The sequence below is a fragment of the Brevibacillus sp. 1238 genome (genome assembly GCF_029892995.1).
Classification (GTDB): domain Bacteria; phylum Bacillota; class Bacilli; order Brevibacillales; family Brevibacillaceae; genus Brevibacillus; species Brevibacillus parabrevis.
The window spans coordinates 230,686-284,789 of record NZ_JARXWC010000007.1; the positions used below are offsets into that span (position 1 = coordinate 230,686).

Here is a 54,104-nt window from a genome sequence, read left to right on the forward strand (position 1 = left end):
GGATTTTGTCGGCTTGCGGACAAGCTCCAGCCAATAACGCCGCTCAACCAGCGCAGGAACAAAAGGCTGCTCCGGCGGCGACCGAAAGTAACAGTGAATTTATCACGTACCAGGCTCCGAATGGAGAGGTGAAAATTCCGAAGGACGTGAAACGATTAGTTGTGCTTGCCGATATTTACGCCGGAGATTTCCTGGCTTTGGGGATCAAGCCGATTGCCGTTACCGATCACGTCTTGCAAAACCCGTACATGAAAGGCAAACTGGACGGCGTGGAAAGCGTTGGCGACGGTACTTCCGTTGAGAAAGTGCTGAGCATGAGTCCAGATTTGATCATCGTGTTTGAAGGCGATGCCAATACGGCAGAGTTGTCCAAAATTGCTCCGACCGTTGCTGTTCCTTACGGCAAGAAAACGTTCCGCGAGCAGCTTCAAGAGTTCGGCAAAATGACAGGCAAAGAAGACAAAGCCAATGAATGGATTGCGGCTTGGGACAAGAAAATTGCTGATCTGAAACCGAAAGTACAGGCGGCGGTAGGAGACAAAACCGTTGCCATCCTTCAGCCTTACGCCAAAGGGATTTACGCCTTCGGACACAACTTCAGCAGGGGCGGCGAAATCATTTACGGCGAATTTCAGTTGAAGGCTCCGGCTGCTACGCAAAAAGTTGCCATCGACACTGGCACGGGCTGGGCAGATGTTTCGCTGGAAACACTTCCCGACTTTGCGGGTGATATCATTTTCACCAGCGGATGGTCTGGAGATGATACCAATCCGGATGGCGTGTATGAGAACAGCGTATGGAAAAACCTTCCTGCTGTAAAAAACAATAAAGTATTCCAGCTCGACCGCGTCGGCTCGTATTTTAACGACCCGATTTCGCTGGACGCGCAGCTCGATTTCTTTGTAGAAAAACTGACGCAAAACTAGGCCAATTCAATAGAAAACCCCCGAACCGGACAGCGGCAGAACGCTGATCCCGGCTCGGGGGTTTGTCTGTTTTTAACGGTTGTAGTAACTGCTGAGAGCTTGCAGCAGACCGAGCGGATTTTTGCGCAAATCTTTGGCGCTAAAGAAGATGCTGCCTTGCACTTCCGGAACGGATGCGTTGAAGTTCAACTGGTTGATAATTTCCTGAGAGCTTTGCCAGCCTGCCTCGGCTGTTCCCAGCTTGTAAGGAGAGTGGCCGATGAAAAGCTTGACGTTGGTTCCGCGCACCTCGTCTGCCCACCAAGTAACGAGCTTGTCGTACTGGGCTGGTGCAAAGGAAAGGCTCCAGTAAACTTGCGGCGTTACATAATCCATCCAGCCTTGCTTGATCCATGTGCGCACGTCGGCATACATGTTGTCGTAGGCGGTGACCCCTGCTTTCGTGTCCGAGCCTGTCTGATCGACGGCGATGTTTCGCCATACGCCGAATGGGCTGATCCCGAACTGGACGCGAGGCTTGGCACTTTTGATCGACTGGTTCAGCTGTTGGACGAACTGATTGATGTTGTCGCGGCGCCAGTCGGCTTTGGTCGCGATTTTTTTGCTGTTATAGGCTTTGAAGGCCGCGTCGTCATTGAAAGTGCCGTTGGACGGATAGAAGTAGTCGTCCAGGTGGACACCATCGACGTCGTAACGCTGCACGACCTCCATGATTTCGGCAATGATTTGCTGACGGGCTTGCGGAATGCCCGGATTGATGTACAGCTTGTTGCTGGAATTGACAATCCATTCAGGATGCTTTTTCGCTACATGCGTAGCGGCCAGCTGGTCGGTTTTGGCATCTACATTGGCGCGGAACGGATTGAACCAGGCGTGGAACTGCATGCCGCGTCTGTGCGTTTCCTCGACCATAAAAGCAAGCGGGTCATAGCCCGGATTTTTCCCCTGGGTGCCAGTCAAGTATTTGGACCAAGGCACCAGTGAAGACGGGTACAAGGCGTCTGCGGAAGGGCGCACCTGCACGAATACGGCATTCATGCCCATCGCTTGCAGCTCGTCCAAAAGTTGTATGTATTCCTGCTGCTGCTTGCTCTGGTTGCCGTAGGAGCCAGTCGACGGCCAGTCCAGATTGTAGACAGTAGATACCCACACACCGCGCAAAGAACCGTTCTGGACAGGCGGGGTTGTCGGTACAGGTACAGAACCAGAACCGTTATTGCCGCCGGAAATATCTGCGGGCGGCGGTGTAACGACAGCCGTGCTGCCCGTCAACAGCGTAATCGTTCTTGTTTCCTGCGCCCAGTTCACTTGCAAGCCAAGCTGTTCGGAGACAAAACGGAGAGGAACCATAACCCGGCCCTGTCTGTTTTGAACCGAAGCATCCAGCGGGATCGTGCTGTCGTTTACGAGCGCGTAAGTCTGATTAATGGTCATGGACAGCACCGTGCTGTCTTTTAAAATCGTGGCTGTCTGGGAGTTTTGATCCCAGTATACTTCTGCGCCAAGACTTTCGCTGATGACCCGCAAAGGAACCATCGTGACGTTTACTTTCGGGATGATGTACGGAGCGACGTCGCTTCTGATTTGCTGCCCGTCCAATAAGATGCTGATGCCAGGAGCTGCCTGCGCTGTTTGCACAGATGTCCCCATCGCTGGAATACACAACACGAACATAAGCAAAAGCATGAACCACTTGCGTAACTTCATTTTGTGAATCCTCCGACACGTAATATTTGCGGCAAAACTCTCACTAAACGTTTGACGTCTTATTATATCGCTTTGTTACGGCGGAATGGGAGGAGAATTGAGTCGATTCGGTTCATTTCGACAAAAATAAGGTCGTTGGAACCACCCAAGCTGATGAGGAATAGGCAAAGACATAGCCATTTTTTAGGGAGAGGAATAACTGCATGAGTTTGTTTCTTTCACAAAAGGTGCCGATTGTGTTTGTTCCGGGGCTGTTTGGGTCGATGAACGATCAGATTATTCCGGGAACCGGAGACTGGAGCTTTGGACTTGCGAGAACTGCATATGAACCGTTTGTTCGTATGCTGGAAAATATGGGATACCGTTTAAACGAGCAGTTGTTTGTTGCCTTTTATGATTGGCGTCAACCTGTCGGCCTCTCCGCCGAGCAATTTCTTGTGCCTGTTATTCAATGGGCGAAGCAAAAGACAGGCTCGCCGTATGTCAATCTGGTTTGCCACAGCATGGGCGGGCTGGTAGCCAGGTCGTATGTACAAGGGGATGCGTATCAAAACGATGTGGACCAGCTGCTTGTTTTTGCCACGCCAAACGCAGGTTCTCCGATCAGTTATTGCTATTGGGCTGGCGGAAAGCTCCCGCGTTCGGTCCATGCCAAAAGAAATGTAGTCGAGATTTACATGAATGTATATTTGGCTTATTTGGAGCACGGAAGACCGTTCAAGCGGGTGCAGGCGATCCAGAAACATTTTCCGAGCCTGCTTGATTTGGTGCCTGCGGCTGACTATGGGGATTACTTGCTGGAGAAGAAAAACGGGGTCGAATCGTTCGTCCCGTACAGCAGCATGGTGGTCAGAAATGAGTATGTCGATCTGCTCAACCGTACGATGGGGATTATTTACGACCGCAACATTCGCGTCACGGTTGTAGCAGGGGTCGGGCACGAAACGATCCATTACTTGCGCACCGTCCCATCGTTGTCTCCGACAAAATGGGTCGATGGCAGAGTAGTAGGCTCGATCAACAGCAAAGCCGGGGATGGCAGCGTCATGGCAAAAAGCGTTTTTGCCTTGGAAGGTGACAAATATTACGTGGAAGCATCGCATCTGGATGTTTTGTATAAAAGCGAACCGCTCCTGTGGCAGCTTCTGGGATAGCAGCATGTACGGGGACGGGGGCAAGCAAGAAAAAGAGGACTGAGCCAGGAGAAGCTGGCCCAAGTCCTCTTTTTGAATTATACGGCGCTCTTTCTGCGATACAGCAGGATGGAAAGACCGATCAGCAGGGAGGAGATTCCGGCGAGCAAATAGCCCGTTGGTGCTTCCTCGCCAGTCTGTGGCAGCACATTTCCGCTTGGGAACGTTTCGTCCGCGTTGTTTTGTACGTTGGCGTTTTTCGAGCCTGCGGATTCGATTGGCTGGGCAGGAGTGCCGGGGCTTGCTGTCTGTCCGGCGTTGTTTGTCTGCTCAGGGTTGCCGGATTGTTCGGGTGTGGCAGGTTGCCCAGGAGTACCGGATTGCCCAGAAGTGCCCGGCTGTCCCGGAGTGCCTGGCTGTCCCGGAGTGCCTGGCTGTCCCGGAGTGCCCGGTTGTCCTGGAGTGCCCGGTTGCTCAGGAGTACCTGGCTGCTCAGGAGTATCTGGTTTGTCCGGCTTATCCGGTTTGTCTGGTTTATCCGGCTTTTCGGGTTTTTCAGGTTTGGTCGGCTCTTCCGGATCTGGATCGGTACCGCCGCCTGTTTTTACCTTGTTCTCCACAACGACTTCCACGTGTTTGCCTTTGGTTTGCCCTTTTTGGACAACAAAGGCGATCGGCGTGCTGTCTTTCTCATAGCCAGCTGGCGCTTTTGTCTCGATGAACTCGTATTTGCCAGGGTTGAGGTTCTCGACGATCAGTTCGCCGTTCTCGTCAGTTGTGAGATTGTCCTGCACGGTCCGGCCATTCTCGTCCTCCAAGGTGAAGACCGCTCCTGCCAGCTTGCGATTCGCATTTCCAGCCTTGACCTTGATCAGTTTGACTGAACCTGGAATCAGCTTGTTGGTCAGAGTGAGGGAGAGCGGATCGCCAGCGGTCAAGTCGAAACGCAGAGGGTCTGCCAGCTGATAGTCGGCAAGCGCCTTGGTTTCAACGAATTTGTACGTTCCAGGCTGAAGGTTCTCAACGTGGATTTTGCCATTCGCATCCGTAATCAATCCGCTTTGTACCACTTTGCCGTCTGCATCAACCAGATCGAAGGTGACACCAGCGAGTGGTTCCTTCGTAAAGTGATCGATTTTCAGCAATTCCACGGAGCCTGCCTGCGGGATTCCTGTAATGACTTGGTTTTCCGCGATGACTTCCACGTGTTTGCCTTGGACCTGGTTTCTTTTGATCTCGAAGGCGATTGGCTTGCTTGTTCTCATGTAGCCAGCCGGAGCTTTCGTTTCGACAAACTGATACTTTCCGGGATTGAGGTTCTCCACAATCAGTTCGCCGTTGTCATCGGTCGTCAATTCTTTCAGTTCCAGCCCGTCTTTATCTTTGACGGTTTGCCCATTTTCGTCCTCCAGGGTGAAAACGGCTCCCTTCAGCTTGTGGTTGGGATAGCCTGCTCTTACTTTGGTCAGTTTGATCGAGCCTGGAATCAGTTTGTTGGTCAAAGTAAGCGTCAATGTGCCTTCGTCGACCAGATCGAATTTCAGCGGAGCCGCCAGCTGATAGTCCGGGAGTGTTGTCTTCTCCACGAACTGGTAGCTTCCGGCTTTGAGATTCGGAACGGTAATTTTGCCTTCCGCATTCGTTGCCAATCCGCTTTGCACCAGTTTGTCGTCTGCGTCAAGCAGGTCGAAGGTGACGCCTGCGAGAGGTTCCTGCGTGAAGTGGTCGATTTTTAGCAGTTCAACCGAACCGACGTTTTTCTCGTTTTTCATGGTGAGCTTCACGATTTCCGTCTGGTTGGCAACGATGGTGAATGTTTGCGGAGTGGTATCCAGTTTGTACCCTTTCGGCGCTGTTTTTTCTACCAGACGATAGTCGCCTGTTGGCAGATCACCTTTGAACAGCTTGCCGTCCGGTCCTGTCGTCAGTTCAGCGACGTCTTCGAATGTGCCGTTTTTATCGAACTGGAGCAGGAAAACGGCCCCGTCCAGTTGCTTCGCTGCATTTTCCGAGTCCACCTTGGTCAGCTCGAAACCTTGCCGCAGCAGTTTGTTTTCCACGGTGATTTCCAGCGTGTAAGGGACTGCGGGATCGGGCGTGCCGGAAGCTTTCAAGATAAGCTCTTTGCCGCTGCGGTACTCATCCGGGATGACGTAGACAGCTGGCGCGGAAATTTCTTTCAGCTTGTAAGTTTTGTATTTGTAATTTTTGAAAAGGGCAAGACCATCGGCATCTGTCACGATTTTTTCCAGCAGAGTCGCTCCCGATTTGTCGTACAGCCCGAACTCTGCCCCGGCCAGAGGCTCTTTCGTGTCAGCGTCTTTTTTAATGACTTGGATGTGGCCTTTGCCCGGTGTGTTTGCCCCGCCGCCTGCACCGGACAATTTCACCTTGATGCCTTCATTCCCTTTATCGTCGACCCCGACAACGGTTTTGCCTGCAAAAGAAGCTTCATTGTCGATCTTTTCGCCGTCGTCAGCGTTGATAAACGACTGGTATTCGAGGATGTAGGCTGTGTGCAGTTCATTTTTGAACGTGATGGAAAACGAATTGCCTTCTGTGTGCAGCGTGTATTCAGCCGCATCCAGTTCAGTCGACTTGAACAGCGCTCCGTTGGCAGAGACATCCGTTGTGTACAGCTTGAAGGAATCTTGCAGCAAAATTTGATTGGCAGACAAAGTATCCTTCAACTGGGCACCTGCCGCGATTTGCGACTGGCTCGGGTTGATCATGATGCTCCAGAATGCGTACTCAGATTCTGCTCCCGTACCTTGACGGCCTGTTTTCAGCAGGTAATCTCCGCCGTATTTCGGCTTCACAGTCGTTGATCCTGTGAAGAGCGGAGGGGTAGAGGTGTCACTGTCGTGCAACGTCGCTTTGTTTGTGTATTCGCTCTGGACGGGGAGATTTTCCAGGTTGGTTTTGTAGGTAATACGGACAGCGGATTTGATTTCGCCGAGGTGTATTTCAAAACCGTCGTTGCCGTTTTCCTTCAGCTTCTGGAAGTTGGAGAACGGGATTTCCTCGTCCACGACTTCTACACCGTTTGCTCCACCCGTCAGCTTCAGCTTGTAAACCTTCAGCGAGTTGTCCACGAAAGTTTGCTCGCCGCTGTAAAAGCCGCGCACAATCGCATTGAAAATCTGGTGAAGGTTGTAGTTCACATCGATTGTCCATGTAATTTCTTTCGTCTTGGCGTTGTATGTGCCCGTCTTGTTTCCGTTGTTCGTGGTGTAGCGGTCTGGAGTGACCGTAGCCGATTTGGTGATCGGTGTCTGTGGCGTACCGTTTTCGGTCCAGTTCAACGTAGCTTCGTTTTTGTAAGCGGTCGGACGGTCTTTGGACGTTGGATCGAATCTGGTTTCGTACGTGATCACATGGCTTTTGGTCAGTTTGTTCATGAACGTGATTTTAAAGCCTTTTGCGTAGTCGGGATTCGGTTCCAGCGTGTAGTCTGTGTCTTTTTGCAGCTCGTTCGTCCAGTCGCTGACTTTCACACTTTCCGGGATGAGTGTCAGCCCCTGGCCTGCGTAGTTGTCCGTGATGAACAGGCCCGCGTCCATTTCCCAGTTGTCGCCGTTGAGGTAGAGGGTCCATTCAATCGTTTTCTTGTCGTAATTGACCCGTTCTTTTTTGGCCGATTTCCAGAAAATTTCCTGGTTGATGTCCCTTGGAGCTTCCGCTGTATCGCCTGCGCTGTTTTCCACTTTGTTGATCACCGTGTATTTGTCTTCATGGACCCGCTTTTTCGCTTTGGTTTGGTAGACGATCTCGTAAGCTGTTGTCACGTCTTCGGCAAACTGGAGCTTGAAGCCAGTCGGAGTGTCCGTTACGGTGTAGTTTGTAACAGCTGCTCCCGCCTTGGTTGCCTTTCCGTTATCGTCGATGCTCATTTGATAAACGGTGAAAGAGCCAGGCAAAAGCTCCTGATGATTCGTATCGAATGTGTCCGCGATCCAAGCGTTGGCCTGCGGGATCGTTTTCTCATTGTAGTTGTACTGGATCGACCATGTAATGGTTTGGGTTTCCGATTTGTAGTCAGGCGTACCTTTGGTCAAGGGCTTGCTGTACTTGACCGAGACGCTTGCCGAGTCTTTCAGGGCATCAGGAAGATTGCTTCCTGTGACAGTGGCCTGGTTGGTAAACGTTTGATCTTTGCTTTCCGTGATCTTGGTTTTGTACGTGACTCGATAAGCGCTGTTGATATCGCCGAAATTAATTGTAAATCCGTTGGCTGTCGTCAATTTTTCAGGGGTAAAGGAAGTGATTTCGCCCTTTTGATTGACGAGGCCGTTCAGATTTACTTCCAGCGCGTACACTTTGATGGACGTCATGTCGATTTCCAGACCGTTTGGAAGTTCATCTGTAAATACGGCGTCTTTTATCGGGTGCTCCCCTTGGTTAAAATCAACCGTCCAGTCGATTTCGCTGGCGTTCATCCCTTTGTTTGCTTTGGCTGCCTTTTTGATTTGAGTGTCGTTTTTGTTTTTGAAGTGAACCTGAATCAGGGCGACTCCGTCCAGTTTGAAGTCAATTTCCTGTCTGGTGCCCCCTTCAAACTTCAGTTCATCAAACTCGCGCCAAACAAAGAAGTAGCCGTTATCTACCTCTTGCCCATCGTTGATGGAATCGTTGAAGGTAAAAGTGACCTGTCCGTCTGTTGTCACCTCGTACGTTCCGTAGCCTCCGTCGAGGTCTCCGGTCAAGACGCGGTCTGTTTTGAATTTGTCCGGTAATGGAAAGGAGAAAGTAGAGCCTTCGGAATAAGCATGGCCTGCTTCCAGCTTCCATGTGAAGTCGATTTGAACGCGCGATCCCTGGTCCGGTCGGATTTCCTCGATGTTGTTCCCGTTTTTGTCCTTCATAACCACGCTGGTGATGATGTTCTCGGTTATGACGTCGCCTTGTGGGACAGGCACTTCAAGGACAGGCGGGGGAGCGCTTGGCGATGGCGGGACAGAGCCGTCGCCCGGGACGGGGCCCGTGCCTGTGCCGGGGGTGGTGCCGGAGCCGTCGCCGGGATTCGTGCCAGAACCGTCACCGGGGTTGGTGCCAGAGCCGTCGCCGGGGTTGGTGCCAGAACCATCGCCGGGATTCGTGCCAGAACCGTCACCGGGGTTGGTGCCAGAGCCGTCGCCCGGGTTCGTGCCGGAGCCATCACCTGGGTTGGTGCCAGAGCCGTTGCCCGGATTCGTGCCAGAGCTGTCGCCGGGGTTGGTGCCGGAGCCATCACCTGGGTTGGTGCCAGAGCCGTCCCCCGGATTCGTGCCGGAGCCGTCGCCGGGATTCGTGCCGGAGCCATCACCTGGGTTGGTGCCAGAGCCGTCACCCGGATTCGTGCCAGAGCCGTCGCCTGGGTTGGTACCAGAGCCATCGCCTGGGTTGGTGCCAGAACCGTCACCGGGATTCGTACCGGAGCCATCCCCCGGATTCGTGCCCGTTCCATCATCTGCTGTGGTTGCAACTTGCCCATTTGATGCCGCATGAGCTGTTGTTGCCATGCCAAAAAGGCTTTGCACAATGAGCAAGAAGGCCACAACAACTATCCAAGATTTCCTTCGCATAAGCTCCTCCTGTCATTTAAAAAAGCACTGCCAGAAGAGAAAACCAATGCTGCCCGGCATGGATGGTTGGTTGCATCATCGTCAACTTTTCGCGGAAAGCTTCGCTTGCACGATCAATCGCTCCCGCGGGTTTTTCGCTCCGACAGGCGTGCAGGTGACCAAGGTGAGCAATGGCTCTGCCTGATCGTCCAGCACCTCTACTTGAGTGCGATCGACGACAAACGTTTTGACGATGACAAAACGGTAGTTGGCTGTTTTCGTTTGAATGTCGATTTCATCATTCGGCGCCAGCTCATCCAGCCGATTGAACTGCTTGCCGCGTGTTGCTCCGCGATGCCCTGCCAGCCCGACGTTGTTTTTTCCAAATTCCTTATCCGGCTCGATCATCCCGGCCCCTTTATTCAGAACCAGGGAATCTGCGCCTGCAAAAATCATCATTTCCAAGTCAATTTTAGGAATCCGGATCACGCCTTTGGCCCCTGCAAGCAAGGCAGCGGGCGCAGAAGTCTGAGCAGTTGGCGCAGTGGTTTTTTCTGCTGGTACATGCTCGCTTACGCTACCCATCTGCTCGAAAGCGTAGATGAGTTGTTTTTGTTTTTGATCGTGCCGTTCCAACTCCCATTGCGGGTAGAAAAGAAAAGCCAAGCCTGCGAGGATAAATCCAATGCCAACGAGTACCCGCACTTGTCTATCCCCCTTCGGTAGCCATGCCTGTGTGCATACTCACTCCTTTCCTGTCTCGTTTGCGAGCCCGTTCCAGCAATGGCATCTTTTCGTACAAAGTTGTCGGGTTCAAAAAAGCTGCCCGGTTTGCGCCATGCAAGGAAGTAGAAAAAAATGCCTGAACCCATAGTAAATTTCCGCCCTATACAAATTCTCTACAGCACAAAAAAGCCGGGCGGAGAAAGGCTCCAGCCCGACTTGGCAGTTGGTTTTGTTAGCAAAAAACATTCACTGTTACGGAGTAGCTTTAGCACGCAGCAAGTTCAGTCCCATCCCGATGAAGACAACTCCTGTGAGCTTGTTCAATACCACAGAAATCTTCGGATTGCTGCGCAATTTTGCGGTGGCAAATGACGCGAAAAGCGCGATGATGCTGCACCAGATTCCGCCTGTTACGGTAAAAGTCAGGCCAAGCAGGAGAAAAGGCAGCGCCCCGGCGTCTGACGTACTGACAAACTGCGGAAGGAAGGCAATGAAGAACAAAGCAACCTTCGGATTGGTCAGACTGGTGAGAACACCTTGCCAATACACTTTCTCGGTGTTGGCGTGCTGCGTGGCGGCACGATCCATCGACAGAGGCTCTTTGGTCAGGAACATGCGAACGCCGAGATAGACAAGATAGGCGACGCCGAGAATTTTAACGATGGTAAAAAGCAAAAGCGACTGCGCCAAAAGCATGGACAAACCAAAGGCTGCGAGCAGCGTGTGGATCAGCGAGCCCGTCAATATCCCGAACACAGACTGGATTCCCGCCCGTCGTCCCTGGGCAATGCTGCGCGAAATAATGTACATCGTGTCAGTGCCGGGGATCAGATTTAACATGATTGCTGTGAGCAAGAACGCTTCATAATGAACGATGCCAAACATGGTGGGTCTCCTCGCTGTTTCCAAAAGTGAACAAAGAACTAAGGAGCAATTATAGAATAATCTGATTGTGGATTCAACGGAAAAAATAGAAAGCTCCCACCGCATTACAGAGCGTGCGATGGAAGCTGTTTCTTTTTCGATAGGCGAGGCACTGGCACTTCCTTACGGAGAGGGAGCGGAGTCAGGCTTTCCGGCGGGAATCCACCCGTCTTTTCCGTCAAACTCAATCCGATACCAGCCGTTCATCTCCTCGACAGGCTGAGGCGGCGCGTCTTTTGCCACTTGACCGATGACCGGATACTCTTGGCCTGGCCCTGCATGCACCTGGATGATCTGGGACGAAGAGCTGTTATCCGTTTGTTCACCCTCACTCGCGCCCTGATCGACCGACGAAGCATCATCAGGCTCGCTAGTCCCGGAGTCCGTGCTGTCCGGGAGCATGTCTGCCAGCTTGGAAATATATTCGAGGCCATCCCTGGTCAATTTGAACAAGGCGTATTCCTTCTCGCCTTTGCCGACCGCATTTTTCAAGACGACATGCTCGCGATCTTCCACGCCGAAATCATCTGCCTCTGCGGAAAACACCCGTGTCAACTTTTCCGCGGACAACTCCGGCAGCAGTCCGACATAGGCAAATGGGCGTTCTTTTCCGGCCGATTGCACGAAAATCAACGGAGCTTTTTCCGCTCCAAGCTCACTCGCCAGCTTGGCGGTAGCCGATTTCATGTCGACTTCGAGCGGCTGCTCCAAATAGAGCAGGGAGTCATTTGGCATTTTCGCTGCCAGATAGAGACGCTGGTCTGCTTCCACGAGTCCGAAAGCGTAGAGCTTGGCTCCCCACAACTCAGTGCCGGAGATGATTTTGGTAAAAAGCTTGTCTGGATATTTCGCTTCCAGCATGTGGCCGGGCTCGTAATCGAGCCAGCGATTCTCTACTTCGCTCACCAGCGTGCTGATATCCTGCAACGGATTCAGTTGCTGATACAGCTCAATCGCTTTTTGAAACTTGTGCGCTTTGACTAATTGCTCGGCCTGCTTGAAGTAGGCTTCCACTTGCTTGCTGATCGCTTCGAGCGTCGGCGAATCGGTGGGGAGGACATCCCCGATTTTGCGGTACGCCTCAGCCATGTCGACGAAGGCGGCAAGGTCTTGCTTGCGAATCGCTTCTCTCAATTCGTCCTTCGCGTATTTTTCCAACCGGGTAAGCAGCCAGCTTGCATCGACACCTTGCTGCGTGTAGTGGCGCAAGCTCGACGCTGTTCGCGTGATTACTTCGTCAAAAGAGGCATTGGCAATCAAAGCACGCAGCTTCGCTTTTTCATAGTCGGCAAAAAGCGCGAGCAGCTCGTCCTGTTTCGCCTGTTTTCCACCGTAATACTCGTCAGGAATGGCGATCAGCGTGTCGATAAAGGACTCGTCCCGATAGCTTTGCTTCTCCAAATTTTCCTTGGACTGCGCCTTCGCCTGTTGCAGCGCCTGCTGATAGTAGTCGGCCAACTTTTTCTCCAGGTTGATCTGCGCAGTGAACTGCTGAAAAAAGGCAGAGGCTGTGCCAGCCGTGCCGTTGTACTTTTCCCGCATCGTCTGGTAAATCCGATAGGCAGCAAGCACGTTCTCGTCCTGCTTACCCATTATGGCCGTCTGCAATTTTTGCTGAAGCTCCTCCAGTTCACGGCGCATGGCGCTCAACCGGGTCATGACAACAGTCCACTCTTCGTCTCCGTACGATAGCGTCGCCATGTCGCTGGCACGGGAAAAGCTTTCCTCGGCTTGAAGCAATTGATTGGCGTCATAAAAGGATTTCGCCTGATCGTACAGCGCAATCTGCCTGTAGCCGAGCGCCAATTTGACGCAGACAGCGACAAGTGCGAGCGAAAACAGGACGAGCGCTGCATTTCGGACAAAGAGCGATTTTTGATAGGAGGATATTTTCATCAAAGGCTGCTCCCTCACAATACTCCTTTAAAGTCAGGGTCAAATGCAAAATGAGTATCCACCCTGTTTTTAGCAAAATGGTATAATTGTTCCCAGTTCTCGTTGCGATGGTCCCTGATCATTTTGGCGAGTCGCAGCAGTCGCTCACGCGGCAAATAATCGATAAACTCGATGATCAAATCTTGATACTCTTCCACATACGCTCTCATCCGCAGCGCCGCACCAGCCACTTGTCCAATCAGTTGCTCGCCGTTTTCGAGCAGCAAAATTTGCGCTTTGTAGCGCCTGACATAATCGAGCACCGCTTTTTTGACGAGCGATGGCTGTACTTTGACTACTTCACGCAAATATTCCATAAAGTCTTTGTCATAAGTCGATGGGATGAGTGTTTCCAGCTCAAGCTCCATGTCTTTTCGCAGCACAAAATGGTTCAGAAACATGATTTTGCGAATTTTAATCGTATCAGAGTCAACGAAGTAGCCGATTTCCCGTGTTTTTTCGTAGGCTTCCTTGATCTGTCCTGCTTTGACGTCAGCGCCTACTTGTTCCAGGTGATAGAGAAACGATTTTTTCAGAGCTTCTTCCTCCTGGCTGAAAAAGGTTTGCAGCTGAGCGTCTTTTTCATAAGAGCCGTACTTTTTTTGGATAACGAAAAACAGGCAGACAAAAAGCAGACCAACGCCTATGGCAATGGCGATCTCCGTCAGAGTCGTGGCACAGAGAATCGCGAGGCAGACGAACAAGCCCAGAAGCAAAAAGCGTGTCTGAACATACCGGCGAGTCACGGCAGCAGATACTTCCCGCACAGGAGTGTACGCTCGTCCGCATGTCTCGCAGTGCGTATCCCACAGAACGTGGTAAGTATGGCATCGCTTGCAGGCCTGGATTCGTTCAAAAGCGTGCTTTGTTTTGCGGGTTTTCCGGAATTGGACACCGATTCGTTTTTTCATGGCTGATTCCTCTTCTCGTTTAACAAGCGATGCAGATGCTGGTCGATTTCGGCTGCCGAGAGATTGCGCCGTTTCAGTCGCAGCAGCTTGAAAAAGCGCACTGCCAGCAGCAAAAAAGCGGCAAAGAGAAGAAAGTAAGTTAACATAAAAATTCTCCCTCATGAAAGTGTCGAAATCTGTAACAAAGAATCACGTCGTATCGTATTACGAGTAGGAGGACAAGCAATTATCTACTACTTTTTCACTACTCTTCAATCTAGTGGTAATAGTGTCACAGTCTTTCTTCGTTTGCAATAGTGCTTAAATTCTGTATGCAAGAGGGGTTCCCATGAAAAAGTTACGTTTTGGCATGTGGTATCGATACGCGCTGTGTCTCATGTTTCTGTTTGTCACAGTCATCTGGAGCGCTCATCCCGGCTACGCGCAAACCGTCGGAAACAACATGGACGCTGTACTGGTCGTCGATGTCAGCAATTCGATGACACAAAGCGACAAAAACAAGGTAAGCAATGAAGCAATGAAAATGTTCGTCGACATGACGTCCATTCAGGCGAACAAAATCGGTGTCGTTTCGTATACCGACAAAATCGAGCGTGAAAAAGCGCTGATTCAAGTTAATTCCGAGGAAGACAAGAAGGACATCAAAGCGTTCATCGACAGTCTGCAAAAAGGAGCGTACACCGATATTTCCGTAGGAGTGACGGAGGCGGTGAAAATTCTCGATGCAGGGCATGATCCGGCAAATGCGCCGATCATTGTCTTGCTGGCGGACGGCAACAACTTTTTGAACAAGGCTTCTGGCAGGACGCAGTCCCAATCGGATCAGGAGCTGCAAGAGGCAGTGAAAGCGGCAAAAGCGAAGGGCTATCCGATTTACACCATCGGGCTGAATGCGGATGGACAGCTCAACCGGACGACCTTGCAGCAAATTGCTACAGAGACGAATGGTAAATTTTTCGAAACAAGCACAGCGGACAAGCTCCCGCAAATATTGAGTGAAATTTTTGCCAATCATTTGAAGCTGAAAGTCGTTCCGGTGAAAAGTTTCACGGCGAACGGCCAAACCCAGGAAGTCCCGATTTCCATTCCAAACGCAAGCGTCATGGAAGCAAACATTTCCATCATGTCTGGAAAAGCAGTAGAAGTGAAGCTGTTCGATCCAAGCGGCAAACAAGTGCCGATCCCGTCTAATGAAGTGCGTTTGTCCAAGTCGAACGCGTACACCATGCTCAAGCTGGTGAAGCCGCAGCAGGGAGACTGGAAGCTGCAAGTAAAAGGCGTGCCAAAGGAAAAAATCGACATCAACCTGATCTTCAACTACGACTTGCAGCTTGCGGCGGAGCCAATCAAGGCAACCAGCTTCAAGGCAGGGGATGTTGTTCCGATCAAGGCAGCACTGGAGTCCAACGGTCAAAAGCTTGCCAGCCCGGATTTGTACAAGCCGATGAAGGCTACGTTGATCGTGACGGACAAGACAGATAACAAGACGAGCGAGCAGGCTTTGCAGAACACGGGAAGCGGGTTTGAAGGAAGCTTCACCATTCCGGCCGACCATTCGTACGAACTGAAAATCAAGGCGGAAGACAGCAGTTTTTATCGCGAGACGAAGCCGATTGCGATTGATGCAGCAAAGACAGGCACGGGAGCAACGACACAGCAGCCGACTACGACCAGCCCAGCCGCTGAGTCGAAACCATTTCCGTGGCTGACCGTACTAGGAGGTGCAGGGGTTCTTCTCCTGCTGGTTGGCGGCGGCTTGTACGCCTGGGCAATCTGGCGCAAGGCCAACAAAGGCTTCGCGGGACAGATCGCCATCGAGATCGTGGACGAGGATACCGGAGAGAAATCCAGTCCGCAGTACAAAAAACTGAGCGCGTTTAAAGGAAAAGTGAAGCTGCACCAACTGCTGCAACTCGCACCGGAGTTTGCAGAGACTGACAAAGTCATCTTTTTGCCCGGAAAAAATGACACGCTGATCATCGAAAATCGCTCCACCTGCCGGATCGAAAAGGCAGGGCGCGTGCTCGACGTCAGCCGGGGCAAGGAACTGAAGAAGAACGACCGCATCAAAATTTCATTAACGAATGTCAACAAGTCCGTTTTTGTAGACTACATCGTCTAGGAGTGGATCAAACATGAAAGCAGTAGTGAGAGAGCATATCCAACAATTGGACGTATCGCTTGGCGGCGGTATCGTCAGTGACAAAATACGTGTAGACACCATCGACAACCCGATGCTCGTCATCGGTCTGGGTGGTACAGGCATCGATGCGCTGCTGCGCTTGAAGTACCAGGTGAACAGACGCTTCAAGCTGCCGGTAGACGCGCTTTCGAAAAAGCGCAAGGAGAAGCCGGACAATATCGAATTTATCGCGTTTGAGACGAACGAGCACGACCGCAACAAAAAGTACAAAGGCATCGGGCTCGATCCGGTGACCGAGTTTGTGCTTTTGTCCAACCCGGAAATCGGCGGCGTGCTGCAAAACCGCAGCATTCTGGAGCCGTACATCACGGACTGGCTCTCGCCGGAGCTGACGATTACGGACGGGATCAGCGGTGCGTCCGGTGTGCGCCAGGCAGGACGACTGCTGCTGTTCACGAAAATCACGCAAGTCGTGCAAACGATCGAGAAAAAAATCAAAATGCTTTGCGAGGGCACGAACAAAAAGCTGACGGTCTTCCTGTTGAGCGGTCTGTCCGGCGGAACGGGCAGCGGCTGTTTCCTCGATATCGCCTACATCGTGCGCGGGATTTTGGAGCGGGATTTCGGCAGTGCGGGAGTGGACAAGGTCAACACGCTCGGCTATCTGTTTACGCCGGACGTCAACCTGTCGAACAAAAGCCTTAGCTCGCACACGCGCGACTACATCATGAAAAACGGCTACGCGGCTCTGAAAGAGCTTGATTACTGGATGAATGCGGACGAGCGCCAGGAGCGTTTCCGTCAGCAATACGGCAGTGTCCTGACCGTCCAGTCGCCGATGCCGCCGTTCAACCTGTGCCACTTGATTTCGGCGACCAACCTTGAGGGCAAAGCGCTGGAAAACGCCTACGATTACTGCATGAACGTCACCGCCGAGAACATTACGAACTTCATGGCGAGCGAAGAAAAGCGCTCAGGCGAAGAATTTGCGATTCACGACTACATCAGCAACATCCGTACGAACATCAACCAGATGCCAAAATCGTACGCGGCCAACTACCAATACAACGTCATCGGCGCTTCCTCCGCTGTTTTGCCGATTGAGGAAATGACGACGTATCTCGCATACCGCCTGTTCAAAAAGATGGAGAAAATGTTCCAGGTCGCTCCGACGCAAGAGGATGCGGAGAAATTCGCCCGCAAGCTCGGCATTGATATCGATTCGATTTCCCGCAAATTCGAAGAGCGGGTGCCGGAGCCGTTGCCAGGCTATGAGAACAGCGAACGGCTGAACTACAGCAACGTCATTTCGCAGCAAGTCGTGAGCATCGATCATGAGCTGGAACAAGGCTACCTGGCAAAAGCGCGGGAAGCGTACATCAAATGCAAAAAGCAGACGCCTGGCGAAATGATCGGCGTGTTCGGAGAAATGATTACCCGTGTTTTCCTGCATCCGCAGCAAGGGCCGTTTTACGCGTCCCGCCTGATTCATTCGGACAAAGGCTTTTGCCTGATGAAAATGATCCTCTCTTACGTGGAGAGCCTGAAAGCGACGCTGGAAAGCTACCCGCGGGAGATTGAGGGGGCGCGCGAGAACGCCAACGAAAAGCTCGGCGATGCGAGAAGCGCCTTTATCTCCAAGGAGAAAAAGAAAAACAGCTACATCGAAGCGAAAATTAACGAGTACCAGCTTTTGGCCGATCAGGAGAAGCTGGAGCAAATGATCGAGTTTTACGAAGAGCTGCACCGTTTGCTGAATGCGGAAAACAATCGCATTTACAACGTGTTCACAGAGATTTTGAACGCGCTCAACCTGATTTTTGAGCAAAACGGAGACATTTTGATCAACGGCGGGGAAGAGAGTGACCGCACAGGCAACAAAACGTACTACTGGAACATCGTCAGTGTGCCGGACATTGCCAAAGTAGTCGGGAACATTTTGGAGCAAAAGGATGCGGAGGACCTGATCCGCGACTTCACGAGCGAGCTGCTCCGCCATTCCGACAAGTGGGTCAAAGAACAGGAGCTGGATATCGTCAGCTCGATCTCGGAGTTCCTCTCGGAGAAATTCGGCGAGCTGATTACGAAGTCGATGGAAGAGTTCCTCGTGATCAAATACGGGCAGGACGAGACGCTTGACCGCATCGTGGAGCGCAAAATCGCCAGCAAGCTGGACGAAGAGGCGATTCCGGTCTTCCACCTGAGCAACAATCTCGGCAACATGCACTTCCCTTCCTGGGGCTTCGTCTCTGTTCCGTTGAAAGCACCGTCGATCTTGAAAGGAATCCGCAACTACCAGGACACAGCCATCAGCGGTTCGCGGTTCACGGTAAAAGAAAGCGAAGTCAAAAACCGGATTTTCTGGCTGAATACGAAAAACGGCGTTCCGCTGTTTGCCTACACGCCGCTGAAAGTGTACGAAGAAAGCTATGAGCGCACGATTCTCGACCGGGAAGGCATTGGCCGCCACCTCGTGCAGACCGAAAAGAACAACTGGGCGTACCTCCCGTCGCCAATCCCGGAAAAATCGTGGGGAGACACTTATCAAAACGACCGGATCAGAGCCTACAACGCCAAAGTGCGGGAACTGTTTGCCCGCGGACTGCGCTACGGCAGCATCCGGGAAAAAGGCGACGACAGCAAGACGAGCAACCGCTATGAGTGCGTCGTGACCAAACCGTTCTCCGTCGCCGCTTTTCTGGACAAGCATCAGGGAGGCAACGCCAAGCTGAGTCCCGGCGAGATCAAGCGAGCATTGGCTGAGCTGAAAGGCTTCATGAGAGACGGCCTTCCGGCAGAAACGGTGCGGGATATTTTCGGCAGCATCAACGAAGAGCTGGCGAAGGAAAACTTGATTCGCTCGCCGCAACTGATTCGCCTGCTGGAAGAAGAAGACCGCAAATACGCGGAAATCGAAGCGAAAATCCAGGAGCTGGAGCAAATCGTCAACGCCATCCAGGGCGAGGAAGAGATTTTGACCCGCTATATCGAGGCGCTCTACACAGGCACGATTTGCAAGCGCGGAGCCTTGTACGTCTACGACAAGGACGAAGAAGAGGAAGCGTGGGACCCGTTCGTCAACTTGATGAAGGTGAACAAGCACGTGGAATTTGCCATCTATGAAAAATTCCGTGCACTCGACCACAAAAGCATGGCGACCCTCCAGCGCAAAGCGACAAAGCGCAGCGACGCGTTTGTGACGGCAGAAAATACCGAGCAGTTGCTGAATAAGCTGGACGAGATTGCAACGGCGTTCCAGGCTGTGAAAAACGATCTGGAGTACGACCGCGACGAGTATGTGAATGGCGAAGAGATGTACCAGTTCTACAAAAAAGTTTGGGCAAAAGTAAACGACATGCGCAAAACGCTGCAATAAGCAAGGAGGAAGCATGAGGGATTTGATTAACGAGTTCGCGACCCAATACGTGGAAGATTTGCAAAGACAGCTGGATAGCGGGTACGGACAGCGGAGCATTCAAAACCCCGTGCTGTTCCTCTTCGTCGGGGACAAGTGCGTGGAGGCGCTGCGAGCTGTCTGTGCGAGCAATGAGCGTGACTGGCAGAACAGCCGCGGCGTTTTCTACGTCCATGCTTATCAGGAGCAGACGTGGGAGCACCCGCAAGTGCTTGGTTGTCGTTTGCCCAAAGCCGATGTCGACAAAAAGACGATGCGTTCCTCCGTTCACGAACGCTTTTTGCAAGACGAAGCAGGGAAGGTAGAGCTGAACAAGCTCATGAAGCTGGCGAGCGTGCGCGTTGCCGAGATGGGCAAGCTGTTTTCGGCCTTTCAGCAAGTAAATATCGCTGTCGTGACCCGGGCCGATGATCCCGCTGCCATTCTTTTGCCCGAGCTGACATTGCTTCTGAAAAGCTACTTGAATGAGCTGTTCAAAAACGTGTCTGCTGATCTGTATGTTTTGTTGCAAGAGCGAAACAACGGGGAGGCATACGGCTTTTCCTCGGCGCTCTCGGTCAGCTTTTTGGAAGAGCTGAACCATTATCAAAGCAGCGATTTCCGCTATCGGTCGCGTCTGCTTGTGACGGAAGATCTCGTCAAGCTGCCCGTCGAGCACGAGCGGGCGCCGTTGTTCTCGATTGCCTATCTGCTCAGTGACAAGACGGAGCAAGGCTTGTTTATCGAGGGCGGCATGCAGGAAAATTACGAGCTGGTCAGCAAGCTGGTGCTTTTGAACAACAAAAAGGCAGAACATGAGTTCAGCGAAGGCAACGAGGGCTACAGCAAGCTGCAATTCATTCGCAATATGGCAGGAGACGGCTCTGCGACCAGGTTTGCCACAGCAGGCTTGTCCAAAGTGAAGCGGCCGACGCATGCGATCGCGCTGACCGTGCTTGCGGCTGTGTTTGACCGCTATTGGGAGCAGTTGAGAGAGGGCGAGCTTGTGCCGAAAACAAAGGCGCGGGAAAAGCTGGGGCTGTCAGCGCATGAGCTGGAGCGCAAAATGGCGGCGATTTTGCCTGATCCACACGTGCTGGAGGAAATGTCGGGGCTGATGACGTCGGGGATCAGCTATGGGGAGCTGGCAGGCATGACGATGCGCGAAGCGGAGCTGGCGCTGTTCGACGGCAGCAGCCAAGCCTTTTTTGAAGCGAATATCGCTTCCGGCGCGAAGGCCAGGCTGGAGCGGATGCTTGTGCAAGAGCCTTTGGCGGATGTAATTCAGGATCAGGTCGTGGCAGATGAGCGCTTCGGCTTGTATGCCGCCTACCAACTGACAGCGGAACTGGCCAACGGAGCGAATTTGCAGGACGAGCTGCGAACGGGAATCAGGGAAGCTGCCCGTCAGGTAGAGTTGATCCGTGCCGAGCTGAACGAGATTTATCAGCAGCGGGTCGATCGCCAGGACATTCGGCTAGGCGGTTTTTTCACCCGGGACAAGGAGCGTGTTCGTACGTTTACGCGCCATCTGCTGCAAGTCGTCTATGACAAGAAGCTGGAACTGCTGGAATGGGAGCTTTTGCTCGCCATGCTGGTTGACTACGAGCGACAGGCAGAGGCGATTCACAGGCAGATCGGGGAACAGGTCGAGCAACTGGAAGGGTTGCAAAGGCAACTGCGCGAGATCGCCCAGGCAAGCGTTCGGGAAGCGACCGATTACTTGGGAAAAAACGTGGACGAGTATTACGAGTCGGTCGTCCGCGACACGATGCGCTCGCTGGAAGCGGCAAAAGGCAGCGGATTTTACATGGAGCAGCGCTACATCGGCAGTGGCGCTCTTTTGTTCCAAAACCGGATAGCCGGGCTGGTGGAGCGTTTGTGCCAGTTTTGCCGCAACGAGATTTTGACCCGCTCGCCGTTTGCCCTGTCTTTTGAAGCAGAGCTGCTTGCGCGGGCCAATGTGGGAGCTGCTTACGATAACCGGACAGTCCTGACCCGGGACGATTTGTTTTTGGACTTGTCGCAAGTGCTGGAACAGCGGGCAGCGGTTCATATCGAAGTGTTTCATTTCCTGCAAAAGCACCGTTACGAGGAAAAGTATTTGTTCGCGGATATTCACAACGACTTCGTCCAGTACGTGCTGCGTCAGGATGAAGGCAACAGAACCTACAAGCAAGGTTGCATCCACGAAGAGCAAAAAAGCGGGATAGAAAAAATGAACCTGATGGGTGGATTCGGCGTGGAGGATTTGATGTTTTACCGCAACAACAAGAAGTACCACTCCTCCTATGAGGAGAGCGGCTTTGTATTTGGCCGCGTGGGAGAGGAGGGAACGTCATGAGTCAGAGGAAGCTGAGCCTGCTCATGGTTGTTTGCAGTCTGGTGGGCGGCGTCATCGGTTTTTTTGTAGGAGAAGTCATTCTGGAGCGTCTGGCTGGCGAGATGGCGCACTGGCTGTTAATTGGACTTTATTTTGGTCAATATGCTTTTTTCGTAGGGTTGATGTGCCTGCTCGCAGAAATGATCTCGCCGCGTTTGAACGGATTGGGCTGGAAGCAGCGCTATCTGGGCTTTTCCTGGAAAATGCTCGTGCCGAGCACCTTTGTCATGGTAGGTGTCGTGGCGATGCTGCTCCAATTGCTGTACGGCTCGTCTTTTCAAGTATCGAGCGGAGCGAACAACATCGTCATGCTGCTTGATACGTCTGGCAGCATGCAGCAGTCTGACCCGGACAACCAGCTGTTCAAGGCTGCTGCGGACATGGTGCAAAAAATGGACAACGACATGAAGATTGCTGTCGTCACGTTTAACGATCAGACACAAGTGTTGCAGCCGCTCGTAGCACTGAGCAGCCAGGCAACCAAGGACGATGTCGTGCAAAAGCTGTTGAATTTTCCCCGCACAGATGGGGGAACGAGCATCGATCTGGCGTTGAAGGCGGGCCTTGACCAGCTTCTGGCGGCCCAGCAAGTCGAGAACAGCACGGTTGTGCTGATGTCGGACGGATACACCAGCCTGGATATTCCTGCTGCACTGGCTCCTTTCAAGCAGCATCAGGTGATCGTCCATACGGTCGGAATGAGCCAGATGGACGCGGACGGTACGCGTCTTTTGGAGCAAATTGCCGCTGAAACCGGGGGCCGTTATTTCAACGTCGAGCACGCTGACGAAATGACGGGCATCTTCGGCCAGATTTACGATATGAGCAGACAAGATCGCAATCTCGTTCTCGAACGGACGGGAGCAACCGCACAAAGCACAGTGTACGCGATTTTGCGCGTGGTCAGCTTGCTGATCATCGGCGGTTTGCTCGGCTTGGCTTTGGGACTGATTTTTGACAATCGTCATTTGGCGAAAAGCTTTATTATTGGCGGCGCGGTGTCCGGCCTGCTGGCGGGGCTTGTACTGGAAATGGGGCTGTCCTCGATTTACTTGCTGGATGTGGTGGTGCGCCTGATCGCCTGCGCCGTACTTGCCGTCATTTTGACGCTGTTTACGCTGTTCATACCGGCTGCGGCCAGTGGCGGCTCGTCTTTTCAACGGCGGAGAATGGCGACACAGCAAAGCCCGCGCGCTTTGGGAGCAAGAGGCGAGAGCAAGCGGTTTGATCTGTAAAGGGAGCATGATGAACGATGATCAATCGGGAGGAAACAACGGAAGCCTTGATCAAAAACGTCACGTGCCAGCAGCAGGGGAGTGACTTCGTGCTGAACTGGCATTGGGGGCAAGACGTCCCTTGCGTCTATGTGCACAAGTCTTTGTTCGGCGCGCCGTTTGATGTCAGCTTGATCGAAGCGCACGAATGGAAGCTGTACACGCGCGAGGAGTACAAGGTGCACAAAGGGCTGTGCGAAAAGGCGGATGGCATCGGCAGGTACACGTATCGCATCTTTCCTTGCCGCCTGGAAAACGGCAAGCCGATCCTGCTTGTTCCGCAAGGTGACGCTCATGTGATTCATGTCAGTACGGGGAAGGCAAAAATCTACTACTCATTCAAGCGCAGCGGCAGCTGGTTTCGCAAGCAGCAAGCCTTGCAAATCCGGATTTTTTCGGAGATACCGATTGCCAAAGACGTTTTGTGCTATGTGAAAAAGGAAGGCTCTCCACCTGCTCACAAGGATGACGGAATGCAGTACCCGTTTATTCGGGATTTGGCTCCAGGGGTTAATCTGCTGCCAGAAATCGAGGTCAGGAAAACGGACGTCATCCGCCTCTTTTTTACGGACGGGAAAAAATACGGGGAAATGTACGAACTGATTCCTGAATAGGAGGATGAAGCCATGCTGTCGTTTTTGAAAAACATGTTTGAGAAAAAGCCGCAAGTGAACGAGCGGTTGCCTTTTTACGATATCGTCTGCCCGTACTGCTTTGCCAAATACGGCCCTGAAGAGGTGGTGTTCCGGGCAACCCACTACCGTCAGGACGACGAGGACTACGCCCTGCAAGAGGACGAGATTCTCAATGCGTACCGGGACAAATTCGGTCTGGATGCCATCGACGAGCTGGAAGCGGTCATCGATCCGGAGTCGATTCCGCCGGAAAATCATCTGTATGTCGATCAGGTGCTTGTCGGTGTAACCGATCGGTACGGGATGGTTTCCAAGCGCAGACTGTGCCCCAAGTGCCACAATGAGCTGCCGATTACAGCGGGTAAAGCACCGAGCAACATCATCTCGATTGTCGGAGCTTCCCAGGTGGGCAAATCGGTTTATATGACGTCTCTGATCCATACGTTGCAAAACTCGACAGCGAACCGCTTCCAGGCTGCCTGCATGCCGCTCAATGCCCAAATCAGCCGGAAGTTCCGCGAAAACTATGAAGCGCCGCTGTTCGAGCGCGGCCAGCTTCTCGATTCCACGCAAAAAGAGAAGCGGCAGGAGCCGTTCATTTTTCAGTTCATTTTCAAGGACAGCCAGAAGGCGCCGTTGATTCTCGTCTTTTTCGACGTTGCCGGTGAAGGAATGGTCGATCGCGAGTATTTGGAGCTGTATGCCGCCCACGTGAAAAATTCGTCCGGCATCCTGTTTCTCGTCGATCCGTTGCAAATCAGGACGATTCGTGACCGCGTCATGCTCAGAGCCGGGGATGAACCGGGCGAGTTCACCGCGCGATACGACGAGCCGCGCGAGGTTGTCATCACCTTGTTTGAGAACTTCATTGGCTACCAGGAGCAAAGCAAGACGGATATTCCGACAGCTGTGGTGCTGACGAAAAGCGATATGCTGCATCTGATCAAGGAAGAGGACGGCGAGTATATCAAGTCCAACAGCAACGTGTTCCGCAATTTCGTGCATGAGGAATATTTGAACACGGCTGAGTTTGAGAACATCAACGGGGAAATCAGCCGTTTTATCGAGAAAGTGGATCGGCCGTTCAAAGACGCGCTGGAGGTCTACTTTACCAATACGGCCTACTTCGCTGTATCAGCGCTGGGCAGCAATCCGGTCAATCAAAAGGTGAGCGGTGTCGTGACACCAATCCGTGTGGACGAGCCGTTTATCTGGTTGATGCATCAGCTTGATTACATCGAGGGGAGGGAGCGGTAGTGAACCGTCAGCCCATTTTGCAGCAATACTACACACGCGGGCGACAGGGTGTTTTCCGTTCAAACGAAGGCTACGATACCGTGGCCAGGACGCCGGGGCTGGACAACCAATTTATCAAGAAGACACTGCACCCTTTTTGCGTATACGATGCGCCCAGACAGCTTCAGGAGCGGGGGGAGGGCGAGCTGTCTTCCTACCCGGAAGCACTCGTTTGCTTTCACGCAGAGTCGGGAGAGATGGTTCTGGGCAGAAGCGTGTTTGTCGGAGCTGATTTTACCGGCCAGCGAAATACGTTTTTCAGCCACAACTACGTCATTCCTGCCGCGCGACGGGACGAGTTTATTGCGAAGCCGGAGAAAGTTTTCGGGGTGCGCTCGTTCGCGAGCAGCCACGATGACGCGCACGGCAAAGACTTGCCTGCTGTAGACGATCTTCCAGGGCAGCCAGACTTGACGGTTGACCGGAAGCGGCTGCTTGGGCAGCTCGGGATTGACGAGCGGCTTTTCAAACAGTTGCTCTATGCCGTCATGACCTCGCTCACAGCGAAGAAAAAGGTGTTCATCAGTCTCGATGTCGACATCAGCGAAGCCGCAACCAGGGCAAGCCAACTGCTGGAAGTATTGTACAACTGCTTGCCTTACGAGCTGCGCAGACATTTTGGCTTTCTCACATACAGCAGCGAGCCGCAAAGCAAGAAGCATATTCACGTCATGTTCGTGGAAAAAGGCAGCATTCGCCCGGGCGGCGGACATAGCGACAAGGACTTTTTGTTTGATTTGGCGCTTGGACGGGTGCAAAACGTCGACTTGCAGGATGGCGGACACGAATATCTCGATTTTGCCTGGGAAAATGTGAATGAGCCGCAGGCGCTTGCCCAATTCCATGCGTTTTGCGAGGAAGTGCTTGCGGGGGCTGATCAGTCGCTGGCTTTGCAGTTGCGCACGTATTACGAGCTGTGTGCGCTCTACTTGATCGAAAAAGGACGGACGGCTGTCTATGAAAAAAATCGGGCAGGGGTATGGCAGGCGCTGGTGAGTTATTTGCGCCACCCTGGTCTTATGAAAAACAAGCGGCTGCATGATTTGCAACTGTTGCTGTTTCGCATCGAGGTAGAAGCGCTTGCCGAGAAGAAGCTGCCCGACGGCGAGACGATCCGGCAGATGATCGAATCAAGTGATGCGAGCAAGCAGGATCGTCTGCGCGTGGACATGGTTCGCTACTTGCTGAATGTGCTGATGCGAGCGCAAGCAGCGGGACAGCGCGGGCTTTTGTCGGACGTGTTCAAGCATCTGGCTGCCAGCCCTGAGCTGTTTGGCATGACGATGAAGACGATTTTCCAATCCGAGCCATTGATCAAGTCGCTGTTCGAACGGTATTTCAGCGAGCGGCTTGCGGCTGTGACGACGATGGACAGCATGCTGGGAGAAATCCGCTTTTGGGCGCAGATGGCCCCGGAAGCGATGCGCCATGCCTTTTTCGCGGCAGAGACGACCGAGAAGTTGCTTCGCTTGTTCGCGCGTGAAAAAAACAAGCTGGATACCGCAATAGCCATTCACCAGTTTTTCGATAACCTGGACGGCGCGCGAAACCTTGCTGATTCGTTGCTGGACGAGCTGGACAAGTCGCTTTTGAAGCTGATTGACCTGGAGAAGCTGTCGAGAGACGACTTTCAGAAGATGATCGCGCTCCTGGAGGAAAAGCCGCAAAGCTTCTTCGGCACGCTGGACGTAGCGAGCAGGCAAAAGCAGGAGATGCTCATGAATGTAGCCCAACTGCGGGAAACGAAGGGGGTTCTGCACCCGACCGAGTTTTTCCGCAAGTGGGAGCGAGAAGAGGTGAGAATCCAGCAGCGAATCATTCAAAACATGCTGGCTTCGCCACTCGATACGGAAGACTTCGCGCACGTGCCGCTCGTCTTTTACCATGAAGACCGCTTTGGCCAGGACGGCTTTCAGTTCACCGAGATGCTCGACTTTGTCCAAAAACACGGCGGGGAAGAAACGCTGTTCTCGTTTGTGCAATGGACGTTGGCACAGCGCCTGTTTTTCGAAGGCAAGCAGCTGTTGCCAGCCTATCGTCTTGCTCTCAGGCAGCTTTTTCTGGAAAACAAGGCTGAAAGACTGCGCAACAAAGAATGGCGCAAGCGCTGGTCCGCGTTACGTCATGCCGATTTTCGCAAACTGCTTGAAGAGGTGCGCAGCGAGACAGCCAATCCGTTAGCCAAGCTGTTTCGGCACAAAAAGCTGATGCTTTCCGCTGTCGTCGTCCTGATGGGGGCAGGCGCCGTGGCAGGGTACATGCTCTCGCAGCAGAAGCCGCTGACGGAGCCGGAGCTTCCGCAGGAAAAGCCGGTGACTGAGCAGCCCGTCCCGGATGTGGTCCAGGCCGAATACGTTCCTGCCTACCGACTCATGCTGGAGGAGCCGCATATTCAGCCCGTTCGACAAAAAACAGCAGAAAACGGAACGCAAGACCTAGAGAGTACGGATAAGCCGACGGCGCCATAGAGACATGCTGCCTGGCTGAACGTGCTTTCATTGGGAAACAGGACTGATTTCCCGGTTTGTTTAGCGAGAGCAAACTGGTAAATCAGTCCTAGAAAAAATTTGAAGCATTGGAAATAGGTACAGTGTTTTGCTATCATGGAGGTATCAAGGCAAATTCAATCACTGAACCGGTAGTGCTCGATGAGCTAGGAATGTGTGAAAAGAATCAACATTTGCAGACACCCTACTGGAATGAACAGTCAGGGTGTTTTTTGCAGCGGTTGCTCGGGCAGGGCGTCTTCGACAGTGCCAATGTAGTATTTTTCCAGCGACTTGTCGGCACCTGTCCAATGCGCCAGCTTTGCCAGTAAACCGAACAGCGCTTTTTGCAGGAAAAGAGGCAGGTAGGGAACATAAAATTCCCCCATTTTGAACAGAGTGCCCAAGAGCAGGATGTTTTTAGGCAGGTACTGCTTCAAAAATGGCATGTAGAAGCTGCGACCGTCCGTATCCAGGCCGTATCCGCAACGGACAAACGACTCGAAAGTGCCGGCAGGACGGATTTCCGCGGTGAAGCTGATGAACTCTTTTGAAGGATTGTAAAAGCCGTGAATATGGTCGCGAGGGATGTCCAAAGTCTCTCCCGGCTTCAAAATGATTTTTTTTCCGTCAATTGTTACCTCTAAATTTCCGCTTATCCCTTCAAAGGTTTCCGTAAGTTCGGTATGATAATGTAGAAAAATTCCATTGTCAGGCGGCAGGTCTGTTCGGAAAAGCAAATATTCCCCCTTGGTTTCTTCTGTTGTTTTCAGAAAAGTGACTGTCTCATTGGTGTAAGGGTTACTTACGCTACGACTCAACTTTGCCATAGAGATACCTCCATAAGTATTAGTAGAAAAATAGCAGTTTATGACAGAATATATATTCAATATAGATTATTTGACCTGAAGCAACAACATAAATGATAGGATGTTCTACCTAGATGGAGTGGATAGTATGAGCGGCATGATCGTGATTCCAGGATACAGAGTGACAGAGTTTCTCTCGACGCATTCAAATATGGGATTTTATCGTGGGTTCAGAAACAGCGATAACCTGCCCGTCATCATTAAAAAGCCACGTGAGGGTCCCACGCACAAGGAGTCGCTTTGGAGACTGAAACACGAGTACCGCATCTTGCAATCTCTCGAATCATACGCGGTGGAGAATGCTGTCGAATTGATTGATCACAATCGGGAGACTGCGCTGATCACGGAAGACTTCGGGGGAGTGCCGCTCTCCTTGCTGAGCAAAATGAAAGAGCTGTCGCTAAAAGACATCCTGACCATTTCGATCCGCATCGCTACATGCATCGAGGAAATTCATCAGCAGCGAATAATCCACAAAGACATCAATCCCGCTCATATACTGATTCACCCGGATACGTACGAGGTCAAGCTGATCAACTTTGGCTTGGCGACGAGGCGATATCAGGAATATCAAGGCGTGATGAACCCGAAAGAATGGCGGGGAAATCTGCGCTACGTATCGCCTGAGCAGACCGGCAGGATGAATCGGACGGTGGACTACCGGACAGATATTTACTCGTTTGGCGTGACGATTTACGAGCTTTTGACCGGGAAGCCGCCTTTTCTTACGTCGGACATGCTTGAGCTGGTTCATGCCCACATGGCCCGAAAGCCGATGGCGCCTTCGCAAGTAAAGCCGTCCATTCCGCAAATTTTGTCGGATATCGTGATGAAGTGTTTGTCCAAAAATACGGAAGACCGTTATTTCAGTATGGCTGGACTGGTGGCAGACTTGCAGCAATGTCTCGACCAGCTTGCCAAAAATGAAACGATCGGTCACTTTCCACTGGCGCAGCATGACCGCGCTGACCGTTTGCACATACCGGAAAAGCTCTACGGCCGGGAACAGGAAATCCAGATGCTGATCGACACGTTTGAGGAAGTGTCGAACGGAGCATCGCGCATGGTCATGTTGAGCGGCAGCGCGGGCGTGGGGAAATCTGCTCTCGTGTTTGAGGCGCAAAAAGTTTTCCTCAAAGGCAGAGGACGGTTTATTTCCGGCAAGTTTGACCAGTATCGTCAAGGCGTGCCTTATTCCGCGATCATTCAAATCTTTCAGGACTTGATCAAGCAGCTTTTGGCAGGCAATGAGAGAGAGCTTGCGACGTGGCGGGCGACGATTCTCGAAGCGATGCAAGGGCTTGGTCAGGTCATCGTGGATGTCATTCCTCAACTGGTGGCTGTGATCGGCAAGCAGCCGCCTGTGCCGGAGCTGCCTGCGGCGGAGGCCAAAAACCGTTTTCAACTGGTCATGCAAAGATTTATTCGCATCTGGGCCAGACCGGAGCACCCGTTAGTGCTGTTTCTCGACGACCTGCAATGGGCCGATTCTTCTTCGCTGTTTTTGATCCGCGAGCTTGTTGCCGACTTGCCGCTCAGCTATTTTCTGCTCGTTTGCTCCTATCGCGAGCAGGATGGAGGAGCGATCAATCCTCTGGTCGCGATTTTGACAGAAGCTGGGGTCAAGAGCAGGATGTTGCGGCAAATTACACTGTTGCCGCTGCGGCTCACGCAAATTAATGCCATGCTGGCCGATGCACTGCATACAGAACTTGAAGTTACGAAGCCGCTTGCGATGATTTTGATGCGAAAAACGGCAGGCAACCCGTTTTACTCCAGACAATTTATCAAGTCTTTGTACGATCAAAATCTGTTGCAGTATTCCCCGGAGGAGCGGAGCTGGAAGTGGGAGCTGGCAGAGATCGAGAAGCTCAACACAACGGAGAACGTAGCAGATTTTCTCGTGGAAAAAGTAAGGCGTTTGCCTGCGGTGACACAGAAGCTGTTGGCTTATGCGGCGTGCCTGGGCAACTCCTTTTACTTGAGCATGCTGGCAAAAGCACAGGGCTTGAACGAGCCAGAAGCGATTCGGGACATTTTGCCCGCCATGGAAGAAGGGCTGATCTATCCGCTGGAAGGCGCGGAGTATTTGAGCTATGCGGCGATAGAGGAAGAGGAGAACCTGTCGCAAGTGACGATCCAGTTCAGCTTTGTGCACGACCGCATCCAGCAGGCTGCCTACTCCTCGCTTTCGGAAGAGGAGCAGAAACAGGCACACGTCAAGCTCGGGAGAATGATATGGGACATGTCCGGTTCCTACGAGTCGGTGCTGCTGTTTGAAATATGCGAGCACATGTACCGGGGCGCGGACATGATCGAGGATGCGGCGGAAAGGATCCAGGTCGCTCATTGCCACCTGCTTGCCGGTCAAAAAGCGATGGCTTCTACTGCCTTTGACGCCGCCCTCCAGTATTTTCAGCGCGGGACGATGTTCCTCGGGGAGTCTGCCTGGGACCAGCATCACAACCTGTCGATGGAGCTGTACACGCTCTACGCCGAGACAGCGTACTTGTGCAACCATATGGAAGATGCGAATCGGCTGTTTTCCCTTGCGCTATCGCACGCCAAGACCAACCGCGAGCGAGTGCGCGTCCTGGAGCTGCAAATTAACATGTACACCCGTCTGGCCGACTTTTCGCGTGTGGTGGATATCGCCAGTGAAGCGCTCGGACTGCTCAAGGTTCCCATTCCTTTCAAGCCCGGGAAGTTAGATATTATCAAGGAAATGTGGCAGATCAAGCGCAAGCTCAAAGGCCACAAAATCGATGAGCTGCTGTACTTGCCAGATGTGCCGGAAGAGAATTACCAGATGGCGATGAGCATCATCAGCAATGCAGGACCATCCTCGTATTTCGTCAATCCGAACTGGTTTGCCCTGACGATTTTACGGGTGCTCCATTTGTCGCTCGTGCACGGGAATGCGGTTGCATCTGCCAACGGATACACGGGCTACGGGATTGTGCTCGGTACGCAATTTGGCAATTACCGTGAGGCGTATGAGTTCGGACAGCTGGCTTGCCGGGTAGCCGATGGCTTTGCCGACCCGATTGCCATGACCAAGGCGTACGGCGCGTTTGCCCTGTTGATCAACCATTGGTGCGATCACGCCCGAACGAACATCCCGCTGCTGAAAAAAGCCATTCAGCTCGGAATGGACGGCGGAGGAAACATCTATGCGGCGTATAACGCGCACGGTTTGCTGGAAGCCATGCTCTATTGCGGGCTGCCTTTGGAGGAATTGGAGCAGCAGATTGAAGAGTATGCCGATCTGATTTGTCAGATGAAAGTAGTCGATCATGACGATCGTCTTCTGTTGTTGCGCCAGGCGTTGAATACGTTTACGCACTGGACGGGAGCAGAGCAGACGGTATTTTGCCGGGACAGCTTCGATGAGACTCAATACGTAGACAGCTTGCAGGCGGAAGGCACCAGCTACAAGCGGTACATGTACCACTTTTACAAATCAATGGTCCACCTCATGTACGGCAACTACGAGGAGGCATCGAAGCTGCTGAGCGAAGCGGAGCAATGGATGGAGTCCGTCAGCGGCCAGGTGCTGGTCAGCCAGCATGTATTCATGCATGCCCTGGCATTGACGAAGCTGTACAAGCGCGTCAACCGCCGGGAGCAAATCCGCTATGCGAAAAAGATCAAGACTCATTTGAAAAAAATGAAGAGCTGGGCTGCCCATTGCCCGGAAAACTTCCAGCACAAATACTTGCTGATGAGCGCCGAATGGAAGCGAGTGAACGGCGAGCGCCAGGTGGCGGGCGAGCTTTACGACGAAGCGCTGCAACTCGCGAAAAAGGACGGCTTTTTGCAAAATGAGGCACTTGCCGGAGAGCTTGCCGCCCATCATTATTTGGATCTGGGGATGGAAACGATCGCCAGGGTGTACATGACCGAAGCTTACGAGGCGTACATGCAGTGGGGCGCTCTGGCGAAGTCGAGGGAGATTGAGGAGCGCTACCCGCACCTGTTGCAGCGCGGCAGAGGGCTGGAAGCATCGGCAGAGCTTGCTGCGACAGAGCAGTCGGCCGATCTCGTCGACCTGATGAGCGTAATCAAGGCATCGCAGACGATGGCGAGCGAGATCAGGCTGGAACTGCTTTTGGCTACGATGCTGCGGACGGTTATGAGCAACGCCGGAGCGGAGAAAGGGATTCTCATCCTGAAAAACGAGAGCGAATGGGTGATCGAAGCGGCGGGGTCAGTCGATCTCGATGTGGAAATCATGCAATCGGTGCCGTATGAACATAGCGGGATGTTGTCTGTCGCCGTAGTGAACTACACGATCCGCACCGAAGAAATGCTCGTTTTGCACAATGCTTCTGTAGAGGGCGTCTTTTTCCGGGACACGTACATCACGAAAAACAAGCCCAAGTCGATCTTGTGTTCGCCGCTGTGGCAGCAGGGCAAGATGATCGGCGTCATCTATCTGGAAAACAACGAGACGACGCACGTTTTCAACGAAAAGCGCTCAGAGCCGCTGCGGCTGATCTTCTCGCAAATGGCGATCTTTATTGAAAATGCCCGCCTGTATCACCAGCTGGAACAATGGAACCAGTCGTTGGAGATGATCGTCGCTGAACGGACGACCGAGATTCAATCGCTGTTGCAGGCGAACAAAAACTTGCTGAACAATGCAGGCCAGGGCTTCCTGTCGTTTTCCAAAAACATGCTTGTCCATTCCGAGTACAGCCGGGAATGTTTGCGGATGTTCGGGAGAGAGCTGGCAGGGGAATCGGTAGCCAGTCTGCTGTATCCGAATCGACCGGAGGAGCAGGCGTTTGTCGAATCTCTTTTGGAAAAGTATTTCGATACAAAAGATCAGGGGCAAAAAGAGCTTTATTTAAGCCTCTTCCCTACGGAAATTTGCATCAACCAACTGCCGCTCAAGCTGGAGTGCAAACCGATTCACGAAGATCGGCGTGACTCGCCAGAAGGTTTGATGCTGATTTTGACTGACTTGAGCGAGCAAAGAGCGCTGGAAAGCAAGATGGAGCAGGAATGGCAAAAGCTGAACATGATTTTGACTGTGGCGACAAGCTTGCCGCTTTTCCAAAAAGCGTATCGCGCCTTCACGACTTTTTTTGCGGAAGGGTGGAAAATGCACTTCGCAGAAGGAATGGAGGAGTCGGAAAGCCTGATCAAGCTTGTGGAACAAATTCATCAGTTCAAAGGCGATTTCAGCCAGTTCCATCTGATTGAGACTCCGCAAAAGCTGCATGATTTGGAGACGTGGCTGTTAGAGCAAGGAAAGCATCAAGGGCTGCGAATGGACGACGCTTTCCACAATCAGTTGCCTGTTGAGCAAGTCAAGGCAGCCATGCAGCAAGACGTGGAAATCATTCGCAACAAGCTGGGCGATCACTTTTTGGATAGTGTCGAGGAAGGCATGACGATCGAAAGAGACAGATGGGAGCAGTTCATCAGCAAAGTCACAGACTTGTTGCCGGATGACTTGTCTGCCCGGGTGGATCAGCTTGTTCGTGAGCTGCGTCAGCAACCAGTCAAAGACATGTTCGAGCGCTATCACGATTATGTCGTCGAACTGGGCCAGCGTCTGAACAAAGCAGTTGCTCCGCTTCGACTGGAGGCGGAGGAGATCATGGTGGATCACGATCGCTTCGAGGCGTTTGCGAGCAGCCTGGTTCATGTTTTTACAAACGCGATCGATCACGGTTTGGAAACAGAAAGTGAGCGGCTTGCGGTCGGCAAGGCGAGTAAAGGCACGATCAGCTGCCGGATTTGGCAGGAGGATGCTTCGCTGTTGATCACCATAGCTGATGACGGCAAAGGCGTAGACCTTGAAAAGCTCAAACAGCATGGGCTGGAACAAGGCTTTGGAGCAGGATGGACAGAGGAAGAATGGCTACGCTCCTTGTTTGAAGAACAGATCAGTGTAAAAGAAGAAGCAGACATCTATTCGGGCAGAGGCTTGGGATTGCCGATTGTCAAACGAGAGGTAGAGCGATTGGGCGGAGAAGTGCAGGTCATTTCCGAACGGGGAAAAGGAACGTGCTTTTGCTTCCGGATTCCGCTCGACGCCGAGACTTTGCGAGGATAGAAAACATAAAAAAACTGAGGCGCCCGAGCAGCCCCTCAGTTTTTTTGTGTATCGGCCGCATGTTTAGAGGGTGTTCTGGATAGAATCCAAAAGGCGCTCTTCATCAATCGGCTTCGTAATATAGTGACGTGCTCCTGCGTTGATGGCTTCAAAAACCAAATGCTTTAAACCGTAGGTGCTGATCATGATGATGTTGGCATCGGGAAATGTGCTGATAATTTTTTTGACAGTCTCGATACCATTCATGCCTGGCATGTTGATATCCATCATGACTACGTCAGGTTGATGCGTTTTGTACTGCTGATAGGCGTCTAGTCCATTCGCCGCTTCTGCGATAACTTGATGTCCAGCCCGTTGTAGGATGAGTCTGATGTATTCCCGGACAACTATCGAGTCATCGGCAATTAGTATACGAGCCATAAAACCTCCTGTGTCGAAGCGGTATGATGTGTGTTTTCCTGTTTTACTTTGCCCCTACCTTTAACCATAACATTGGTAGGAAAATAGTCGCAATCCTATTATTAGAAAATTTCAGCGATCTTTGTGCAAAATTGTACAATTCACGAAAAAAAGCCCCCCTTTGTTAAAAGGGAGGTCAGTTGCCTTTTCATTCAGCAAAAGCATTGGGGAGAAGCAGGATCATCACGATAGGCGGCAAGCGCATTGACACCGTGGCTGAGAATGGCGCCGGCACGGGTTGTGGCGGCTACGAGCAACGCCTCCATGATTTCTTCCATGGTTCCGCCCAGTGCTTTGTACTTTGTTACGTGGACGTCGATGCAATACGGGCAGCCCGTAACATGAGCGACCGCAATCGCGATCAGCTCCTTTGTTTTCCGCTCGAGATGCTGAGAGTCCTGATAAACCAGCTTCTCGAACGCCAGATAGGAGGCGGCTGCTTCCGGGGCAAGCTTCATCAAGTCGGGAATGCGGGACAAGTTTGCTTTTTCGTAATACGACGGCGTGTTGGACACCTTCATCATCCTCTCGTAACGGGTAACTTCACGTTCATGTCCATTGTAGAGGAGAGAGGGCGTTGGCTTCTGTGACTTGCGCACATAACGGCTACAAATGTTTCAGGTGGTTTGCCAGGCTGGTCCGATCGATGTTGGTGATTCGCCCGCGGCCCAACTTGATCCAGCCTGCCGATTCGAACTCTTTGAGGGAACGGCTGACTACTTCTCTGGCTGTTCCCAGCTCAATCGCGATCGCCTCATGGGTAATGAGCAACTGATTGTCAGACTCAGTAGTGCAGCTGAGCAAAAATTCGGCCAGACGGTAATCAATCGGTTTGAAAGCGATATTTTCCATCAAAGTTGTCACGGAAGCCATTCGCTTGATCATCGTGCTGTAAATAAACTGGCGCACGTCCTTGTACTCGTCCAGCCACTGCTTGAACACTTTGACGGGCAGCAGCAACAGCTCGGTTTCTTCCTCCAGCTCGGCAGATGCCGCATATTCAAGCTCTCCGAGAATGCTTGCCATCATCAGGACGCATACGCCGCCACGGGTGACGCGATACAGCGTAATTTCACGCCCGGATTCACTGATCTTGTGGATGCGCACTTTGCCTTCCAGGACGAAGGCAGCATGGGCAAACAGATGGCCCTCGCCCATCACGAGCCGGGGAGAAAAGCGCTCCACGTAGATCTCGTTGTTCGACCAGGCGGGCAAAGGCACATGAGCGAAGCAAGGAAATGCCTGTATCACTTGTGGCAGGCGGGCTTTTTCCATCGTATGACCCCCTTTTCATAAAGATCTTGTAAAAAGTGTCGAGTTTTCTCCGCGCATTGCGGGTTACGGTGTAAAATGTCGCTATGCATAGAGAGAGGACCAGATGGGATAGGTGAAAGTATGGATATGACAGTAGCCGAGCGGCAAACAGGTCAACAAGATGGCAATGCGTACAATCTGTTCAAGCTGACTTGGCCGATCTTCTTAGAGCTGTTTCTGTTCATGCTGATCGGCATCACGGATACGTTCATGCTGAGCGGCGTTTCTGACGCGGCTGTATCGGCGGTTGGGGCAGCCAACCAATTTATTTTTATCGCCATTTTGATTTTGGAAGTAGCAGGACATGGCGCCTCGATTGTGGTCGCACAGTATATCGGCTCCAAAAAAATGGTCGATGCAGCGAGAGTCGGAGCGGTTGCGGTCACGTTGAATCTGCTGATCGGCATCGCAATCAGCGTAAGCTTCGTTTTGTTTGGGAATGCACTGCTCGAACGCATCAATCTGCAAGGGCAGATTTTGCAGATGGCCCAGTCGTATATGATCATCGTCGGGGGAAGCTTGTTTATTCAGGCGATTATCAATACATTGGCAAGTGTCATTCGTACGTATAGCTTTACAAAAGAGAGCATGTATATCTCGCTCGGCATCAATGTGCTGCACGTCATCGGGAACTACTTGCTGATCTTCGGGCACTTTGGTTTTCCGGCATTGGGGGTAGAGGGTGCTGCCATCTCTACGGTATTGAGCAGGGCGCTTGGGCTGCTCGTCTATTTTTGGGCGTTTTACCGTCTGATTGAAGTCAAAGTAGCATTCAAAGACTATGTTACCATCAAATGGACGTACGTCAGCAAAATTTGCAAGGTAGGCATTCCTTCCGCGGTTGAGCAAATCATGTATCATGGCTGTCAGGCCGTCTTTTTATACTATGTGACGTATTTGGGCGCGTCGTCGCTCGCTTCCCGGCAATACGTGCTCAATCTTTCCATGTTTATTTATTTGTTCAGCTTGGCAATCGGCATGGGCACGGCGATTATAACAGGCAGGCTTGTAGGTGCGGGCAGACGCGAAGAAGCGTATAGCCGCGTGTGGAAAAGCTTGCGCTGGGGCTTGCTTTACACCGTTGTAGTCAACACGGTTATCATCATTTTCCGCGAGCCGATCATGGGCTTGTTCACGACTGATCCGGAAATTTTGCGGATCAGCTCGCAAATTATTTTGCTCAGTATTTTGCTGGAAACCGGGCGGGTCTTCAACATTGTGTTGATCAACTCTTTGCGTGCGGCAGGAGACACGCAGTTTCCGGTGTATATGGGCCTGATTTCGATGGTCGGAATCAGTCTGCCGCTAGGTTATGTGCTAGTGTTTCACACCGAATTGGGCTTGGCGGGGGTATGGCTGGCCGTTGCGATCGATGAATGGATACGCGGAGTCATGATGTTTTTCCGCTGGAGGAGCAGGGTATGGGAGCAAAAAGCTCTAGTCGAACCGCTGGAAGGCAACGGCAGCAGGGTAAACGACAGCGCATCCGTCTAGAGACCGATGGAAAACAACTCCAGCGACTGATGCTATCTTGAGGCCGCTCTAGTACAATGATTTCAAGAACAAGCAAGCTTGGATGCATAGAGGGAGATAGAGATGAAGCGTTGGATAGGAGTTGGATTTTTGGTTTTGGCTCTCGGGCTTGCGGGATGCAGCAGCAGTCTGGAGACGGTGGAGGAAAAGCGTCATCTGGATCTGCCAATCGAGTCGATAGAGGCGTTGGAGATCGTCAATCAATCCGGTAATTTGGTTGTAAAAGGAGACGACAAGGCAACTTCGATCCAGGTAGATGCCATCATCGCCAGGTCAGCCAATATCAAGCCGGAAGACATCATCGTGACGCTGACCAAAGACGGGAATGTCGCTCATTTGTCCTCCGATGTAGTTGGTCATTTCGGCGTAATGCGTCTGGAGCTGAACGTCGAGGTGACGGTTCCTTCCGCATTGAAGGTAGCGATCACGGACGACTCAGGGGATATTGATGTCTCCAAACTGGCGGGAGCGCTCACGATCAAGGATGATTCGGGTGATATCATCTTGAAAGATGTCACGGGCGAAGTGCAGATCAATGACCAGTCCGGCGATATCAAAATCAACAACGCGACTGCCCTCAAGCTGATCGAGGATGACTCCGGCGATATTTTGCTGGAAGATACCGGGGGCGACGTGGAGATCAAAGATCAGTCGGGTGACATGAAAATTGTGCGTCACAAAGGAAACGTGACGATATCCGATGACAGCGGCGACATCGACATTTACACAGTCAACGGAGACGTGAACATTGTCGAAGACGGCTCTGGCAAGCGCTCGGTGAAAAACGTAAGCGGATCGTATACGTCCAATTAAAAAAAGTGCTGTTGCTACCAGTGGCAACGGCGCTTTTTTGCGTTAGTGATGGACGGCGGAATATTCTCACTTTTTTCAATCCAGAGAAATTTAGTCGACTAATGAAAAAATGCTTTAAACCCGGATAAAGAAGTGCTAATATAACAAAGGAGATGCCAAGTGAGAATGAATCTCTTTATTATTGAGAATGAATCTCCTTCTTACTAAGCATGCTAAAAGCAACGCAGCACTCACGTGAACAAAGAGAAGAGTAGGGAAGCGATGAAAAAAAGATATTTGGTTGTAGCCCTGATTCTGCTTTCGATAGTATCCCTGTTTATTGGCGTAAAGGACATTTCGCCCCTGGAGTTGTTCAATCTCAGCGATGACAAAGTGCAAGTGATGTGGATTAGCCGGATTCCCCGATTGATCAGTATCATTATCGCGGGTATCAGCATGAGCGTGGTTGGTCTGATCATGCAGCAACTGACCCGGAACAAATTCGTGTCGCCGACAACGGCGGGCACCGAAGACTCTGTCCGGTTCGGGATTCTCGTTTCCTTGCTGGTGTTCGTAGATGCTTCGATTTGGGTGAAGCTGCTCGTCGCGTTTGTTTTTGCCTTGCTGGGGACGTTTATCTTCATGAAGATTCTCGACAGGGTGAAATACAAGGATTCGATTTTCATTCCACTGGTCGGATTGATGTTCGGGAATATCGTCGGTTCGATTACGATGTTTTTCGCTTACAAGCACGATCTCATCCAGAACATGTCGTCCTGGCTGCACGGCGACTTTTCCTCGATCATGAAGGGAAACTACGAATTGCTATACATAAGCATTCCGCTGGTCATTATCGCGTACTTGTTTGCCAACAAGTTTACGATTGCAGGAATGGGCGAAGAGTTCGCGATCAATCTCGGACTGAATTACAAGCAAGTGGTCAATATCGGTTTGGCGATTGTCGCCATGGTTTCATCTGTCGTCATCCTCACGGTAGGGACCATCCCGTTTTTGGGGCTTATTATTCCTAATATTGTGACGCTTTACCTCGGCGACAATCTGAAGAAAAGCCTGTCTCATACCGCTTTGCTGGGAGCAGTGTTTGTCTTGTGCTGTGACATTCTTGGACGCCTGATCATCTTCCCGTATGAAATCTCAATCGGCTTGATGGTCGGAGTAGTGGGCAGCGGTATATTCGTATACTTACTCATGAGAAGAAAGGCATATGAACGATGAAAGCTAAGATTGGTGTCATGGCGATAGTCGCCGTTGCTCTGATAGCCGTATTCATGCTGATTGATGCGGGCGGCAACTGGGATTACGTGCTTCCCCGAAGGGCCAAGAAAATTATTGCGATCCTGCTAACCGGGTGCATCATTGCGTTCTCGACGATGGTCTTCCAGACGATTACCAACAACCGCATTTTGACGCCCAGCATCATCGGTCTTGATTCCTTGTACATGTTCATTCAGACTCTCGTCATTTTCGTGTTTGGTTCCACGCACATGACGATCATGAATAAAAACGTGAACTTCCTGATCTCGACTGGCTTGATGGTTCTGTTCGCAGGCGTGCTGTACAAATTCCTGTTCAGGCGGGAAGGACAAAACATCTACTTCCTGCTGTTGATTGGCTTGATTTTCGGCACTTTGTTCGGCAGTTTGTCGACGTTCATGCAGGTGCTGATCGATCCGAACGAGTTTCAGGTGGTACAAGACAAAATGTTCGCGAGCTTCAACAACGTGAACACAGACCTGTTGATTCTCAGCTTTGTTCTGGTAATCGCAGTCGGCCTTTACTTTTGGCGCTACGTCAAGTATTTGGATGTGCTGGCACTGGGCCGGGATCAGGCAATCAATCTGGGGATTCCTTACGATTTTGTCGTCAAACGGTTTTTGGTCGTCATCGCGATTCTCGTGTCGATTGCGACAGCGTTGGTTGGGCCTATCACCTTCCTGGGGCTGTTGGTAGCGAATTTGGCTCATCAATATATGAAAACGTACCAGCACAAGTTTTTGCTGGCTGGCTCAGCATTGATCAGCGTAGTGGCTCTGGTAGGCGGTTTGTTGATTGTCGAACGCGTCTTTACGTTCTCGACAACGCTCAGTGTCATCGTCAACTTTATCGGCGGGGTTTACTTCATCTATCTTCTGCTAAAGGAGAATAAAGCGTGATAGAAGTCCGTAACGTCTCAAAACAGTATGGGAACAAAAATGTCGTGGAAAACGTCTCGGTGAAAATTGCCAAAGGGAAAATTACGTCCTTTATCGGTCCGAACGGGGCTGGCAAAAGCACATTGCTGTCCATGATCAGCCGTCTGCTGACGAAGGATCAAGGCGAGGTGCTGATTGAGGGGCAGGAGATTGGACAGTACAAAAGCAACGAGCTGGCCAAAAAAATCTCGATTCTCAAGCAGTCCAACCACATTACGGTGCGCCTGACGATTCGCGAGCTGGTCAGCTTCGGACGCTTTCCGTATTCACAAGGCAATTTGACAAAAGAAGACTGGAAGTACGTAGACGAAGCGATCCGTTATCTGGAGCTTGCGGACATACAGCACAAGTATCTCGACCAGCTGAGTGGCGGGCAGCGCCAGCGGGCGTACATCGCCATGGTTGTCGCGCAGAACACGGAGTATGTTCTCCTCGATGAGCCGTTGAACAACCTGGATATGAAGCATTCTGTCCAGATCATGAAGGTGCTGCGGCGTCTGGTCGATGAGATGGGCAAAACCGTCGTCATCGTCATTCACGATATCAATTTTGCGTCTGTTTACTCCGATTACATCGTCGCGCTCAAGGACGGAACAGTCGTGAAGGAAGGCAGCACAGACGAGATCATCCAGCCGCAAACCTTGAAAGATGTTTACGATATGGACATCCACATTGAAGACATCGACGAAAACAAAATCTGCGTGTACTACGCATAGCGCCGCTTTACTTCCTTTCGATAAAATTATTTTGATGGCATGCAGGGGGTCTTCAAAAACAAGCAAGCTATCAATAATTTTATATATATTAAAATACTTATAGAGGTGAGAAAAATGAACAAAAAAATCCTGATGCTGTTCATGGCCGTACTGTTGGCAGTATTTACAGCGGCATGCGGTTCCGGCTCCAATAGTGCAGCTCCTTCCCAAACGCCAGAGGCTTCTAACGGCGCTGCGAAGGAATCCGAAGAAATCACAATCAAACATAAATTGGGCGAGGCCAAACTGAAGAAAAACCCGCAAAACGTTGTCGTCTTTGACTATGGCGTGCTCGATTCCTTGGACAAACTGGGCATCGAAGTAAAAGGTGTGGCACAATCCAGCATTCCGCCTTATCTGGAGAAATTCAAAGACGCGAAATACACAAACATCGGCAGCCTGAAAGAGCCGGACTTTGAAAAGATCAACGCAATGAAGCCGGATGTCATCTTCATCTCCGGTCGTCAGCAAGACGCTTATGAAGAACTGAACAAAATTGCTCCAACGATCTTCCTCGGTGTAGACACTTCCAAGTACATGGACTCTTTCACAGAGAACATGAAAACGCTCGGAACCATTTTTGGCAAAGAAGCACAAGTAGATGAAGAACTGGCGAAAATCAACGAATCGATCAAGCAACTGAACGAAAAAGCAACAGCAAGCGGCAAAAACGCGCTGATCGTTCTCGTGAACGAAGGCAAGCTGAGCGCTTACGGTCCTGGCTCCCGCTTCGGTATTTTGCATGACGTGTTCGGGTTCGCTGCGGTAGACAAAAACATCGAAGTATCCACCCACGGACAAAGCGTATCCGCTGAGTACGTAGCAGAGAAAAACCCTGACTACCTGTTTGTTGTAGACCGCGGTGTGATTTCTGCGAATGAAGGTGTTTCCGCAGCTGCGAAAGAAGCGGTTGAAAACGACCTCACGAAAAACACCAAAGCATTCAAAAACGGCAACATCATTTACCTCGATGCGAACTACTGGTACTTGTCCGGTGGCGGATTGGTTTCGACTGCAAACATGGCAGACGAAATCTTGAAAGACATCAAGTGGTAACGAAAACAAGCTGATAACAGCAAAGGCAGCCTGGGGAGAAGATCCTTGGGCTGCCTTTTGCCTATATAAAAAAGCCATTCTCATTTACCGTCCATGAGAATGGCTTGATCGTTCGATGCAAGTGATGAGTTACTAGCGAGTGCCGACCAGCTTGCGTTCGTCTTCTTGCACAGCCTGTTGGCTGGATGCAGGCGCGGTACTGGAAGCGGCCTTGTTTTCTGCCGCGTGGCTCAGCTCGTAAGGGAGGCAGAGCGGCACTCCTGTGCGCGGGTCAGTCAAAATGTCAGCCTCGATGTTGAACACTTTGCGCAGCATGTCAGGTGTCATGACTTCGGCAGGAGAGCCCTCGGCGATGACCGTGCCGCGAGAGATGGCTACCATGTGCTGTGCGTAGCGAGTTGCATGGTTCAAATCGTGGACAACCATGACGATCGTACGTTTTTCTTCTTCGTTCAGCTTTTGCAGCAGCTTGAGAACTTCCAGCTGGTGCGCCATATCGAGGAAGGTTGTCGGCTCATCGAGGAACAGGATGTCGGTTCCTTGCGCCAGAGCCATGGCGATCCAGGCGCGTTGGCGTTGACCACCGGAGAGCTGGTCGACGGGACGGTCGTAAAAATCGATCATGCCCGTCATGGCAATCGCCCATTGCACGATTTCTTTGTCTTCCTTGGTCAGGGAGCCAAATCCTTTTTGATGAGGGAAGCGGCCATAGGTAACAAGCTCAGACACGGTCAGGCCATCGGGAGCGGTAGGGTTCTGCGGCAAAATTGCCAGCTGCTTGGCGACTTCCTTTGTTGACTGCTGATGAATAGACTTCCCATCGAGAAATACCTGTCCACCTGTCGGTTTCATAATTCGGGCCAACGTTTTGAGGATGGTCGATTTACCCGAACCGTTTGCGCCGACCAGTGCGGTAATTTTGCCAGAAGGGATGCTGATGTTCAGGTCTTTGACAATGGAAAGCTCGCCGTAACCGATGTCCAGTTTTTGCGTGTATAAGCGTTCCACAATGGGCCAACTCCTTTATAGAAAAGTATGTACATGTATAAGCAAAAAAAGACAATGATAATCATTTTCATTAAAGTATATAACGTAACGAAGGCAATTTCAATACTTGATCAAGGGAAATGCACCCATGTAAAAAGCCAATCTGCCCACTGTGGTGAGCAAACTGGCTTGGGAAGTTCGAGCGGGTAAGGCAAGGGCGACTAGCTTTGGTACGTGACGTAGGCGATGATGCCTTCCTCGTCGTCCAATACCAGCTCAATGCCGGCGGAGTAAGGGTTGCGCTGCATTTGCGTTTCCAGGTAAAAGCGAATGGCTTCGATCAGGTTGATCTCGATGAACACTTGTTTGCGTTCGTTCGCGTATACTTCAGCGGAGAAGCCGTATTCTTCGTCCCACATCAGTTCGACTTCTACGTTTTGCGGCTGAATCTGTTTTTTGCTCGCCACATGCAGGCAGATGGCGTTAATCAATACTTGTTCGGACAGTGTTATCTTTTCCATGTGTTCAGTTCCTGTTTTTTCGCGCGTTGCGTTTTAAAGTAGACGAAGATTTTGCGAATCAAGACGATCACAGCGACAATCGCAAGCATGTTGATCAAGAAGCCAAAGATCGCTCCCAGTGCCCCCATGTCGCCAAACATGCTGCCGAACAAAAGTCCAGCCAATCCCCCGACGAGAAGACCTTTCATGAATCCGCCGCTCTTGCTTGGAGCAGCAGTAGCTGGTGTATTGGTTGTCGTATTTTTATTGGTAGATGCATTTACATTGGAATCGGCTTTGTTTGGCGTCTGCGTGTTGGTTGGAGCCGTGTTGGAGTTGAACGATTTTTTGCCGGACTTATAACCTTTTGCGTCGGCATGATCTGTGAATCCTGCGGGAGCGAGTACGAGCATGACGGCGACTAGCATCATGATGAGTTTTTTCATGGTTATGGAGTAGCCCCTCTCTATTCGTGAAGTTACATATAAGTGTACATGAATATATGAGGCTTTTCCACCAAACATTCGGTGAACATTGCTGGATGGAAGAAGCTGTGAAGCGGCACGACAGCAGCAAAGACCGAACGAATATATGACTGAAAAATGTAAAAATGATCTAAATACGAATGTTAGCTTGCTCTAGCCTGAAATCATATGTATAATGGGAAACAACAAATCAGATAACAGCTCTCGCGGGTGATGTCATGAGTTTAGTAGACACGAATGAAACGAGAAAGCAGCTGTCTGCCATTTATAATGAGATAGCAAAAGAGTTGTTCGGATTTGGAACGACTTTGCTGAGAGTGACGATTGAGAATCAGTTGATTACTTTCCACGCCAAGCATCGCCGCTCTCCGCGCTCAGATGCGCTGGAAGGCGAAGCCCCGACTCTGAAGCTGGAAGTCGATTTTCGCATGTCTCTTCTTTATAAGAGGAAGCTGAGAGAACGGCTGGAGGAAGAGATGGGCCTGAAGCTGGAAGCTGTGCTTAGAGACTACGACGCGCCTACGCAGTGGGCGATCACGAATGTAATTGTAAGTGACTCGGAAAATTAAATACCTGAGCCATTCGTTCGGATTTTCTCTTTTGATCTATCTCAAGGGAAGACCGTGAAAATGGTGTGAAACGGGTGTCGCTTCTCTTTGTTTACGAAGAAAAGTGCTCTTGTTTAGAATGTATCGTTCTATTCAAGGGTGCTTTTCTTTTTGTTTTTTGCGCTTCTCATTCGCCTTTTAAGGATGTGGTTGATGAATAATATCGCTTGTTAACGCCTCATTCTATCTATGAACTGCAATGCAATCATTCATTATTTGCAAGTTACAAGCTGAACTGGAGGAATCATACAATGAAAAAAATGCTGACAGGAATCCTTTCTGCTTCCATGCTGTCTTTGGTACTCGCAGGCTGTGGCGCAAGCGACAAACCGCAGGAGGGAGCAACTGGCGAAGCGCCAAAAGGCGAGCCGCAAAAACTGGTTATTTCCACGTGGGGCTTCTCGGAAGACTTTTTCCGCAAAGAAATTTACGAGCCGTTTGAAAAAGAACACAACGTCAAAATCGTGCTGGAAATCGGCAACAACGCCGAGCGTCTGAACAAAGTGCGTCAAGGAAGCTCTGACGTAGACTTGATTTACTTGTCCGATTACTACGCGCAACAAGGGATCGACAGCGGCGCCTTCGAAAAAATCGATCGCAGCCGTATTCCGAACCTGAACGAGATTTACGATATCGCCAAAGCGCCGCTCGGCGAGGAGTATGGCCCGGCGTACACGATCGGACAATTCGGGATTGCTTACAATCCTAAGCTGGTCAAAACCGAGGTCAAGGACTGGAAAGACCTGTGGAATCCAGATTTGGCGGGCAAGCTGACGCTGCCAAACATCACATCGACGACAGGCCCGATGATCCTCGACAGTGCCTCTGTAGTCGCAGGCAGCAAGGAGTTCAACGAAGATCAGGCGTTTGCCAAAATGAAAGAAGCTAACAAAGGCGTTGTGAAGTATTACGACAAAACTTCCGAGTATGTGAACATGTTTAGCCAGGAAGAAATTGCAGTTGGGCCGATCATGGAAATGTACTTCAAAGATATCCAGGCAGCTGTGCCAGAAGCGGTATTCGTCGCTCCTGAAAGCGGAGGATACGCTGTCATGAACACCGTCAACATCGTAAAAGGCAGCAAAAACAAGCAGCTGGCAGAAGACTTCATCAACTACCAGTTGAGCAAAGAAGTGCAGGAAAAATCAGCGAAAGCAAAAGTGGATTCTCCTGTTAACACCTCCGTGAAGCTGACAGATGAGGAAGCAAAAGGCGTTACTTATGGGGAAGCAACCGTCAACAAACTGCGCAAGCTGGACATGAAATTCGTCAATGAGCATTCCAAAGCGTGGATCGATCGCTGGAATCGCGAAATTACACAATAACGAGCAACCAAACAGGACAAGGGTATAGACGTCGGCGCGGATATACCCTTGTTTTTTTCAAACAGAGGAGGACCACTCGTGGAGCAAAAAATCATTCTTGATGTCGATACCGGAATTGATGACGCGCTGGGAATTATTTTGGCTATCAAGAGCGGTCAATGTGAATTGATCGGCATTACTACCGTGAACGGCAATGTATCTCTTGGCAAGGCTACAGAAAATACATGCAAAATCCTCGATTTGCTGCAAGCAGGCGACAAAATCCCGGTCGTCCGCGGGGCTTCCCAGCCGCTATTGCGTCCGCAGTTTTTCGAGCATCGCATCCATGGCGAGGATGGACTTGGCGGAGCGTTGCGGGATGTACAGGTGCATACGCAGCCAGCAGTTGGCTTTGCACCCGACTTCATTTGCGAGCAGGTGCTGGCTCAGTCCGGCCAGGTGACTCTCGTGATGACCGGGCCGCTGACCAATCTGGCTCTCGCTGTGAAAAAGTGCCCTGAGCTTGTGCAGCACGTCAAGGAAGTCATTTTCATGGGCGGAGTGGTGACTGAATACGGAAATGTGACCCCGGTGGCGGAGTACAACATGTACGTCGATCCGGAAGCAGCGAAAGTCGTCTTTCATGCCGGGTTTCCGCAATTGACATTGGTTGGACTGGATGTAACACGCAGAGTCCTGCTGAACGAAGAGCATATCGCAGCGTTGGGAGATACGCCCATCGGCCGATATGTGAAGCAAAGCACGTCCGATTATTTGGATCGCTACTTTGAACGAAACGGCATTCGCGCATGCGCCATGCATGATCCGTTGGCGGTCGCGGTCGCGCTCGACCGTTCGCTGGTGCAGACGAAAAAGCTGTACGTGGACATCGAAACGAAAAGCGAGCTTTGCGACGGGCAGACGGTTTGCGACTTTCAAAACCGCCTGAAAAAAGAACCCAACATGAACGTCTGTCTGGACGTAGATGCAGATGCGTTCTTTGCGCGTTTTATCGGCGCATTGAAAGCCTGACGATACCGTGAACAGGAGTTAATTTGATGAGAAAAAAGGGCCTTTATTTATTGCTACTGCCTGGTGTGCTGTTTTTGACGCTGTTCATGGTCATTCCGATTGCAATGACGATTGCGTCGACGTTTTTCCATGAAGGAAGCTTTACGCTGCAAGGCTACATGCAGTTTTTGACGGACAAGTATTTCGTGAAAATTTTGCTGACCACGCTGCAAGTCAGTCTGGTGACGACGATTGCCTGCATTGTGCTCGGATTCCCTGCCGCGTACTACATTTCCAAGCTGGGACCGCGCAAAAAAGGGATTTTGCTGGCGCTGGCCATCTTCCCGCTGCTGACCAGCTCGGTTGTACGCTCGTTCTCCTGGATGATCATTCTCGGCAAAAAAGGCTTGCTGAACAGCTCGCTTCTGTCGATCGGGCTGATCGATAAGCCGCTGGAAATCTTGTATACCCCGACCGCCATGATGATTGGTCTGATTCATTTGTTCTTGCCGCTGATCATCATTACGCTTGTCGGCGTGATGGAAAACATCGATCCCGATTTGATCAAAGCGGCTGAAAGCCTGGGTGCTTCCAAATTTACGGCATTCCGTCAAGTAATTGTCCCACTCAGTGTGCCGGGTCTGATTATCGGAAGCATTCTCGTATTTGTCGGCAGCTTGACTGCTTACACGACTCCTGCGCTGCTCGGCGGGAAGCAACGCGTCATCTCGACGTTCCTTTACCAGAACGCGATTACTTTGAACGACTGGTACATGGCTTCGGTCATTGCCACGATCATGATCGTCATCACATTTGTCGTCATTTTCTTCATGAACAAGCTGGCGACGAAACTAAATCCTAAGGGGTAGAAGCTATGCAGGAGAAAAATCGCGGGTTGGCCCTGTTTACCCTTCTTGTGTTTCTGTTTTTGCTGGGGCCGCTCATCATCATATCCTTTACATCGTTTGAACCGGGAAGCGTCCTGAAATTTCCGCCGGAAGGCTTCTCCCTTCGCTGGTATGAAAACATCTTCAACGTGGAGATGTTCATGACGACGTTCCAGACGTCGATGATCGTGTCCTTGCTGGGCAATCTGCTGGCGCTTTTGCTGGGGATTCCGGCGGCCTATGCGCTGAGCCGCTTCCAGTTTCGCGGCAAAGGGCTGTTGAACGGCATCTTCATCTCGCCTGTGTTGATTCCGGGCATTGTCATGGGTTTTGCCATGCTGAAGTACGTCATCGTCGTCTACCATCTGCCGATTTACGCCGGACTCCTTGTCGGCCATACGGTGCTGATGCTTCCTTTCATTATTCGCGTCATCGCGTCCAGCCTGTCCAATTTCGATTTTGCCATTGAAGAAGCGGCGCTCAGTCTTGGCGCGGGGCGGCTGGAGACATTTTTCAAAGTCGTTTTGCCTAACATTCGCTCCGGGATTATTGCGGCGATTTTGATTGCTTTTCTGGAGTCGTTCAACAACGTGGACATTTCCGTGTTCATGACCGGGCCGGGAGTAAGCACTTTGCCGATCCAGATGCTGACTTACGTCGAGAACAACTTCGACCCGACGATCGCGGCGATCTCGGTTGTGCTCATGATGATTACGGCTATTCTCATGTTCGTCATTGAACGATTGATGGGGCTTTCCTACTTTACAAAACGATAACGGAGGCATCAAACATATGGCATTGCTCGCATTGGAAAACGTATCGGTTGCCTATGACAATCAGTACATTTTGCAAAACTTCAACCTGAACATCGAAAAGGGGCAGCTTATCTCCCTGCTGGGGCCGAGCGGCTGCGGGAAAACAACGACGCTTCGCCTGATCGCGGGCTTTCTCGAAGCGAAGGACGGCCGCTTCTTGTTCGATGGCAAAGATTACACGCGCGTGCCGGTCAACAAGCGCAACTTCGGCTTTGTGTTCCAAAGCTACGCGTTGTTTCCGCACTTGTCTGTGTTCGATAACGTGGCGTTTGGACTCAGGCTGCGCAAGGTGAATGAAGCCGAGGTCAAGCAGCGCGTCTTGCGGATTTTGGAGGTAGTCAGCCTTGGCGGCTTTGAAAAGCGTTTCCCCAAGGAGCTGTCCGGCGGGCAAAGACAGCGTGTGGCGATTGCCCGTGCGCTGGTCATTTCGCCTGACCTGCTTTTGTTCGACGAACCGCTTAGCAACCTCGATGCGAATTTGCGGATCAACATGCGGGTAGAAATCCGCCGCATTCAACAAGAACTGGGCATCACGACGGTATACGTCTCGCATGACCAGGAAGAATGCTTTTCCATCTCGGATCAGGTAGCGATCATGAACAAAGGCATTATCGAGCAACTGGACGATCCGGCTACGATTTTCAAATATCCAAAAACCGAGTTTATTGCTCGCTTCATCGGCTTTACCAACTTTATCGACTTCGCCGAGCGCTCCGAAACAAACGGAGAGATCGGACTGCGTGTGGGCGGACACGAGTTTGTTGCGGCCAAAAACCCAGGAACAGCCAGCCCAATGAGCAAAAAATGCGCCATGCGTCCGGACGATCTGCTGGTGACAACCGAAGAGGCTGATCAGGCGGGGATGAATCGTCTGCATGGCAGTGTCAAAGTCAGCACGTTTTTGGGGCGCAGTTATCAGTATGTCGTGGAAACAGAGCTGGGCGATTTTACCGTCAACCAGGAGATGGAGACCCCTTATCGGAGCGGCCAAAAGGTCAATCTGCTGTTCCCGAAAGACAAAATGGTGCTCGTGGACTAAAGACAGGAGGGCTTTTCGTGAAGGTTGATTTATTGATCCAAAATGTTCAAGTGTTTAACAGCTACTTCAAAACGTTTCGCAAAGGCAATGTCGCTGTGTTGGACGGGCGTTTTCTCTACGTGGGCGAGCGCAACAGCGAAACGTTTGAAGCGGGCGAGACGATAGATGGTCAAGGCCGCTACATGATCCCCGGCCTGATTGACATTCATTTGCACATCGAGAGCACAATGGTGACGCCCGAGACATTTTCCTACGGCTTGATCCAAAACGGCGTGACGACGATTGTGCCGGAGCCGCACGAGATGGCGAATGTGTTCGGGATCGAAGGAATCAAAGAGATGATTCGCGTAAGCAAAGATTGCGTAGTCGACATGAAATACGCGATCCCCAGCTCCGTGCCGGCAACTTCGATGGAAACAACGGGAGGTTCCGTGGAAATTGCCGATATGGATGAGCTGCTTGCTTCCTGCGAGATCATTTGCATGGGCGAGATCATGAACTATGTCGATATCATCCGCGATGAGAACTGCAAGACCAACCAAATTTTGCAGCACATTCGCAAAATGTACCCGACTCTGGTGATTGAGGGACATGTGCCCAAGCTGCTCGATCTGGACCTGCATCGCGTCATTTACGCAGGGGTGGACTCCGACCATACGCATCAGACGCCGGAAGGCATGGAAGCGCGCATAGCAGCGGGCATGTTTTTGGAGATCCAGGAAAAATCGATGACAGAAGAAGTCATGGACTATTTGATCAAGGAAGATGTTTCCGAGCATTTTTGTTTTGTGACGGACGACGTCATGACCGACTCGTTGTTCAAGCGCGGCCACCTGAACCATCTTGTGAAAAAGGCGATCAGCATGGGGATGCAGCCTGAGCGAGCTATCTACGCCAGCACGTTCACCCCGGCAAGACGCATGAATATGACGGATCGCGGAGCCATTGCTCCGGGCAAGATCGCCGATTTTGTGCTCGTATCCGATTTGCGCGAACTGAACATCGAGCAGGTCTACAAAAACGGCAAGAAAGCGTACGACGTTCGCGAAGAGTACCGCCAGGTCGTGCATACGAAGCAGTTCCCAGCGCATTTTTACGAAAGCATCAAGCTTGCCCCGCTTTCGGAAAGCGACTTCCAGGTAGCTTCTACTGCACCAGACAATCGCTATCCGTGCCGGGTGATGCTCGTACAAAACGGCTCCACTTTTACAGAGGATCATCGCGGGATCGTCGAGGTGCGGGAAGGGCAAGTATGCTGGGAGGAAAGCCCGTACGGACTGATTGCGGTGTTTGAACGCTACGGCAAAAACGGCAACCGCGGCTACGGATTGATCAGCGGCGACACGATCAAGCGCGGGGCGATCGCAACCAGCTACTCGCACGATAACCACAATTTGCTCGTCGTTGGTCACAATCCGCACGACATGATGGTGGCTGCGAATGAAGTCATCCGTAATCAGGGCGGCTTCTGTGTGGTGGAGGACGGCAAGGTGCTGGCGAACCTGAACTTGCCGGTCGGCGGCATTTTGACCGAGGAACCGCTGGAAAAGACAGCAAAAGAAGTCGAGCAGCTTCGCCGCGCGATGGAATCGCTTGGCTACGACCATTACAACCCGATCATGTCGATCAGCACGCATTCGTTGCCAGTGAGTCCGGCTTTGAAGCTGACCGATCTGGGGTTGATTGATGTAAACGCCGGGAAGGTAGTGCCGTTGCTGTTGATGTAAAAGTAAATAACACTGCTCAAGTGCCGAACAAGCTACTTGCTGAGGAGATTAATCATCAGTGAGTAGCTTGTTTTTAATAGCAATTAGCACGCTCAGTCTCCATCACCACCAGGAGTTCCGACATACACCGGAGAAGCCAACGAACTTGCCAATAACAAAGAGATAACGCGCTAGGTAGTAATGTTTTTCGGAAAATTCCTCCTGCTTTCGATTCCTTTTGTAAATTAATGTATACTATTGAAAAAATGGTTAATTGGGAGGGGGCTCGAAATGGAGGTCTTATTATTAACAGGAATCATGATAATTGGACTTGTTTTGGTATTTGCAAGTTTTTTCACAAAGGTTTTTAACAAAAACAACAATTCTAGTAATGATTTGCAGTCACAAATCAATCAACTAAAAAAGGAAATAGCCTATTTGAAGAAAGAAGAGAAATAATTTTTAAGAATCATCAACAAAGTATCCCCTAACGTTTTCCTTGAGAATGATCAAATATTCCTAACATGTAGATAAACAAAAGGAAGTACATAGGAACACACTCCTGAATCATCTCCATATTTTCTTGCTGGAATTAGTTTGGATTGGGTATTCAGAACCTGTGCTACTGGAAAAATTTTCTGTAACATGGTATTCGATCCTAATCCAGAAAAGAGGAGATAATACATGGATAACGTAGGGTTGAGAAACAATCTGTGCAGGAAAGGGCTGGCGCTTCTGTTCATGCTGGCAATGATGCTGGTGGCGGGCGCAGCTACTCTCGTGTTTGCTGAAAAAGCTTCGGCTCACGGGTACATCGAATCGCCAGCGAGTCGCTCTTACTTGTGCAAGACAGGGCAAAACAAAGGCTGCGGTCAAATCCAGTACGAACCGCAAAGCGTGGAGGGCATCGGCTCGTTCCCGCAATCCGGTCCTGCCGATGGTGAATTTACTGGTGCAGGCCGCTATCCTGAGCTTTACGCACAAACAGCAGATCGTTGGAGCAAGGTTACCTTGCAGGGTGGACAAAATACATTTACTTGGAAGCTGACAGCCCCGCATAGCACGGCGGAGTGGAAATATTACATCACGAAAAAAGACTGGAATCCTGACAAGCCGCTTGCCAGAGCGGATCTGGAGCTGTTCTGCTCGTTCCAGGACGGAGGGAAAAGGCCGCCATTCACGGTAACGCATTCGTGCAATGTACCGACAGATCGCAGCGGCTACCACATTATTTTGGGTGTTTGGGAGATTGCCGATACGGGCATGGCGTTTTATCAGGCGATTGACGTGAATCTGATTAACGATGGAACGGGTGGCGAGCAACAGCCAACTGTTCCGGGCAATGTGACTTCCGTATCGCAGACAGCTACAAGCATTGAGCTTAGCTGGAGCAATTCTGTAGCCTCTAATGGAATCAAGCAGTACGATGTGTATCGCGATGGACAAAAAATCGCATCCACCAAGGAAACTGCATACACGGACAAAGGCTTGACGCCTGCTACCGCTTACACCTACACCGTCGTGGCAGTGGATACCAGAGGAAAAGAGTCCAAGCCAAGCAAGGCACTGACTGTTCGCACAAAAGCGGAAGATATCGTGGATACGGAAGCACCGACCGCACCAACAGGTATCATGTCTCATCACCAGACAGAGACGGTGATTGATCTGATGTGGAGCCCTTCCCGGGACAATGTTGGAGTCGTGAAATATAAGGTTTACCGTGATGGCACACAAGTAGGGACAGTTGACCAGCCCTCCTTTGTCGATAAACAATTAACCCCGGGAACGTCGTATACGTATAAGATCAAAGCCGTGGATGCGGCAGGAAATGTTTCCGAAGCGAGCGCACCATTTGCCGTCAGTACGAAGAAGAAGAGTCCGGAAGTACCGGGTGAAATTGCTGCGTGGGATTCCTCTGCTGTCTATGTACAGGGTGATCGTGTCATCTACAACGGATTGGAATACGTAGCGAAATGGTGGGTAACAGGCGAGCGGCCGGATCGTTCCGATGCATGGAAGCTGGTAAGCGATGCCGTACTGTCATGGGATGCAGGCAAAGCCTATGAGGGCGGGGCAAAAGTGAGCTACGAAGACCAGGTTTACAAGGCAAAATGGTGGACAAAAGGCGAAGAGCCAGGAAAATCCGCTGTATGGGATCTCGCTGAATAATGTTGCAAAGCCCGGGTGAACGGGACTGACCCCCGTCCGTAGGACAGGGATCAAAACACCTTAGCTATTTAAGCAGCCAGTTGCCGAAATTGAATCGGTGACTGGTTGTTTAGTTT

The 54,104-nt window shown here is 51.4% G+C and carries 39 protein-coding genes (1 of these 39 running past the window's edge); 25 read left to right on the forward strand and 14 right to left on the reverse strand.

Annotated elements, in window-relative coordinates:
- Positions 1-926, forward strand: the 3' portion of a protein-coding gene (locus M2298_RS18075) for an iron-hydroxamate ABC transporter substrate-binding protein (protein WP_122962392.1). 58 nt of this gene lie to the left of the window's left edge; only the last 926 of its 984 coding nucleotides appear in the window; its start codon lies beyond the left edge, outside the window; the stop codon is at positions 924-926.
- 72 nt (positions 927-998) lie between these two features.
- Here the strand turns inward: M2298_RS18075 and M2298_RS18080 are convergent, their stop codons facing one another.
- Positions 999-2,633, reverse strand: a complete 1,635-nt coding sequence (locus M2298_RS18080) for a family 10 glycosylhydrolase (protein WP_122962393.1) — start codon at positions 2,631-2,633, stop codon at positions 999-1,001.
- Positions 2,634-2,836: 203 nt separating this feature from the next.
- Here M2298_RS18080 and M2298_RS18085 point away from each other — a divergent pair, with 203 nt between their 5' ends.
- Positions 2,837-3,787, forward strand: coding sequence for an esterase/lipase family protein (locus M2298_RS18085; protein WP_122962394.1), 951 nt, complete (start codon positions 2,837-2,839; stop codon positions 3,785-3,787).
- 77 nt (positions 3,788-3,864) lie between these two features.
- Here M2298_RS18085 and M2298_RS18090 read toward each other — a convergent pair whose 3' ends face one another.
- From M2298_RS18090 to M2298_RS18115, 6 genes are all read right to left on the reverse strand, one after another.
- Entirely contained in the window at positions 3,865-9,330 is a 5,466-nt protein-coding gene (locus tag M2298_RS18090; RefSeq protein WP_280648825.1) for a SpaA isopeptide-forming pilin-related protein, read from the reverse strand.
- A gap of 81 nt (positions 9,331-9,411) precedes the next feature.
- Positions 9,412-10,014: a class D sortase gene (locus tag M2298_RS18095; protein ID WP_173597282.1), complete on the reverse strand. Its 603-nt coding sequence runs from the start codon at positions 10,012-10,014 to the stop codon at positions 9,412-9,414.
- A 273-nt stretch (positions 10,015-10,287) separates the two neighbouring features.
- On the reverse strand, positions 10,288-10,920 hold the full coding sequence (locus tag M2298_RS18100) for a LysE family translocator (protein ID WP_122962408.1): 633 nt from the start codon (positions 10,918-10,920) through the stop codon (positions 10,288-10,290).
- Between the two features lie 162 nt (positions 10,921-11,082).
- The gene (locus M2298_RS18105) at positions 11,083-12,855 is read right to left on the reverse strand and encodes an SH3 domain-containing protein (RefSeq protein WP_280648826.1); all 1,773 of its coding nucleotides are present in this window, start codon (positions 12,853-12,855) and stop codon (positions 11,083-11,085) included.
- Positions 12,856-12,869: 14 nt separating this feature from the next.
- Entirely contained in the window at positions 12,870-13,805 is a 936-nt protein-coding gene (locus tag M2298_RS18110) for a hypothetical protein (RefSeq protein WP_173597284.1), read from the reverse strand.
- Positions 13,802-13,951: a hypothetical protein gene (locus M2298_RS18115; protein WP_007778284.1), complete on the reverse strand. Its 150-nt coding sequence runs from the start codon at positions 13,949-13,951 to the stop codon at positions 13,802-13,804. The genes M2298_RS18110 and M2298_RS18115 overlap by 4 nt, the downstream gene beginning before the upstream one ends.
- A gap of 182 nt (positions 13,952-14,133) precedes the next feature.
- Here M2298_RS18115 and M2298_RS18120 point away from each other — a divergent pair, with 182 nt between their 5' ends.
- From M2298_RS18120 to M2298_RS18150, 7 genes are read left to right on the forward strand one after another with little or no spacing between them, the layout of a single operon-like run.
- Positions 14,134-15,927, forward strand: coding sequence for a vWA domain-containing protein (locus M2298_RS18120; protein WP_122962410.1), 1,794 nt, complete (start codon positions 14,134-14,136; stop codon positions 15,925-15,927).
- Between the two features lie 13 nt (positions 15,928-15,940).
- Complete coding sequence (locus M2298_RS18125) at positions 15,941-19,324, forward strand: tubulin-like doman-containing protein (RefSeq protein WP_173597285.1); 3,384 nt, start codon at positions 15,941-15,943, stop codon at positions 19,322-19,324.
- Positions 19,325-19,337: 13 nt separating this feature from the next.
- Positions 19,338-21,686 (forward strand): hypothetical protein, encoded by a 2,349-nt coding sequence (locus M2298_RS18130; protein ID WP_280648827.1) that lies wholly within the window; start codon positions 19,338-19,340, stop codon positions 21,684-21,686.
- Positions 21,683-22,960 carry a vWA domain-containing protein gene (locus tag M2298_RS18135; RefSeq protein WP_242773625.1) on the forward strand — a complete coding sequence of 426 codons (1,278 nt, stop codon included), beginning with the start codon at positions 21,683-21,685 and terminating at the stop codon, positions 22,958-22,960. The genes M2298_RS18130 and M2298_RS18135 overlap by 4 nt, the downstream gene beginning before the upstream one ends.
- Before the next feature lie 17 nt (positions 22,961-22,977).
- Positions 22,978-23,613, forward strand: coding sequence for a beta-mannanase (locus tag M2298_RS18140; RefSeq protein WP_122962414.1), 636 nt, complete (start codon positions 22,978-22,980; stop codon positions 23,611-23,613).
- Positions 23,614-23,625: 12 nt separating this feature from the next.
- Positions 23,626-24,891 carry a TRAFAC clade GTPase domain-containing protein gene (locus M2298_RS18145; protein ID WP_122962415.1) on the forward strand — a complete coding sequence of 422 codons (1,266 nt, stop codon included), beginning with the start codon at positions 23,626-23,628 and terminating at the stop codon, positions 24,889-24,891.
- Entirely contained in the window at positions 24,891-27,398 is a 2,508-nt protein-coding gene (locus M2298_RS18150) for a GAP1-N2 domain-containing protein (protein WP_173600086.1), read from the forward strand. Before M2298_RS18145 ends, M2298_RS18150 begins: the two co-directional genes overlap by 1 nt.
- A gap of 239 nt (positions 27,399-27,637) precedes the next feature.
- Here M2298_RS18150 and M2298_RS18155 read toward each other — a convergent pair whose 3' ends face one another.
- A complete protein-coding gene (locus tag M2298_RS18155) occupies positions 27,638-28,246 on the reverse strand; it encodes a cupin domain-containing protein (RefSeq protein ID WP_122962417.1) in 609 nt (202 codons plus the stop codon).
- A gap of 127 nt (positions 28,247-28,373) precedes the next feature.
- Here M2298_RS18155 and M2298_RS18160 point away from each other — a divergent pair, with 127 nt between their 5' ends.
- Positions 28,374-34,355 (forward strand): AAA family ATPase, encoded by a 5,982-nt coding sequence (locus tag M2298_RS18160; protein WP_412679196.1) that lies wholly within the window; start codon positions 28,374-28,376, stop codon positions 34,353-34,355.
- A gap of 63 nt (positions 34,356-34,418) precedes the next feature.
- Here the strand turns inward: M2298_RS18160 and M2298_RS18165 are convergent, their stop codons facing one another.
- The 3 genes from M2298_RS18165 to M2298_RS18175 all read right to left on the reverse strand — a co-directional run bounded on the left by M2298_RS18165 (position 34,419) and on the right by M2298_RS18175 (position 36,089).
- Positions 34,419-34,775, reverse strand: coding sequence for a response regulator (locus M2298_RS18165; protein ID WP_122962419.1), 357 nt, complete (start codon positions 34,773-34,775; stop codon positions 34,419-34,421).
- A gap of 191 nt (positions 34,776-34,966) precedes the next feature.
- The gene (locus M2298_RS18170; protein WP_122962420.1) at positions 34,967-35,329 is read right to left on the reverse strand and encodes a carboxymuconolactone decarboxylase family protein; all 363 of its coding nucleotides are present in this window, start codon (positions 35,327-35,329) and stop codon (positions 34,967-34,969) included.
- 91 nt (positions 35,330-35,420) lie between these two features.
- A complete protein-coding gene (locus M2298_RS18175) occupies positions 35,421-36,089 on the reverse strand; it encodes a Crp/Fnr family transcriptional regulator (RefSeq protein WP_122962421.1) in 669 nt (222 codons plus the stop codon).
- 120 nt (positions 36,090-36,209) lie between these two features.
- Between M2298_RS18175 and M2298_RS18180 the strand changes: the two genes are divergently transcribed.
- The 6 genes from M2298_RS18180 (at position 36,210) to M2298_RS18205 (ending at position 42,477) form a co-directional block, all read left to right on the forward strand.
- Entirely contained in the window at positions 36,210-37,622 is a 1,413-nt protein-coding gene (locus M2298_RS18180; protein WP_173597290.1) for an MATE family efflux transporter, read from the forward strand.
- Between the two features lie 102 nt (positions 37,623-37,724).
- A complete protein-coding gene (locus M2298_RS18185) occupies positions 37,725-38,474 on the forward strand; it encodes a DUF4097 family beta strand repeat-containing protein (RefSeq protein WP_122962423.1) in 750 nt (249 codons plus the stop codon).
- A 261-nt stretch (positions 38,475-38,735) separates the two neighbouring features.
- Positions 38,736-39,689, forward strand: coding sequence for an ABC transporter permease (locus M2298_RS18190; protein WP_122962424.1), 954 nt, complete (start codon positions 38,736-38,738; stop codon positions 39,687-39,689).
- Positions 39,686-40,627, forward strand: coding sequence for an iron chelate uptake ABC transporter family permease subunit (locus M2298_RS18195; protein ID WP_063228791.1), 942 nt, complete (start codon positions 39,686-39,688; stop codon positions 40,625-40,627). Before M2298_RS18190 ends, M2298_RS18195 begins: the two co-directional genes overlap by 4 nt.
- Positions 40,624-41,382 (forward strand): iron ABC transporter ATP-binding protein, encoded by a 759-nt coding sequence (locus tag M2298_RS18200; protein WP_173599560.1) that lies wholly within the window; start codon positions 40,624-40,626, stop codon positions 41,380-41,382. The genes M2298_RS18195 and M2298_RS18200 overlap by 4 nt, the downstream gene beginning before the upstream one ends.
- Before the next feature lie 114 nt (positions 41,383-41,496).
- A complete protein-coding gene (locus tag M2298_RS18205) occupies positions 41,497-42,477 on the forward strand; it encodes a siderophore ABC transporter substrate-binding protein (protein WP_122962426.1) in 981 nt (326 codons plus the stop codon).
- A gap of 132 nt (positions 42,478-42,609) precedes the next feature.
- Here M2298_RS18205 and M2298_RS18210 read toward each other — a convergent pair whose 3' ends face one another.
- From M2298_RS18210 to M2298_RS18220, 3 genes are all read right to left on the reverse strand, one after another.
- A complete protein-coding gene (locus M2298_RS18210; RefSeq protein WP_122962427.1) occupies positions 42,610-43,485 on the reverse strand; it encodes an ABC transporter ATP-binding protein in 876 nt (291 codons plus the stop codon).
- A gap of 200 nt (positions 43,486-43,685) precedes the next feature.
- Positions 43,686-43,985 (reverse strand): YxcD family protein, encoded by a 300-nt coding sequence (locus tag M2298_RS18215; protein ID WP_063228795.1) that lies wholly within the window; start codon positions 43,983-43,985, stop codon positions 43,686-43,688.
- Positions 43,973-44,410 (reverse strand): hypothetical protein, encoded by a 438-nt coding sequence (locus M2298_RS18220; protein ID WP_217022059.1) that lies wholly within the window; start codon positions 44,408-44,410, stop codon positions 43,973-43,975. Before M2298_RS18220 ends, M2298_RS18215 begins: the two co-directional genes overlap by 13 nt.
- 257 nt (positions 44,411-44,667) lie before the next feature.
- Between M2298_RS18220 and M2298_RS18225 the strand changes: the two genes are divergently transcribed.
- From M2298_RS18225 to M2298_RS18265, 9 genes are all read left to right on the forward strand, one after another.
- Positions 44,668-45,018, forward strand: coding sequence for a hypothetical protein (locus M2298_RS18225; protein ID WP_063228797.1), 351 nt, complete (start codon positions 44,668-44,670; stop codon positions 45,016-45,018).
- Between the two features lie 290 nt (positions 45,019-45,308).
- Positions 45,309-46,382, forward strand: a complete 1,074-nt coding sequence (locus M2298_RS18230; RefSeq protein WP_173599559.1) for an ABC transporter substrate-binding protein — start codon at positions 45,309-45,311, stop codon at positions 46,380-46,382.
- Between the two features lie 78 nt (positions 46,383-46,460).
- Positions 46,461-47,393 carry a nucleoside hydrolase gene (locus tag M2298_RS18235; RefSeq protein ID WP_122962431.1) on the forward strand — a complete coding sequence of 311 codons (933 nt, stop codon included), beginning with the start codon at positions 46,461-46,463 and terminating at the stop codon, positions 47,391-47,393.
- Between the two features lie 26 nt (positions 47,394-47,419).
- Positions 47,420-48,241, forward strand: a complete 822-nt coding sequence (locus tag M2298_RS18240) for an ABC transporter permease (RefSeq protein WP_122962432.1) — start codon at positions 47,420-47,422, stop codon at positions 48,239-48,241.
- A 5-nt stretch (positions 48,242-48,246) separates the two neighbouring features.
- Positions 48,247-49,035 (forward strand): ABC transporter permease, encoded by a 789-nt coding sequence (locus tag M2298_RS18245; protein ID WP_063228801.1) that lies wholly within the window; start codon positions 48,247-48,249, stop codon positions 49,033-49,035.
- 16 nt (positions 49,036-49,051) lie between these two features.
- A complete protein-coding gene (locus tag M2298_RS18250) occupies positions 49,052-50,113 on the forward strand; it encodes an ABC transporter ATP-binding protein (RefSeq protein ID WP_122962433.1) in 1,062 nt (353 codons plus the stop codon).
- A 17-nt stretch (positions 50,114-50,130) separates the two neighbouring features.
- Positions 50,131-51,840: an adenine deaminase gene (locus M2298_RS18255; protein ID WP_122962434.1), complete on the forward strand. Its 1,710-nt coding sequence runs from the start codon at positions 50,131-50,133 to the stop codon at positions 51,838-51,840.
- A gap of 270 nt (positions 51,841-52,110) precedes the next feature.
- Entirely contained in the window at positions 52,111-52,278 is a 168-nt protein-coding gene (locus M2298_RS18260; RefSeq protein ID WP_122962435.1) for a DUF1049 domain-containing protein, read from the forward strand.
- Between the two features lie 225 nt (positions 52,279-52,503).
- Positions 52,504-53,988, forward strand: a complete 1,485-nt coding sequence (locus M2298_RS18265; protein WP_122962436.1) for a lytic polysaccharide monooxygenase — start codon at positions 52,504-52,506, stop codon at positions 53,986-53,988.
- Positions 53,989-54,104: the final 116 nt, after the last annotated feature.

Bases quoted from the DNA above. Each gene is read 5' to 3' on its own strand.
- M2298_RS18175 (WP_122962421.1), bottom strand. From the start codon at position 36,089: ATGGAAAAAGCCCGCCTGCCACAAGTGATACAGGCATTTCCTTGCTTC.
- M2298_RS18195 (WP_063228791.1), top strand. From the start codon at position 39,686: ATGAAAGCTAAGATTGGTGTCATGGCGATAGTCGCCGTTGCTCTGATA.
- M2298_RS18140 (WP_122962414.1), top strand. From the start codon at position 22,978: ATGATCAATCGGGAGGAAACAACGGAAGCCTTGATCAAAAACGTCACG.
- M2298_RS18085 (WP_122962394.1), top strand. From the start codon at position 2,837: ATGAGTTTGTTTCTTTCACAAAAGGTGCCGATTGTGTTTGTTCCGGGG.
- M2298_RS18180 (WP_173597290.1), top strand. From the start codon at position 36,210: ATGGATATGACAGTAGCCGAGCGGCAAACAGGTCAACAAGATGGCAAT.
- M2298_RS18190 (WP_122962424.1), top strand. From the start codon at position 38,736: ATGAAAAAAAGATATTTGGTTGTAGCCCTGATTCTGCTTTCGATAGTA.
- M2298_RS18245 (WP_063228801.1), top strand. From the start codon at position 48,247: ATGCAGGAGAAAAATCGCGGGTTGGCCCTGTTTACCCTTCTTGTGTTT.
- M2298_RS18125 (WP_173597285.1), top strand. From the start codon at position 15,941: ATGAAAGCAGTAGTGAGAGAGCATATCCAACAATTGGACGTATCGCTT.
- M2298_RS18265 (WP_122962436.1), top strand. From the start codon at position 52,504: ATGGATAACGTAGGGTTGAGAAACAATCTGTGCAGGAAAGGGCTGGCG.
- M2298_RS18145 (WP_122962415.1), top strand. From the start codon at position 23,626: ATGCTGTCGTTTTTGAAAAACATGTTTGAGAAAAAGCCGCAAGTGAAC.
- M2298_RS18105 (WP_280648826.1), bottom strand. From the start codon at position 12,855: ATGAAAATATCCTCCTATCAAAAATCGCTCTTTGTCCGAAATGCAGCG.
- M2298_RS18115 (WP_007778284.1), bottom strand. From the start codon at position 13,951: ATGTTAACTTACTTTCTTCTCTTTGCCGCTTTTTTGCTGCTGGCAGTG.
- M2298_RS18130 (WP_280648827.1), top strand. From the start codon at position 19,338: ATGAGGGATTTGATTAACGAGTTCGCGACCCAATACGTGGAAGATTTG.
- M2298_RS18160 (WP_412679196.1), top strand. From the start codon at position 28,374: ATGAGCGGCATGATCGTGATTCCAGGATACAGAGTGACAGAGTTTCTC.
- M2298_RS18120 (WP_122962410.1), top strand. From the start codon at position 14,134: ATGAAAAAGTTACGTTTTGGCATGTGGTATCGATACGCGCTGTGTCTC.
- M2298_RS18240 (WP_122962432.1), top strand. From the start codon at position 47,420: ATGAGAAAAAAGGGCCTTTATTTATTGCTACTGCCTGGTGTGCTGTTT.
- M2298_RS18205 (WP_122962426.1), top strand. From the start codon at position 41,497: ATGAACAAAAAAATCCTGATGCTGTTCATGGCCGTACTGTTGGCAGTA.
- M2298_RS18230 (WP_173599559.1), top strand. From the start codon at position 45,309: ATGAAAAAAATGCTGACAGGAATCCTTTCTGCTTCCATGCTGTCTTTG.
- M2298_RS18110 (WP_173597284.1), bottom strand. From the start codon at position 13,805: ATGAAAAAACGAATCGGTGTCCAATTCCGGAAAACCCGCAAAACAAAG.
- M2298_RS18185 (WP_122962423.1), top strand. From the start codon at position 37,725: ATGAAGCGTTGGATAGGAGTTGGATTTTTGGTTTTGGCTCTCGGGCTT.
- M2298_RS18215 (WP_063228795.1), bottom strand. From the start codon at position 43,985: ATGGAAAAGATAACACTGTCCGAACAAGTATTGATTAACGCCATCTGC.
- M2298_RS18080 (WP_122962393.1), bottom strand. From the start codon at position 2,633: ATGAAGTTACGCAAGTGGTTCATGCTTTTGCTTATGTTCGTGTTGTGT.
- M2298_RS18135 (WP_242773625.1), top strand. From the start codon at position 21,683: ATGAGTCAGAGGAAGCTGAGCCTGCTCATGGTTGTTTGCAGTCTGGTG.
- M2298_RS18220 (WP_217022059.1), bottom strand. From the start codon at position 44,410: ATGAAAAAACTCATCATGATGCTAGTCGCCGTCATGCTCGTACTCGCT.
- M2298_RS18260 (WP_122962435.1), top strand. From the start codon at position 52,111: ATGGAGGTCTTATTATTAACAGGAATCATGATAATTGGACTTGTTTTG.
- M2298_RS18155 (WP_122962417.1), bottom strand. From the start codon at position 28,246: ATGGCAAAGTTGAGTCGTAGCGTAAGTAACCCTTACACCAATGAGACA.
- M2298_RS18090 (WP_280648825.1), bottom strand. From the start codon at position 9,330: ATGCGAAGGAAATCTTGGATAGTTGTTGTGGCCTTCTTGCTCATTGTG.
- M2298_RS18100 (WP_122962408.1), bottom strand. From the start codon at position 10,920: ATGTTTGGCATCGTTCATTATGAAGCGTTCTTGCTCACAGCAATCATG.
- M2298_RS18225 (WP_063228797.1), top strand. From the start codon at position 44,668: ATGAGTTTAGTAGACACGAATGAAACGAGAAAGCAGCTGTCTGCCATT.
- M2298_RS18250 (WP_122962433.1), top strand. From the start codon at position 49,052: ATGGCATTGCTCGCATTGGAAAACGTATCGGTTGCCTATGACAATCAG.
- M2298_RS18165 (WP_122962419.1), bottom strand. From the start codon at position 34,775: ATGGCTCGTATACTAATTGCCGATGACTCGATAGTTGTCCGGGAATAC.